Source organism: Streptomyces sp. NPDC020362 (assembly GCF_040642095.1).
Taxonomy (GTDB): Bacteria; Actinomycetota; Actinomycetes; order Streptomycetales; family Streptomycetaceae; genus Streptomyces.
In genome coordinates, this window is the sequence record NZ_JBFAET010000048.1 from 1 (window position 1) to 54,114 (window position 54,114).

General features: G+C 70.1%; 46 protein-coding genes and 5 pseudogenes. 24 read left to right on the forward strand and 27 right to left on the reverse strand.

The features are described from left to right. Positions 1 to 457 precede the first annotated feature (457 nt). The gene (locus AB0H32_RS19405) at positions 458 to 1,588 is read right to left on the reverse strand and encodes a sulfite oxidase (RefSeq protein WP_361121676.1); all 1,131 of its coding nucleotides are present in this window, start codon (positions 1,586 to 1,588) and stop codon (positions 458 to 460) included. A gap of 462 nt (positions 1,589 to 2,050) precedes the next feature. Between AB0H32_RS19405 and AB0H32_RS19410 the strand changes: the two genes are divergently transcribed. The 5 genes and pseudogenes from AB0H32_RS19410 to AB0H32_RS19430 all read left to right on the forward strand — a co-directional run bounded on the left by AB0H32_RS19410 (position 2,051) and on the right by AB0H32_RS19430 (position 6,720). After that, on the forward strand, positions 2,051 to 3,067 hold the full coding sequence (locus AB0H32_RS19410; RefSeq protein WP_361121679.1) for a GlxA family transcriptional regulator: 1,017 nt from the start codon (positions 2,051 to 2,053) through the stop codon (positions 3,065 to 3,067). Further along, positions 3,064 to 4,860: a thiamine pyrophosphate-binding protein gene (locus AB0H32_RS19415; RefSeq protein WP_361121682.1), complete on the forward strand. Its 1,797-nt coding sequence runs from the start codon at positions 3,064 to 3,066 to the stop codon at positions 4,858 to 4,860. Before AB0H32_RS19410 ends, AB0H32_RS19415 begins: the two co-directional genes overlap by 4 nt. Then, complete coding sequence (locus AB0H32_RS19420; RefSeq protein ID WP_361121685.1) at positions 4,832 to 5,485, forward strand: SRPBCC family protein; 654 nt, start codon at positions 4,832 to 4,834, stop codon at positions 5,483 to 5,485. The genes AB0H32_RS19415 and AB0H32_RS19420 overlap by 29 nt, the downstream gene beginning before the upstream one ends. Beyond that, complete coding sequence (locus AB0H32_RS19425) at positions 5,482 to 6,501, forward strand: ketoacyl-ACP synthase III family protein (protein WP_361121688.1); 1,020 nt, start codon at positions 5,482 to 5,484, stop codon at positions 6,499 to 6,501. Before AB0H32_RS19420 ends, AB0H32_RS19425 begins: the two co-directional genes overlap by 4 nt. Positions 6,502 to 6,626: 125 nt before the next feature. Next, positions 6,627 to 6,720, forward strand: a pseudogene (locus AB0H32_RS19430). Between the two features lie 28 nt (positions 6,721 to 6,748). Here the strand turns inward: AB0H32_RS19430 and AB0H32_RS19435 are convergent. Further along, positions 6,749 to 7,447 (reverse strand): SDR family oxidoreductase, encoded by a 699-nt coding sequence (locus AB0H32_RS19435; RefSeq protein WP_361121691.1) that lies wholly within the window; start codon positions 7,445 to 7,447, stop codon positions 6,749 to 6,751. A gap of 188 nt (positions 7,448 to 7,635) precedes the next feature. Between AB0H32_RS19435 and AB0H32_RS19440 the strand changes: the two genes are divergently transcribed. Then, the gene (locus AB0H32_RS19440) at positions 7,636 to 8,595 is read left to right on the forward strand and encodes a sigma factor-like helix-turn-helix DNA-binding protein (RefSeq protein ID WP_361121693.1); all 960 of its coding nucleotides are present in this window, start codon (positions 7,636 to 7,638) and stop codon (positions 8,593 to 8,595) included. A gap of 109 nt (positions 8,596 to 8,704) precedes the next feature. On the opposite strand, the gene AB0H32_RS19445 is transcribed toward AB0H32_RS19440, so the two are convergent. Beyond that, on the reverse strand, positions 8,705 to 9,625 hold the full coding sequence (locus tag AB0H32_RS19445) for an MBL fold metallo-hydrolase (RefSeq protein WP_361121696.1): 921 nt from the start codon (positions 9,623 to 9,625) through the stop codon (positions 8,705 to 8,707). Between the two features lie 408 nt (positions 9,626 to 10,033). On the opposite strand from AB0H32_RS19445, the gene AB0H32_RS19450 reads away from it, so the two are divergent. Beyond that, positions 10,034 to 12,076, forward strand: coding sequence for a SpoIIE family protein phosphatase (locus AB0H32_RS19450; RefSeq protein WP_361121802.1), 2,043 nt, complete (start codon positions 10,034 to 10,036; stop codon positions 12,074 to 12,076). An 85-nt stretch (positions 12,077 to 12,161) separates the two neighbouring features. Here the strand turns inward: AB0H32_RS19450 and AB0H32_RS19455 are convergent, their stop codons facing one another. The 4 genes from AB0H32_RS19455 to AB0H32_RS19470 form a co-directional block, all read right to left on the reverse strand. Continuing rightward, positions 12,162 to 12,581 (reverse strand): roadblock/LC7 domain-containing protein, encoded by a 420-nt coding sequence (locus AB0H32_RS19455; protein WP_361121699.1) that lies wholly within the window; start codon positions 12,579 to 12,581, stop codon positions 12,162 to 12,164. Beyond that, complete coding sequence (locus AB0H32_RS19460; RefSeq protein ID WP_361121702.1) at positions 12,578 to 14,581, reverse strand: nitrate- and nitrite sensing domain-containing protein; 2,004 nt, start codon at positions 14,579 to 14,581, stop codon at positions 12,578 to 12,580. The genes AB0H32_RS19455 and AB0H32_RS19460 overlap by 4 nt, the downstream gene beginning before the upstream one ends. A 452-nt stretch (positions 14,582 to 15,033) precedes the next feature. After that, positions 15,034 to 15,840 carry an SDR family NAD(P)-dependent oxidoreductase gene (locus tag AB0H32_RS19465; protein WP_361121705.1) on the reverse strand — a complete coding sequence of 269 codons (807 nt, stop codon included), beginning with the start codon at positions 15,838 to 15,840 and terminating at the stop codon, positions 15,034 to 15,036. Beyond that, positions 15,837 to 16,844 (reverse strand): NADP-dependent oxidoreductase, encoded by a 1,008-nt coding sequence (locus tag AB0H32_RS19470; RefSeq protein ID WP_361121707.1) that lies wholly within the window; start codon positions 16,842 to 16,844, stop codon positions 15,837 to 15,839. Before AB0H32_RS19470 ends, AB0H32_RS19465 begins: the two co-directional genes overlap by 4 nt. A 277-nt stretch (positions 16,845 to 17,121) precedes the next feature. On the opposite strand from AB0H32_RS19470, the gene AB0H32_RS19475 reads away from it, so the two are divergent. Both AB0H32_RS19475 and AB0H32_RS19480 read left to right on the forward strand, forming a co-directional pair. Continuing rightward, the gene (locus tag AB0H32_RS19475) at positions 17,122 to 17,664 is read left to right on the forward strand and encodes a DUF485 domain-containing protein (RefSeq protein WP_361121710.1); all 543 of its coding nucleotides are present in this window, start codon (positions 17,122 to 17,124) and stop codon (positions 17,662 to 17,664) included. Then, complete coding sequence (locus tag AB0H32_RS19480) at positions 17,661 to 19,277, forward strand: cation acetate symporter (RefSeq protein ID WP_361121713.1); 1,617 nt, start codon at positions 17,661 to 17,663, stop codon at positions 19,275 to 19,277. The genes AB0H32_RS19475 and AB0H32_RS19480 overlap by 4 nt, the downstream gene beginning before the upstream one ends. 19 nt (positions 19,278 to 19,296) lie before the next feature. Here AB0H32_RS19480 and AB0H32_RS19485 read toward each other — a convergent pair whose 3' ends face one another. Beyond that, on the reverse strand, positions 19,297 to 20,502 hold the full coding sequence (locus tag AB0H32_RS19485) for a helix-turn-helix domain-containing protein (protein ID WP_361121716.1): 1,206 nt from the start codon (positions 20,500 to 20,502) through the stop codon (positions 19,297 to 19,299). 219 nt (positions 20,503 to 20,721) lie between these two features. Here AB0H32_RS19485 and AB0H32_RS19490 point away from each other — a divergent pair, with 219 nt between their 5' ends. Beyond that, complete coding sequence (locus tag AB0H32_RS19490; RefSeq protein ID WP_361121719.1) at positions 20,722 to 22,191, forward strand: SDR family oxidoreductase; 1,470 nt, start codon at positions 20,722 to 20,724, stop codon at positions 22,189 to 22,191. 80 nt (positions 22,192 to 22,271) lie between these two features. On the opposite strand, the gene AB0H32_RS19495 is transcribed toward AB0H32_RS19490, so the two are convergent. The 5 genes from AB0H32_RS19495 to AB0H32_RS19515 are packed head-to-tail and all read right to left on the reverse strand — an operon-like array spanning position 22,272 to position 27,148. Next, on the reverse strand, positions 22,272 to 23,549 hold the full coding sequence (locus tag AB0H32_RS19495; protein ID WP_361121721.1) for an ABC transporter substrate-binding protein: 1,278 nt from the start codon (positions 23,547 to 23,549) through the stop codon (positions 22,272 to 22,274). 5 nt (positions 23,550 to 23,554) lie between these two features. Then, positions 23,555 to 24,703, reverse strand: coding sequence for a branched-chain amino acid ABC transporter permease (locus AB0H32_RS19500; protein ID WP_361121724.1), 1,149 nt, complete (start codon positions 24,701 to 24,703; stop codon positions 23,555 to 23,557). After that, positions 24,700 to 25,581, reverse strand: a complete 882-nt coding sequence (locus tag AB0H32_RS19505) for a branched-chain amino acid ABC transporter permease (RefSeq protein WP_361121727.1) — start codon at positions 25,579 to 25,581, stop codon at positions 24,700 to 24,702. The genes AB0H32_RS19500 and AB0H32_RS19505 overlap by 4 nt, the downstream gene beginning before the upstream one ends. Positions 25,582 to 25,586: 5 nt before the next feature. Further along, positions 25,587 to 26,393 carry an ABC transporter ATP-binding protein gene (locus tag AB0H32_RS19510; RefSeq protein ID WP_361121730.1) on the reverse strand — a complete coding sequence of 269 codons (807 nt, stop codon included), beginning with the start codon at positions 26,391 to 26,393 and terminating at the stop codon, positions 25,587 to 25,589. Next, complete coding sequence (locus AB0H32_RS19515) at positions 26,390 to 27,148, reverse strand: ABC transporter ATP-binding protein (RefSeq protein ID WP_361121733.1); 759 nt, start codon at positions 27,146 to 27,148, stop codon at positions 26,390 to 26,392. The genes AB0H32_RS19510 and AB0H32_RS19515 overlap by 4 nt, the downstream gene beginning before the upstream one ends. Before the next feature lie 189 nt (positions 27,149 to 27,337). On the opposite strand from AB0H32_RS19515, the gene AB0H32_RS19520 reads away from it, so the two are divergent. Together AB0H32_RS19520 and AB0H32_RS19525 are read left to right on the forward strand one after the other, a co-directional pair. Beyond that, positions 27,338 to 28,633 (forward strand): helix-turn-helix domain-containing protein, encoded by a 1,296-nt coding sequence (locus AB0H32_RS19520; protein WP_361121736.1) that lies wholly within the window; start codon positions 27,338 to 27,340, stop codon positions 28,631 to 28,633. Between the two features lie 5 nt (positions 28,634 to 28,638). Beyond that, positions 28,639 to 29,367: a TetR/AcrR family transcriptional regulator gene (locus AB0H32_RS19525; RefSeq protein ID WP_361121805.1), complete on the forward strand. Its 729-nt coding sequence runs from the start codon at positions 28,639 to 28,641 to the stop codon at positions 29,365 to 29,367. Positions 29,368 to 29,388: 21 nt separating this feature from the next. Here AB0H32_RS19525 and AB0H32_RS19530 read toward each other — a convergent pair whose 3' ends face one another. The 3 genes from AB0H32_RS19530 to AB0H32_RS19540 all read right to left on the reverse strand — a co-directional run bounded on the left by AB0H32_RS19530 (position 29,389) and on the right by AB0H32_RS19540 (position 32,123). Beyond that, positions 29,389 to 30,081 carry a TetR/AcrR family transcriptional regulator gene (locus AB0H32_RS19530; protein ID WP_361121739.1) on the reverse strand — a complete coding sequence of 231 codons (693 nt, stop codon included), beginning with the start codon at positions 30,079 to 30,081 and terminating at the stop codon, positions 29,389 to 29,391. Between the two features lie 64 nt (positions 30,082 to 30,145). Next, the gene (locus AB0H32_RS19535; RefSeq protein ID WP_361121742.1) at positions 30,146 to 30,793 is read right to left on the reverse strand and encodes an HAD family phosphatase; all 648 of its coding nucleotides are present in this window, start codon (positions 30,791 to 30,793) and stop codon (positions 30,146 to 30,148) included. Between the two features lie 130 nt (positions 30,794 to 30,923). Beyond that, complete coding sequence (locus tag AB0H32_RS19540) at positions 30,924 to 32,123, reverse strand: acetyl-CoA C-acyltransferase (protein WP_361121744.1); 1,200 nt, start codon at positions 32,121 to 32,123, stop codon at positions 30,924 to 30,926. A gap of 389 nt (positions 32,124 to 32,512) precedes the next feature. Between AB0H32_RS19540 and AB0H32_RS19545 the strand changes: the two genes are divergently transcribed. Then, positions 32,513 to 33,352 (forward strand): alpha/beta hydrolase, encoded by an 840-nt coding sequence (locus tag AB0H32_RS19545; protein WP_361121746.1) that lies wholly within the window; start codon positions 32,513 to 32,515, stop codon positions 33,350 to 33,352. A gap of 46 nt (positions 33,353 to 33,398) precedes the next feature. Continuing rightward, a complete protein-coding gene (locus AB0H32_RS19550) occupies positions 33,399 to 34,220 on the forward strand; it encodes a hypothetical protein (RefSeq protein ID WP_361121748.1) in 822 nt (273 codons plus the stop codon). A gap of 124 nt (positions 34,221 to 34,344) precedes the next feature. On the opposite strand, the gene AB0H32_RS19555 is transcribed toward AB0H32_RS19550, so the two are convergent. From AB0H32_RS19555 to AB0H32_RS19575, 5 genes are all read right to left on the reverse strand, one after another. Then, positions 34,345 to 36,384 (reverse strand): serine protease, encoded by a 2,040-nt coding sequence (locus AB0H32_RS19555; RefSeq protein WP_361121751.1) that lies wholly within the window; start codon positions 36,382 to 36,384, stop codon positions 34,345 to 34,347. A gap of 1 nt (position 36,385) precedes the next feature. Further along, positions 36,386 to 38,239 (reverse strand): peroxidase family protein, encoded by a 1,854-nt coding sequence (locus AB0H32_RS19560; RefSeq protein ID WP_361121755.1) that lies wholly within the window; start codon positions 38,237 to 38,239, stop codon positions 36,386 to 36,388. A 35-nt stretch (positions 38,240 to 38,274) separates the two neighbouring features. Further along, positions 38,275 to 40,209 (reverse strand): GMC oxidoreductase, encoded by a 1,935-nt coding sequence (locus AB0H32_RS19565; RefSeq protein WP_361121758.1) that lies wholly within the window; start codon positions 40,207 to 40,209, stop codon positions 38,275 to 38,277. Further along, on the reverse strand, positions 40,206 to 40,619 hold the full coding sequence (locus AB0H32_RS19570; protein WP_361121761.1) for a hypothetical protein: 414 nt from the start codon (positions 40,617 to 40,619) through the stop codon (positions 40,206 to 40,208). The genes AB0H32_RS19565 and AB0H32_RS19570 overlap by 4 nt, the downstream gene beginning before the upstream one ends. Positions 40,620 to 41,345: 726 nt before the next feature. Further along, positions 41,346 to 41,783, reverse strand: coding sequence for an SMI1/KNR4 family protein (locus AB0H32_RS19575; protein ID WP_361121763.1), 438 nt, complete (start codon positions 41,781 to 41,783; stop codon positions 41,346 to 41,348). Positions 41,784 to 41,872: 89 nt separating this feature from the next. Between AB0H32_RS19575 and AB0H32_RS19580 the strand changes: the two genes are divergently transcribed. The 4 genes and pseudogenes from AB0H32_RS19580 (at position 41,873) to AB0H32_RS19595 (ending at position 44,302) form a co-directional block, all read left to right on the forward strand. Next, positions 41,873 to 42,511 (forward strand): hypothetical protein, encoded by a 639-nt coding sequence (locus AB0H32_RS19580; RefSeq protein WP_361121766.1) that lies wholly within the window; start codon positions 41,873 to 41,875, stop codon positions 42,509 to 42,511. A 12-nt stretch (positions 42,512 to 42,523) separates the two neighbouring features. Next, positions 42,524 to 42,799, forward strand: coding sequence for a hypothetical protein (locus AB0H32_RS19585; protein ID WP_361121769.1), 276 nt, complete (start codon positions 42,524 to 42,526; stop codon positions 42,797 to 42,799). Positions 42,800 to 42,849: 50 nt separating this feature from the next. Further along, positions 42,850 to 42,960 (forward strand): annotated as a pseudogene (locus AB0H32_RS19590) (IS5/IS1182 family transposase); the annotation flags it as partial. A 166-nt stretch (positions 42,961 to 43,126) separates the two neighbouring features. Continuing rightward, positions 43,127 to 44,302: a CapA family protein gene (locus AB0H32_RS19595; protein ID WP_361121772.1), complete on the forward strand. Its 1,176-nt coding sequence runs from the start codon at positions 43,127 to 43,129 to the stop codon at positions 44,300 to 44,302. Between the two features lie 124 nt (positions 44,303 to 44,426). Here AB0H32_RS19595 and AB0H32_RS19600 read toward each other — a convergent pair whose 3' ends face one another. After that, complete coding sequence (locus tag AB0H32_RS19600) at positions 44,427 to 44,573, reverse strand: hypothetical protein (RefSeq protein ID WP_361121775.1); 147 nt, start codon at positions 44,571 to 44,573, stop codon at positions 44,427 to 44,429. Between the two features lie 629 nt (positions 44,574 to 45,202). Here AB0H32_RS19600 and AB0H32_RS19605 point away from each other — a divergent pair. Then, positions 45,203 to 45,787 carry a DUF6434 domain-containing protein gene (locus AB0H32_RS19605; RefSeq protein WP_361121778.1) on the forward strand — a complete coding sequence of 195 codons (585 nt, stop codon included), beginning with the start codon at positions 45,203 to 45,205 and terminating at the stop codon, positions 45,785 to 45,787. A gap of 114 nt (positions 45,788 to 45,901) precedes the next feature. On the opposite strand, the pseudogene AB0H32_RS19610 reads toward AB0H32_RS19605, so the two are convergent. Then, positions 45,902 to 46,147, reverse strand: a pseudogene (locus AB0H32_RS19610) (DUF6368 family protein); the annotation flags it as partial. Between the two features lie 427 nt (positions 46,148 to 46,574). Here AB0H32_RS19610 and AB0H32_RS19615 point away from each other — a divergent pair. Then, entirely contained in the window at positions 46,575 to 47,273 is a 699-nt protein-coding gene (locus AB0H32_RS19615) for a VC0807 family protein (protein WP_361121781.1), read from the forward strand. Positions 47,274 to 47,488: 215 nt separating this feature from the next. Here the strand turns inward: AB0H32_RS19615 and AB0H32_RS19620 are convergent, their stop codons facing one another. Further along, complete coding sequence (locus AB0H32_RS19620; protein WP_361121784.1) at positions 47,489 to 49,795, reverse strand: hypothetical protein; 2,307 nt, start codon at positions 49,793 to 49,795, stop codon at positions 47,489 to 47,491. Between the two features lie 211 nt (positions 49,796 to 50,006). On the opposite strand from AB0H32_RS19620, the gene AB0H32_RS19625 reads away from it, so the two are divergent. Beyond that, positions 50,007 to 50,543 (forward strand): hypothetical protein, encoded by a 537-nt coding sequence (locus AB0H32_RS19625; RefSeq protein ID WP_361121787.1) that lies wholly within the window; start codon positions 50,007 to 50,009, stop codon positions 50,541 to 50,543. Between the two features lie 318 nt (positions 50,544 to 50,861). After that, positions 50,862 to 51,232 (forward strand): annotated as a pseudogene (locus AB0H32_RS19630) (transposase); the annotation flags it as partial. 51 nt (positions 51,233 to 51,283) lie between these two features. Here the strand turns inward: AB0H32_RS19630 and AB0H32_RS19635 are convergent. Continuing rightward, entirely contained in the window at positions 51,284 to 51,718 is a 435-nt protein-coding gene (locus tag AB0H32_RS19635) for a VOC family protein (protein ID WP_361121790.1), read from the reverse strand. Positions 51,719 to 52,275: 557 nt separating this feature from the next. Here AB0H32_RS19635 and AB0H32_RS19640 point away from each other — a divergent pair. Further along, entirely contained in the window at positions 52,276 to 52,530 is a 255-nt protein-coding gene (locus AB0H32_RS19640) for a hypothetical protein (RefSeq protein WP_361121793.1), read from the forward strand. A gap of 35 nt (positions 52,531 to 52,565) precedes the next feature. Here the strand turns inward: AB0H32_RS19640 and AB0H32_RS19645 are convergent, their stop codons facing one another. Then, positions 52,566 to 52,889 carry an anti-sigma factor antagonist gene (locus AB0H32_RS19645; RefSeq protein WP_361121796.1) on the reverse strand — a complete coding sequence of 108 codons (324 nt, stop codon included), beginning with the start codon at positions 52,887 to 52,889 and terminating at the stop codon, positions 52,566 to 52,568. 25 nt (positions 52,890 to 52,914) lie between these two features. Continuing rightward, positions 52,915 to 53,823 carry a LysR family transcriptional regulator gene (locus AB0H32_RS19650; protein ID WP_361121799.1) on the reverse strand — a complete coding sequence of 303 codons (909 nt, stop codon included), beginning with the start codon at positions 53,821 to 53,823 and terminating at the stop codon, positions 52,915 to 52,917. 190 nt (positions 53,824 to 54,013) lie between these two features. Between AB0H32_RS19650 and AB0H32_RS19655 the strand changes: the two are divergent. Beyond that, a pseudogene (locus AB0H32_RS19655) lies at positions 54,014 to 54,114 on the forward strand (type 1 glutamine amidotransferase domain-containing protein); the annotation flags it as partial.

The window sequence follows — 54,114 nt, forward strand, 5'->3', positions numbered from 1 at the left end:
GGCCGACTTCCAGGTGTCGGGAGCGGAGCTGAAGGGCCGGGTCGGGGCCACGGTCGACGCCCGGGTGAAGTTCACCGACGCGGGCCCAGCCTGGGCCCGGGTGCCGAACAGGTGGCCTGGCTGGTGCCGTCGCGTTGAACCGTCGCGGCGGAAGGCGTGACCGTCGGTCTCGGCCGGCTTCTCGGCCCGCAGGACAAGGCGGCCTCTTCGGACACCGCCCCTCTGTGGCATCACACACCCGGTCAGTGGCTGACCGGCACAAGCATGCTGTTCGGCAGGGCGACGGCCTGCTTCGCCCTCACGATCCGGTTCCTGCGCCGCCACGAGCCGGCAGTGGTACGCAGACACTGAGTGGCCTCCGCGGGCGGGAGCCCGATGACCTCCTCGCCGTTCGCGGAGGCACTTTCGCAGGGAGCGAGCCGGCGTCCTCGGCACAGCTCGTCGCCCCTGCGGGCCGTCATGCGGTGTCGGCGGGGTCCGGGCAGAACACCCGAACACGCTGGACGAGGTTGTTGGCAAGGCCGCCTCGGTTCCACGGCTGTTCCAGGGGCTGGGTGTTCCCCGCCTCGTCGTGGGCGCGGGCGCCGAGAACGTGGTCGCCGGGGGCGGCGAGCCACGTGCAGGACCATCGGCGCCAGGCCCAACGGTGCCCGTGATCCGGTTCGAGTTCGGCCGGGTGCCAGCTCGCGCCCCCGTCGGTGCTGACCTCCACCGCCGTCACCGGGGCACATCCCGACCACGCCCGTCCTTCGAGGAGTACGGGTCCAGGCGCGACCACGCGCGTGCGGGACATGAAGTCGGGGAAGCCGGGCGGCATCAGGAGCGCCCGGGGAGCGATACGGGTGACCGGCTCCCCCGCTTGCCCGGGCTCCTGCCTGATCCGGTAGGCGACGGACTGCTGGAAGCCGGTGAAGGGGGTGTCGACGACGGTGATGCCGTGCAGCCACTTCACCTGCGCCATGCCGTACCAACCGGGTACCACGAGACGCAGGGGCCTGCCGTGCTGCGGTGGCAGGGGCGCTCCGTTCATGGCGTAGGCCACGAGCACCTCGGGGTCGTGGCAGGTGGCGACGTCGAGGCGAAGACTGCGCTCGTAGTCCTGCTCGACACCGCGCTCCACACCATGATCGGCGCCGGTGAAGACGACGTCGACCGCGTCCGGCATGACACCGGCCTCGTCGAGGAGCAGGCGCAGGGGCACCCCCGTCCACTCCGCCGTGCCCACCGCCTCGACCAGCCACGGCTGGCTCACCGGCCTCGGCGACAACAGGGCTCTGCCGTTGCCGGCGCACTCCAGGGTCACCCGCGTGGTGACCGCAGGACGGGTACGCAGCTGAGCCATCGAGAGCGTCAGTACGCGCCGCACGCGTCCGCTCACTGTCAGCTGCCAGGCAGCTTCGTCCGCCACATGGGGGATGTCGTAGTGGGTCAGAACGTAGTGCAGGCCCGGCGGCGTCACGTCGTAGCGCATGGCCTCCAGCGGCAGACCGTGATTCCGGGCGGCCAGCGCCAGCTCGTCCAGCCCCAGACCCTCGCCGGGCGCAGCCAGGCGGGCGCGAGTGCTCACGTCGGCAAGTCGACGCCCCATGGTCCGATTATTCGCTTCCGCCACCGCTCGCGCACCGGCAGTGGGACGGTGCGGATGATCTTGGTCTGCCACAGGGGTTCGCGGCGGCCGCAGCGGGCTCCTTCCGTCCGACGGCGACACACGCGGGCGCAGGCAACGGCCGGCGCAGGCGGTGTGCGGACCCGGCCGTCCCGCGATCCACCAGCCCCACGGCGTCGGCCGGGACTCGGCGTGTGGCGAGCCGGCCTGCCGCCGACCGTGGTCGTGGCCGACCCGGGCCGTCAGCCGGATGCCGCGGGAAACGGGCCGCCGGTCCGGCAACACGAGCCGGTTTCCTGTGAGTTGCCTCACCCGTCGCTGCCGGTCTCCGCACACAAACCGGCTGGCCAGCCCCCCGCTCCCGCATCCGACCACTGCCTGTTGGCCGGATACGTCAATAAACTGTCATTGCAGCCAGTGTGTTGCCCGATACAGGCTGTGACCGTGTTGGAGCGACGTGTTGTTGTGGTGGTGTACGCGGGTGCGATGGCTTTGGACATCACCGGCCCGATGGAAGTGTTCGACACGGCCAACCGGCTTCTCGCCCCGTCGGGCGCTCCCTACCGGATCGACCTGGTCTCCGCCGACGCACCACTGGTGCGCACGAGTTCAGGAGTGACCGTGGGAGCCTCGCCGCTGGAGGCAGGGCGGGGCCCCATCGACACGCTTCTCGTGCCGGGCGGATGGAGTCTCGGCGACGCGCTCCGGGACCGGGCGCTGGTCTCCTGGATCGGCCGTGCAGCGGCGCGGTCGCGCAGGGTCGCCTCCGTATGCGGCGGATCCTTTCTGCTGGCCGAGGCGGGCCTCCTGGACGGCAGACGCGCCACCACGCACTGGGCGTACAGCGAGGCGATGGCCTGCCGCTATCCGAACGTGACGGTGGACGCCGAGCCGATCTTCGTCTGGGACGGCCCCTTCGTGACGTCAGCGGGTGTGTCGACCGGGATCGACATGGCGCTGGCCCTGGTGGAGGCCGATCACGGTGCGGCGCTCGCGCTGGAGACGGCGCGGTTTCTGGTGCTCTTCCTGAAGCGGCACGGCGGGCAGTCCCAGTTCAGCGCCGTCCTCGACGCCCAGTTGGCCGACCATCCGCCGATCCGGACCGCGCAGGAGTGGATCCTGGACAACCTGCACAACCCGTTGCCCCTGGCCGAGATCGCCCAGCAGGCCAACATGAGCCTGCGCAACTTCGCCCGGGTCTTCAGGCGCGAGGTCGGCACCACACCCGGCCAGTACGTCGAGCGGACCCGCATCTCCCGCGCGCGCGAGCTGCTGGAAACCACCGACCTGACGATCAGCCAGGTCGCGGCCCGCTGCGGATTCGCGGCCCCCGAGACGTTCTTCCGCTCCTTCGGACGGACCCTGGGGCTCACTCCGAGGGAGTACCGGCACCGCTTTCAGGTCATCTCGCCATCCGGCCTCATCGACCGGCACCATGAGACGGACAGGAGCCCCGCATGATCACCCCGACCTCGGACACACCCGAGGCAGGAACGATACGCCTGGTCGACTACCTGGCCGGGGAACTCGCCAGGGCCGGCGTGAGCCACATGTTCGGCGTCGGCGGCGCGAACATCGAGGACCTGTATGACGCCGTTCACCGCGGTGGCACCGTCCGCTGCGTCGTCGCCAAGCACGAGTTCTCCGCCACCACGATGGCCGACGGATACGCCCGAACCACCAGGCGCATCGGCGTAGTTGCGGCCACCTCGGGCGGCGGTGCGATGAATCTGGTGCCGGGCCTGGCAGAGGCCTACGCCTCCCGGGTCCCCGTGCTGGCCCTGGTGGGCCAGCCGCCGACCGGCCAGGCGGGCCACGGGGCGTTCCAGGACTCCAGCGGCAAGGGGGGTTCCTTCGACGTCGCGGAGGTCTTCGCACCGGTCTCCCGGTTCTGCGCCTGGGTCGAAAACGCGGACTCGCTCGTGGAGTTGCTGCCCCGGGCGATGGCGGCGGCACAGGCCGACCCGCGGGGGCCGGCGGTGCTGCTGCTGCCGAAGGACGTGCAGCAGGCACGGATCCGGTTGCCCGTCCGCAGCCAGGCGTCGACACCGGGCGTGCCGACGCCTGCGTCGACCCCATCGGCGCCACGGCTCGACAGCTCGGCCCTCACCGCCGCGTCGGACATCCTTCGCGGGGCCGACCGCGTCCTGGTCATCGCCGGTGAAGGCGTCGCCGCCGCGGACGCGCGTGCGGATCTGGCCGAACTGGCCCGGAACCTCGGGGCGTGGGTGGCGGTCACCCCCGACGCCAAGGATGTCTTCGACAACCGTGATCCCCGGTTCGCCGGCGTGGCCGGGGTGATGGGCCATGCCAATGTCGAGGAGTGTCTGCGGCGGGCCGACGTGTGCCTGCTGGCCGGGACCCGGCTGCCGCTCCTGGCACGGGCCGGTCTCGACCGGGCCCTGGCCGCCACCGAAGTCGTGTGTCTCGGTCCCGAACCGCCGTTCGTTGCGGGCACGGCACTGGGCGGGGACCTGCGGGACGCGCTGCGCGCGGTGACCGGCCGGCTCCCGCCGCGCCCCCATGCCTGCCCGCAGCATGCCGGACCCCTCCCCACGACCATGCCGGACAGGGTTCCTCAGGCCCGTGGGCGAACCGTCCCCTACGCCCAGGCGATCGCCGCGGTGGAGGCAGCACTTCCCCAGCGTGCGCACGTGTTCGTGGACGCCGGCAACGCGGGTGCCAGCGCGGTCCATCTCCTGCCCGCACCGCGCCGCGGCCGCTTCGTGGTGGCGGTCGGCATGGGCGGCATGGGCTACACCTTCGGAGCGGGCATCGGCGCCGCCCTCGCCACCGGGCGACGCACCTACGTACTCGCCGGCGACGGGTCCTTCTTCATGCACGGGATGGAAGTGCACACCGCCGTGGAGTACGCCGCACCCGTGACCTTCGTCGTCTTCAACAACAACGCCCACGCCATGTGCGCGCTGCGCGAGGAGTTCCTCCAGGGCGGCATCCGCACCGACGACCGGTTCGGCCGGACCGACCTCGCCGCCGGAGTGGCCGCTGCCTTCCCCTCTCTCGACGTCACCGGAGCCGACGACGCGGCGCAGTTGCGCAAGGCACTGCTGCGCTCCAACACGAGCGGCGGCCCCGCGTTCGTCGCGCTGGACTGCGACCCGGAGGAGATCCCTCCCTTCCTTCCCTTCCAGTCCTTCGCCACGGCCACCGACGGCACGGAACACCCCGACCGCACTGAACACCCCGGCAGAAAGGAGAATGCGGATGAGCGAGGAGTCGTCCACGTTGGCTGACATCCCCGGCCTGATGCGGATCGAGAACCCTGGCAAGGAGGAGCTGACCGCCCACTGCATGGAGCTCACCCACGCCGTCTACCCCCACCATCAGGTCTACGGGCAGTACTGCACCATCCACGAGTACGTCGACTGCCCCCCGGAGTCGGCCTACGACTACCTGCGCCAGGGCCACCACCTGGAGGAGTGGACCTGCAGCCTGCGGGACTTCGCACCCACCGGCACACCGGGCCTGTGGGCCGGCCACGACCGGCTCGAGGACGACACCAGGATCTACTGCAGGGTGGCCGCCCACCCCGAGACCATGACCGTGGACTACCACTGCTCCTGGGACCAGGGCGAGAAGCTGTGGATGATCTACCTGATGCGCGTCGTACCGGCCCGCCTGGTGCTCGACAAGCCCGGATCGGTCATCACGTGGACCAACTGCCGGCACCCTTACTACGACGCCAACCCGCACCCCGACGCGGCCCCCCGCCCGGACCGGCCCTGGGTGGGCGACTACTGGGACCTGTTCTACGCCGGGCACACGGTGGAGATGAACAACCTCAAGGCCATCCTGGAACACCGTCACCGCAACGGCCTGCCCGTCTGCGTGGCTCCGGCGACGGCGGCACAGCGGTGACCACGGTCAGTCTCACCGACGTCGCAGGCTACCTCCCCGGCGATCCGGTGCCCGCCGAGTTCTACACCGACTACCCCGGAGCCGAGGACAAGCTCCGCAACCATCCCATGTTCAAGGTCCCGCCGTTACGGCATCACGTGGCCCCGGACGAGACCAACGCGGACATGGTCGAGCGTGCCGTACAACCCCTGATCGAACGGCACGGCAGGGCCGCGATCCGAGGCGTCGACGTGTTGTTGGTGCACAGCCAGCTGCCGGACCTGCCGTTCGTGGGAGCCGGCACCGAGGTGGCACGCCGGTTGGGCCTGAACCCGGAGTGGCTCGTCGACGTGGCCAACGCGGGCTGTGCCTCCTTCATCCACATGCTGAAGCTGGCCCGGCAGCTCCTCACCACCACCGACGCGCGGACCGCGCTGATCTGCAACGCGCAAAGCGCCGCAGGCCAGTGGTTCACGCAGTCCGAGGTGCGCAGGCTCGCCCAGGCGGCCGTTCCGGGCGACGGCTGCGGCGTCGGGTACGTCACGAGATCGTCCGACACCCCGGTCCTCGGCGTGGAGACCCGGCACCTCGGCGAGCATGCCGGGGAGATGACCGTGGCGGTCGACGACGGCCGCAAGTACTGGGAGCCGGGAGAGTCCCAGTTGCGTATCGGGTTCACCGACTCCAGCGTCGCCAAGGTCCTGGCACGCGGCAACCGCCTCGTTCCGGAGGCCGTCACGGACCTGTGCCGACGGCTCGGCGTGGCGACCGGTGACATCGACGTCCTCATCACCAACCAGCCCAACCGCACCTTCCTGCGGAACTGGGAGGAGGCGCTGCAACTGCCTCCCGAACGGCACCTGAACACCTTCGACCAGTACGGGAACCTCTTCGGAGCGGCCATCCCGGTCACCTTGAACCGCGCGGTCCGCTCGGGTCGGGTGAAGGACGGTGACCTGGTGGTGCTGGCGGGATTCGCCCACGCGGGCGACTTCGCCGGTGCCGCCGCCATCCGCTGGCACGGCGGGCGGGGATGACCGGCTCCGTGGCCGCGGGCGACCGGGACGGCTCAGCCTCCTGCCGGCGGTCCGTCAGGGTGATGTCAGCCCCTCCTGTCACTGTCTTCCTGTGAACGGCACGGGAAACCGGACGCCGGGATCAGGGAGAGGTGCCCGGAGTGGTTGATCGGGGACCAGCGAGCACGCCTCGAGGTCGGGCCTTCACGGCCCACGCAGGTTCGAATCCTGCCCTCTCCGCAGCTGCAGGGCGGCGGGACGCGACGGATCAGTCGCCCCGGCCGAACGCCTCCTTCCTGATGAGGTCGAGGAAGGTCGGAGCGCCTTCGGTGGTGCGTACGTCCAGGCAGGTGTGTACATGAGTGTCGGTGCCGGCCTCACGCACGAGTGCGTGCGCGAGGTCGGCGCGTGCGGTGAAGCGCCCCGTCAGCCGGGCGGTGCCGATCCGGTAGTCGCTCACCCGGTCCGTGTCGAAGAGGCCGCCGGGCCGGACGATCGTCCAGGCGTGACCGCTGTCCCGCACGATCTCCTCCATGCGCCGCATGTCCGCGTAGACCGTGCGCCCCATGAACCGCACGAAGAACGGCTCGACCACCTTCCGGAACAGCAGCCCTTCGCCGGGTGCCGGCACGTCGAACAGGACGGTCGAGGTCACGCACACCAGACGGGACACCCGATGCCCGGTCATGGCCCCGGTGATGTGGGCGATGCCGGTCGAGTACACGGTGACGGGGGCGCGGCCGTAGGGGACTCCAAGGGTGGAGATCACGGCCTCCTGCCCGGCCACCACACGCTCGACCGCCGTCCGGTCCAGCACGTCCGCCTCCTCGACGTGCAGCCGGGCATGGGTGATCGGGAAGGCACCGGGCTGGCGGGTCACCGCGGTAACCGTGTGGCCTGCGGCGATCGCCTGCCGCGTGACCTGGCGTCCGGTGGGCCCGTTCGCTCCGAAGACGACGAGTTTCACGGGGATCTCCTCTCTCCTTGCCGCAGTCCTCGGGGCCGAGGTGCGTGCCATGCCGGTGGAGAGGGACCGGGAAACGGCCGGTGTGACATCGTCGGCCCGCGATGAGACATGCGGCACACACGGGCCGCGGGACGTCACACTGCCGGGGCGCGGCACCTCTGGGTAGGGAGCCGTTGTGAGGAGATGTCATGGCCGACGACCGGGTGCGCACGGATGCGGACACCGCGACGCAGGTGTTCCTCGACCACCGTGAGCTGCTGTTCGCCATCGCGTACAACATCCTGGGCACCGTCACCGACAGCGAGGACGTGCTCCAGGAGACCTGGCTGTCCTGGTCCGGCAGGACGGCACGCGCGACCGTGCCGGACGGCGGGAGGCAGGACGGTGCGGGTGCCGACCCCGCGCCCGCGATCGAACGCCCCCGCGCCTACCTGGTGCGGATCACCGTGCGGCATGCGCTCGCGCGCCGGGCGGGCATCGCGAGGCGGCAGGAGACCTACGTCGGGCCCTGGCTTCCGGAACCCCTGATCACGGACGGCGGGGCCGACTCCGCGGACCTGGCTGCACGCACCGAGTCGGTGTCGCTGGCGCTGCTGGTCGTCCTGGAAACCCTGACCCCGCTGGAGCGGGCGGTGTTCGTCCTGCACGAGGTGTTCGGGTACGCCCACACCGAGATCGCGGACATCCTCGGCCGCACCCCTGCTGCCGTGCGGCAGCTCGCGCACCGCGCCCGTGGGCATGTGCAGGCGCGCCGCCCCCGGTACCGGGCCCACCCGCGGGTCCGTCGGCAGGTCACCGAGCGGTTCGTCGCCGCGGCGCTCGGCGGCGATCTCGGTGCCCTGCTGGAGATCCTGGCGCCGGACGCCACGCTGTGGACCGACGGCGGGGGCAAGGCCCAGGCGGCGCCCCGGCCGATCCGGGGGCGGGACAAGGTGGCCCGCGCGCTGACCGGGTACGCGTCGCGCACACCGGCCGGGCTGGAGTTCCAGCACCGGGACGTCAACGGTGACGCGTCCGTGGTGGTCTTCGAGAACGGCTCCCCGCACGGGGTGATGGTCATGGACCTCGCCCCGGAGGGTGACCAGGTCCGCGAGATCTACCTGGTCACCAACCCGGACAAGCTGTCCACGGTCGAGCGGGACGCCTAGGACCAGTCGTCGAACGGCCTTCGGGGGCGGGCCACCGTCGGGTGAGACGTCGCGATGAGCTGTCCGGACACCGGCAGCCGGGCTCTGGCGCACACCGTGCGGGATCGGTTCACGCGAGGTCGGCTAGAGGGGCGCTCGGTTGCCAGGCGACGGGCAGGACGACGTCGACACCGTCGCGGCGGGCCAGGGGCAACAGTCGGCTCATCGTGGCGTCGATGTCGTCCAGGAAGTAGGGCATGGGCCGCAGGGGCCGGTGCAGACCGACGAAGAAGTCGTCCCAGTGCACCAGGACGACCCGGCGGGCCCCGGTCGCGGTCACGACCTCGTCCCAGTACGTACGCAGGAACTCGGTCGGCTGTCTGCCCAGGTTGCCGATGCCGAGGTAGACGACGTCGACGGGCCGGCCCCGCAGGGCGCCGGGGCGGAAGTTGGCACTGGCGTGCAGCAGGATGCGGCCTGCCGGATGGGAGACGAGCACGCTGTAGGCGGTGCCGGTCTTCCATGCGCCGGCGCGGGCCGGTGGCACAAGGGGCTGGTCGACGGTGCCCGGATAGTGGTCACCGGGGCTGTGCACGGAGTCCAGGAAGGTGAGGTCGAAGCGGCCGTAGGAGACGGTCTCCCCGTCCGCGACCACGCGCAAGGACGACTCCGGCACTCCCAGTCCGCGGCCGATGTTCGCGGTGGAGGGCGATCCGACCAGCTCCGCACCGGTCTCCAGGGACCACACCGGCGCATCGAGGGCGTGATCGTAGTGGGAGTGGGCGCAGACCACGGCGGCCAGATTCCTCACCCGCAGTCGGTCGACGGCGGCGCGCACGAGAGACGGGTCGGGCGCGATCCTGCCCAGGGCGACGCGCAGCAGCCCCGGCCGGGTGACGAATCCGTCGCTGAGCACGGAGGTCTCCCCGTCCGACAGGAGAACGGAACTGGTGCCGAGGAAATGGGCGACCAGCCCGTCATCGCTCGTCATGCGGGGCTGCTTGTACGGCAGATAGGGGCGCAGGCTCGGGTGACCGGCAGGCATTCTCATGCCTGCATCCTGACCTGTGGCACGCGGCTGGACGACGTGGGGCTGCCACGGTCGCGGCCACCACCACGAGGATGCGATGACGTGTGCACCACCAGCGGACAACCGCCCTTGCGCGAGCCGGCAGGGTGGCCGCACGCGCAGCCGCCCCCGAACCCGCGGACCCGTCGGCCGAAGAGGTGGGCGCGCCCCATGGACCAGGATGTGTTGTCCGGAGAACCAGGGGGACCATGGAAGTCGAAGCGCCTGCCGATGCGGACAGGCGCGGCTCCCAGGCCGGCGGACGGCCCCGTGTGGCGTCGGCCGGCGAAAGGGGTGCCTGCGATGAGCGAAGCCGGATGGTCTTTCGCGGACCACGGCTGGGCGGATACCCGCCGGCCGGGGGACGAGCCGTCACAGCCGAGCGGGCTGATGGACCTCCTCGGTGTCGCGGCGGTGCTGCTGGACGCCGAGGGGCGGATCGTTCTGTGGAGTCCGCAGGCCGAGGAGCTGTACGGCTACTCCGCCGAGGAGGCGCTCGGGCAGTACGCCGCACAGCTGCTCGTTCACGAAGAGCAATGGGAGTGGGTGATCACCAAGTTCGCCCAGGTCATGGAGACCGGCCGGAGCTGGGGCGGCACGTTTCCCGTCCGGTGCAAGGACGGCGGCACGCGGCTGGTGGAGCTGCGCAACATGCGGCTGCTGGACGACCACGGTGACTTCTACGCCCTCGGGCTCGGTACCGACTCGCTCCGGCTGCGCCAGGTGGAGCGCGATGTCGCGTTCTCCACGCGGCTGATCTCCCAGTCCCCCATCGGGATCGCGATTTTCGACACCGCTCTGCGGTACCTGGCCGTCAACCCCGCTCTCGAGGAGATCCACGGCCTTCCCGCACATGAGCACCTCGGCCGTCACTACCGCGAGATCATGCAGGACGCGAGATTCGAGGTGCCCGAGGCCGCGATGCGGCAGGTCCTGGAGACCGGGATCTCCCTGGTGGACCAGGCCACCGTCCTGAGCCCCACCTCGGCCGATCCCGGGCACCCGCATGCCTGGTCGGTCTCGGTGTACCGCTTGGAGGACATCCAGGGGCGGGTTCTGGGAGTGGCCGAACTGGTGCTGGACGTCACTGACCGCTACCGGTCTGCCATGCAGGCCAGCCAGACGAGACGGCGCCTGGCACTGATCGCCGACGGCTCCGCGCGCATCGGCACCACCCTGGAGGTCGACCAGACGGCCCGGGAGCTGGCGGAGGTCACCGTTCCCGAGTTCGCCGACCTGGCCGCCGTCGACGTGCTCGACTCCGTCCTCGACGAACACCGCCCCGCCTCCGACCGCGGCCCCGCCCTCTTCCGCGCCCTCGCGGTGGAGGCCGCCTACCCCACCGAAGCGATGAAGGCCGCCGATGCGCCCGGCCAGATCGCCGCCTACGACGCCGACCGTGTGGCCACCCGTTGCGTGCGCACCGGCCGGCCCGTCCTGATCACCCACGCCGACGGGAACGACCTGTCACGCATCGCCCGCAACGAGCACGCGGCCCTGCTGCTCGCCCGTGCCGGGGTGCATTCCTACATGGCCGTCCCTCTCACCGCCCGAGGCACCGTCCTCGGTTTCCTGGGGCTGACCCGCGCCCGGGATCCACGGCCCTTCGACGAGGACGACCTCGCCATCGCCGTCGAGCTGGCCTCCCGCGCCGCGGTGTGCATCGACAACGCCCGCGCGCACCAGAGCGTGCGCAACGCGGCCGAGACCCTGCAGCGCAGCCTGCTCCCGACCGCCCCGCCCGGCCTGCCCGGCCTGGAGGTCGCCTGCCGGTACCGGCCCGCACAGGCGGCCTACGAGGTCGGCGGCGACTGGTACGACGTGCTCCCGCTCGGCGGCGACAGGACGGCGCTCGTCGTGGGCGACGTCATGGGCAGCGGCATAGACGCCGCCGCCGCCATGGGACGCCTGCGCACCGCCACCGCCGCCTTCGCCGACCTCAACCTCGACCCCGCCCGCATCCTCGAACAGCTCGACTCGATCACCTCCAGGCTGGAGCAGTACATCGCCACTTGCGTGTATGCCGTCTACGATCCCCACCGCGGTGTGTGCCACATCGCCAACGCCGGGCACCTGCCGCCCGTCCTCGTCCGCAGCAGCGAGCACCCTCGACTCCTCGACCTGCCCAGCGGCGTCCCGCTCGGAGTCGGCGGTGTCCCGTTCGAAACGACCACTCTGGCCTTCAGCCTCGGCGACCAGCTGGTTCTCTACACCGACGGACTGGTCGAGACCCGCCACCACTCCATCGACGGACGCCTCGACAGCCTCCTCCGTCTCCTCGACGCGCCCGACGGTGCCTTGGAGGAAACCTGCGACCGCCTCCTCGACGGGCTCCGGCACCCCGACAACCACGACGATGTCGCCCTGCTCATCGCCCGCGCAGGACCCTTCGCACCCGAGTCGTGCACACCGTCACCAACAGTGTCCGAGTGAGACAGAGGTGGGGCGCGGCCGGGGGCCAGGCTGTCGTGCGGCATCGGCAGCGGCCTGGGACGCAGGCGGCCGGAGTGCGCCGTACCTACCTCGCGGCCAGGGGAGCCGAGTGGAGTTCGCGTACCAGTTGCGGGGTGAGCAGTTCTCCGGCGCGGTCGGCGAGAACGGCCATTTCATAGCCGACCAGACCGACGTCGCACCCCTCTGCGGCCAGGACGCCGAGGCAACTGCCGTCGCGGATGCGGCCCACCATGAGGAAGCCACCGAGCATCTCGATCATGACGAGCTTCATGCCGTGGAAGCCGTGTGCCGTCGACGCGTTCTGGGCGAGGCTGGTGATGCCGGAGACTACGGCGGCGAGATGGTCGGCGCGATCTCGGCCGAGGCTGTCCGAGGAGGCCATGAGCAGGCCGTCGGAGGAGACGGCGACGGCATCGGTGACGCCGTCGGCGGTGCGTACGAACTCCGAGATGAGCCAGCCGAAACTCTGAACGGCGGTGGTCACGATGACGCTCCTTGTGTGCGTCGGGCCTCGGCACGAGCAACACCTGCTCTGAAACCGTTGAGCAGGCCGGAGACGGCGGGCCGGGCGGGCGGGGGTGGAAGGGAGGGGCCGTCCGCGGGGGCGAGCAGGCGCCCGGGGAGGGCAAGGAGTGCGGACAGGCCGCCGCCGGTGGTGTCGAAGAGGTGGACCTGGGTGCCTTCACCGAGGCGGCGGGCGAGTCGGCCGACGACGAGGTGGCCGAGGAACCGCGTGGGCGCGGCGAGGAAGGCCTCTTCACCGATGTCGGAGAAGCGGGCGTGGGCGCGTTCCTTGTCGGCTTCGGACATGCCGATGCCGTGGTCGACGACGGCGAAGCAGTACGTGTCGTCCTCGGTGTCGTACCAGCCGTGCACCTCGACCGGTTCGGTCGGCGGCGAGAACGTCAGCCCGTTCTCGATGAGTTCGGCAAGGAGGTGGGCGACGTCGGCGACGGCGTACCCGCGCACCCGCACCGGCTCCACGGCCGCGATCAGCACCCTCCGGTACTGCTCCACCTCGGCAACGGCGGACTGGACGACTTCCAGGCCGTCGGCGGTTGCCGCCGTGGGCTGCGGCGGGTTCTGCCCGGCCAGGACCAGAAGGTTCTCGGCGTTGCGCCGCATACGGGTGGCGAGGTGGTCGAGCTCGAAGAGCTCGGCGAGGGCGTCCGGATCGAGTTCCTGCCGTTCCAGACGGGTGATGAGGCCGAGCTGACGACGCAAGAGGTTCTGGTTGCGGCGGCCGAGATTGGCGAGCGATTCGGTGGTGTTGCGACGCAGGCCGGCCTGCTGGGCAGCCAGGTGGAGGGCGGTGCGTTCCACCTGGTGCAGGGACGCCGCTACCTCGACGATCTCCACCGCCCCGCCCAGCGGCTGTGCATCGGGACTGTCCGGGACGTCCCCCGGCAGGAGGAGCTCCGCATGGTCCTGCGGGGACTGCTGGATACGGGCGACCGTTGCGGGCAGCCGGTGCCGCGCCACCTCGTGGGCGGCCTCGGCGAGCGCACCGAGCGGGCGCGTGAGGGATCGGGAGGCAAAGGCGGCGAGGCCCGCGACGAGGGCGGCGATGAGCAGTCCTGCGCCGAGAGAGGCGGCGAGGCCCGCCTCGGCGTCGCGGCTGAGCCGATCGGCCCGATCCCGTACGTCGTCACCGACCGACTGCTGGACGGCGTACAGATCGTCGACGAGGACGGTCATCGCGTCCCACCAGGCGCCGGCATCGGCGTGCAGCGCGGAGCCGTCGGCGGCGCCTTCCGCCCGGTTCTCGTAGGCGGTGGAGCGTTCGGCGTGCTTGGTGCCGAAGGCCTTGTTCAGGGCCGCGCGCTGGGGTGCGGTGGCGACCTGCCGGAACCGGGCGAGGGCGGCGACACGCGTGGCACGTACCTCGGTGAAGGTGAGGTACTCACGGCCGTGAAAGCCGCCTTCGGCGAACACGCCGTTGAGGAGCCCGCGTTCGAGAGCGACCGACTCCTTCGCCACGGCCAGTTCCCGCAACGCCTCCAACCCGTTGCGCAGCCGGCGGTCGGCGCCGGCCGCGGTCCCGGCCACCGGGTCGACGGCGTTGAGGGCGTCGACGGCGGTGGTGTAGAACGCCAGGGTCGCGGCCCGGTCCGCGGTGTCCGTGTCGGTGGCGGCCCGGACGTCGCCGAGGTGCTGCAGGTGCCGATGGACGACATCCTCGACGGTTCTTTCGCGGCGCATTGCGCGCAGCGCCGTGTCGACGCGCTTGCGCGTGGCGGCGAGCGGTGGACGGAAATCCGCCTCGCCCCCCAACAGGCCGTTGGTCAGCCCGCGTTCGCGTTGCAGCTGGTGCACCAGGGCCTGGATGCGCAAGCTGAGGCCGACCTCGGTACGGGTCGTCCGGGCGTCCGAGAGGGCCTCGGCGCGGCCGTTCACCATGAGACCGGCCACTGCCAGCAGCAGGCAGATCGGGACGGTGATGACCACCGCCACCCGGCCCCTGATGCTGCGCCAGCCAGGCATCGGCCGACGGCCGGGAGACGTTCGGCCACGGTGCTGGCGCCCCGAACTGCCGCGGCCTAACGCGCTCTTGCCGACTGTGCCGAGCCTGCCGAGCGCCGTCTGTAGTGGCGTCCACACCCTCATGGTCACGAAGCTAGCCCGACCACCGCAGCCGCCGGTTTCCGACCTGTTAGGCATGTGGGAAGTTCGGTTGCGCCGCCCTCACACCTCCGGCCGGGAGACTGTGACAGCTGCTGACAGGGCAGCTGGTGTCGGACGCCGGCCGCTGATCGGCTCACTCATCACCCGCATCACCACGGCGACGGAGGACCTGCCCGGCACCAGAGGGTCGGGGCTGCTTCCGGGGTGCGTCTTTCGTGATTGACCGAAGTGACCGGTGACCGTTCGAGCCGGTTCCAGACGGCGGTGGGGGGGTGGGCCCCGTCGTTCCCTGGACCCACCCCGGAAGCGTCTCAGACGCCGACGGGCTTGCCCGGGCCGGGAACGCGGCGGAAGCGGAACGGCTCCGGTTCGCGGCCGTCCTGGATGAACCAGCACTCCCCGGTGCCGTCACCGGTGAGGATCCGCAGCACCGTGTCCGCGACGACCTCGGCCGGGATGACCGGTACACCGTGCTCGGAGAGCATGCCGCGCAGCTGGTCGATGATCCGCGACTCCGCGTACCCCGGGCAGACCGCGTTGAAGCGCACGTTCTCCGGCGCGAGAGCCGGACCCAGGGAGCGGGCGAGTCCCACGACCGCGTGCTTGTTGGCCGCATACAGCGGATCGAGCGGCACCGCCGCCAGGCCCGCCAGGGACGCGGTCGCCACGATCGATCCTCCGCCACGGGCCCGCAGCGCGGGCAGCACGGCGTGGGTGCCGAAGACCACGCCGTCGAGGTTGGCCCCCATCGCCCGGCGGTAGCGCGCCAGGTCGAAATCCTCGCCGACGCCGCATCCGGTCGCCACGCCCGCGTTGAGCACCGCGATGTCGACACCGCCGTGCAGCTCCTGGGTGAAGTCCACCAGCGCGCGGTTGGCGTCGAGGTCGGAGACGTCACAGGCGTGGAAGTGGCCGTCGACCAGGTCGGCCACTTCCCGGCCGCCCCGCGCGTCGAGGTCCGCGACGACCACGTGTGCCCCCGCCCTCGCCAGTGCCAGCGCCGTGGCCCGGCCCAGTCCGCTGGCAGCGCCGGTGACGATCGCCACCTTCCCCTGCAGCCCGGTGCCCTCGCTCTGCTCTCCCTGCAGGGCTGCGGCCCCGCTCTCGGCGGCGGTCACGCCAGCTCCAGCACGAGCTTGCCGACGTTCTCGCCACGGAAGAGCATCTGCAGCGTCTCGGGGAAGTCGTCCACGGTGCCCCTCACCACATGTTCCTTGACCTTGATGCGGCCGGCGCCGATCCAGGCGGAGATCTCCTGGGCCGCCTCCGCGTAGCGCTTGGCGTAGTCGAAGACGACGAAGCCCTCCATCCGGGCACGGCGCACCAGCAGCGAGAGGTAGTTCGAGGGGCCCTTGACCGGGGTGGCGTTGTTGTACTGACTGATCGCACCGCAGACCACGACGCGCGCGTGCATCGCCAGCCGGGTCAGGGCGGCATCGAGGATGTCCCCTCCGACGTTGTCGAAGTAGACGTCTATGCCGTCGGGGGCGTGCTCGCGCAGCGCCTTCCTGACGTCCTCGGCCCGGTAGTCGATCGCTGCGTCGAATCCGAGTTCGCCGGTGAGCAACGCGCACTTCTCCGGTCCGCCGGCGATGCCCACGACCCGGCAGCCCTTGGCCTTCGCGATCTGACCCACGATGGTGCCGACCGCACCGGCGGCCCCGGACACCACGACGGTCTCGCCGTCCTTCAGCGCGCCGACGTCCAGCAGGCCGAAGTAGGCGGTCATGCCGGGCATGCCCAGCGCTCCCAGGTAGGTCGAGGGCGGGGCGAGCGAGGTGTCGATCTTCATCGCGCCCCGGCCGTCGGAGACCACGTACTCCTGCACGCCGAACGTGCCGACCACGTGATCACCCGGCTGAAAGCCGGGGTGGTTGGATGCGGTGACCTCGACGACCGATCCGGCGCGCATCACCTCCCCGATACCCACCGGCGGCAGGTAGGAGGGGCGGTCGTCCAGCCAGCCCCGCATGGCCGGATCCAGGGAGATGACGCGCGTCCGGCCCGTGAACAGGCCCGGGCCCGGTTCCCCGAGGGGTTCTGAACGGTGCTCCCAGTCTTCGGGCTTCACGTCGCCCACGGGGCGGGCTGCCAGACGGATCTGGTGGTTGGTCACGGACATCGCGCCTCCTGTCGTTCGCGGCTCCCCGCGACCATACCGACCAGTAGGTACGCGAGCGGGTGTGACATTACCCATAAGTCATCCACGCGTCCAGGGTCCTACGGTCCGGGGGGTGCCGCTCGTCGAGCGACAGCTGTCGACCGGATGCCGCATCGAACTCGAAACGTGACACTCGACAGGCTTATCAGGCATTCCAACCAGTCGGTATCGTGCGCGGCCACACCCGGGCTGCGCCGCCCACCTCCCACGCGTCCGAGCTGCACCGGAAGGCCCTGCGATGACACACCCCGACGACAACCCGTACCCGCACCCGCCACCGGCAGGGCAGGGATGGCCGCAGCCGCAGGCCGATCCCTACGGCCACACCCCTCGGCGCACGTCGCACGAGCGGGATCCCTGGCAGGAGTCGTACGGACGCTACGCCCCGCAGGGCAGCTCGCACGGATACGACACCTTTTCGTACGAACCGTACGGGCAGGAATTCCGGCACGAACCGTACGTGCCCGAGACCGATCGGCACGGTGGCGACCTCGCCGCACTGCGCTCGGCCTACCGCCTGCTCCGCCGGATCTCCACGCTCGCCGCGCTCGGCTCCTTCGTGCTGTATGTCGTGCTGTCCTGCTATGCGCCCGGCCTGATGGGGGCCAAGATCGCCGGAGAGCTGAGCCTGGGAATGGCCCTGGGGGTCCTCCAGCTCGTCGTCACCTTCGCGGCCGTCTTCTGGTACGGACGCAGCGCACAACGCTCGGTGGATCCGCTGGCCCGCACCGTCAGGGAGCGGGCGGTCCCCGTCGGCCGGAACGCGGGGATGGCGCGATGAACGACTTCAGCTCCGGGACGCAGGCGACCGTCCTGATCCTGTTCACCACGCTGGTCACCGTCACGCTGCTGATGTGCGTGATGGCGGGACCGGACCGCGACGACCTGACGAACTTCTACACCGGCTACCGCTCGCTCACCCCGTTCAAGAACGGCCTGGCGATCGCGGGTGACTACATCTCCGCGGCCACGGTGCTGAGCACCACGGGCATCATCGCGCTCGCCGGATACGACGGCTATGTGCTCGCGGTCAGCACGGCCCTGTCCCTGGTGCTGCTGATGTTCCTGCTGGCCGAACCCCTGCGCAACGCCGGCAGGTTCACCATGGGCGACGTCCTGGCCCGCACCGTGCCCGGGCGGGCCGTGCGGGTCGCCGCCTGCGTGGTGACGCTGACGGCGACCCTGCCCTTCCTGGTCGTCCAGCTCTCCGGGGCCGGGTCACTGCTCACCTTCATCCTCAACATCCCGCACGTGGCGGGCGCCAGGACGGCGTGCATCGTCATCGTCGGCAGCCTGATGATCATTTACGCGGCGCTCGGCGGTATGCGGGGCACCGCGCTCATTCAGATGATCAAGATCGTGCTCCTGCTCGGCACCAGCGTCGTCGTCGCCGCCCTGGTACTGAACCGCTTCGACTGGAGCCCCGGAGACCTCCTCAGGGCGGCCCAGCACGGCAGCGGCGCGGGCCCCGCCTTCCTGCAGCAGGGCCTTCAGCTGGGCACCTCGGCCATGGACCGGCTGGACTTCGTCGGTCTCCAGGTCACCGTGGTCCTCGGCGTCGCCTGCCTGCCCCACATCACGATGCGTCTGTACTCCGCCCAGGACGTGCCCGCCGTGCGTCGCTCCATGTCGTGGGCGGTCGGCACGGTCACCACGTTCTGCCTGCTCGTGATCATCATGGGTACGGGCGCGGCAGCGCTGGTGGGATCGCGGTACATCACCGCGGCCGACCCGCACGGCAGGACCTCGGTGCTCATGCTGTCGCAGATGCTCGGCGGAGCCTCCGACTCCGCAGGCTCGACGATTCTCTACTCGGCCGTGGCGGGCATGGTGTTCATCACCCTGCTGTCGTCGGTCGCGGGGATGACCCTGGCCGCGGCCTCGTCGCTCGCCCACGACCTGTTCGCCCATGCGGCGCGGCGGGGACAGGCCCGGCCGCGCACGGAGATGACGGTGGCGGCGTGGACGAGCGTGGCCGTGGGAACCGTTGCCATCGGGCTCTCCACCCTGGTCCAGAACTGGGACGTCGCCGTGCTGACCACTCTGGCCGTCTGCATAGGGGCGTCGGCGGTGGCACCCGCGCTCACCTACTCCCTGTTCTGGCGAGGATTCACGCGTACCGGCCTGCTCGCCACCCTCTACGGCGGCGCGGCCTGCGCGCTGCTGCTCATGGCGTTCTCCAAGGCCGTTTCGGGCACGCCGGCCGCCGTCTTCCCGCACGCCGACTTCGACCTGTTCCCCATGCAGTCCACCGGACTTGTCTCCATCCCGTTCGGCTACCTGATGGGTTGGCTGGGCAGCCTCTGGGACCACCGGCGCCGCCCCGCCGACAGCCGCGAGAACCGGCGACTGTACGAGGAGAGCGAGGCCCGGCTGCTCGCCGCAGCCGAATGACCGCATCGGCGGAGGCGGACTACGCAGGCGGCCTCGCTGCCCTCGTCGTAGTCCGCCCAGTGCCGCGTGAAGCTGTCACCAGCTCGCGCGCCGCCAGGGCCCAGCCGAGTTCCACCGCGGTGTCCGGCGCGTCCAGGCTGGTGCCGGTGAGCTCCTCGAAACGGCGCAGCCGGTAGCGGACGGTGTTGACATGGACGTGCGCGCTGCGGGCGACTTCGCGGATGTGCCGTCCCCTCTCCAGGTAACCCCTCACCGACTCCTCGATGAGGGCACCGAACTCCCCCTCCGCCTCCAGGGGGCGCAGATAGCGGTCGAGCAGCAACTCGGCGAGTTCCGGTTCGGCGACGACCGCCACCCGCCAGGACAGGTCGCTCAGGTCGTACACGCCGCGCAGACCGTAGGCACGGGCGGCTTGCAGCAGCCTGCAGGCGGCGCGGAACGAGCGGTCCATCGCGGCCAGGTCCGTCGGCGGGCCCAGCCCTGCGGTCACTTCCAGGTCGCCGGTCTCCGGCCTTGCCTCGACGACTCCGGCGACCGCCTCGTCCAGCACGGTGAGCAGCGCGCCTCGGCCACCCCGGCGGCCGTGGGACTCCAGGGAGCGGTCCAGTGCGTCCGGACCGACGTCGCCGTCCGGGACGGCTCTGATGGCCCGGTACGGCCGTGACGGGTCCAGCCCGTGGATCGCCGCACCGCTGTGGATCTCCGCGGCGCTCAGCGTCCCGTGGAGCAGTCCGCGCAGGAAGTCGGCGCGGCGGCGGGCGTCGGACAGGGCTGCGGCGACCTCCGCCTGCCGGTGGACGGCGGTGATCCGCAGGCTCGCGACGTCCGCGAGCTCCCACAGGCACCTGGTGCGGTCGACGACGAGGCCGGGGTCCAGCCCGCGTTCGGTCGCCTCGGCGATGAACAGATCCCGTATCGCGCTCAGCGCCCGGCGGAAGGCGCGGAGCCCGTCGCCGAGCGCCATGCCCCGGGCGGCCCGGTCCCGGGCCACATCGGCTTCGTCGAAGTCCTCCGGCGCGGGCACCGTCCCCTCGCGTACCACCGTGAGAGCCCGCTGGAAGTGACGGTGCCAGATCTGGTCGAGGAGTTCGCGTGGGACCGCGCGGTAGGACGGGATGTGGTCCACCAGATCCGCGTGCAACCGCCCGCCCACGTGACCCTGCTGCGCGGCCATCGCGGCGATGACCCGTTCGAGGGGCACCGTCGCGCCCGGCTGTCCGGGCATGGACCTCACCTCCGCCCCTTGGGCACCGGCCGTTGTGCACCTGAACAATATGCCGACCTCCGGCCTTGGCCGGGGAGCCGTCGACAACCCCCCGCCCTCGAAAGCACAGTTGGGACGGCGGAAGGAGCCCGTCGGCGCGCGCAGCAAGGCGCCGGCCGACCGTGCTCACACCTGCCCTCGTGCCACCGTCCCACCCCGACGAACAGTGCGGAGACCGCTGTGACCGACGAACACCATCAACGACCCCACCACGCCACCGCAGACACCGGCCCCCGCCTCGCGCCACTGCCCGAGGACGGCTGGGACCGCTCCACCCGGGAGCTGCTCGCCCCGATTCCCCGGGATGCCGACGGCCGCCTCGCCAACGTCTTCACCACCTTGGTGCGGCACCCGGGCCTCTTCCAGCGCTTCCTGCCGTTCGGCAGCCATCTGCTGCGCGGGGGCCGGCTGCCGGACCGGACCCGGGAACTGCTGATCCTGCGCGCCGCGTGCAACACGCGGGCCGGTTACGAATGGGGGCGGCACGTACCGTTGGCCAGGGACGCCGGGGTCACCGACGAGGAGATCAGGCGGGTCGGCGCGGGCCCGGACGCCCGGGGGTGGACACCGGCCGACGCCCGTCTGCTGCGTGCCGCCGACGAACTGCACCGGGACGCACGCCTGTCCGCAGCCACCTGGTCCGCACTCGCCGCCGATCACGACGAGGCACAGCTGATCGAAATCACCATGCTCGTGGGTCAGTACCACATGGTCGCGTTCTTCCTGAACTCCGCCGGTACCCGGCTCGAGCCCGGCTACGAGACGGAAACCCTGCCCACGCCCACCGGAGCCGGCGCGGTGGGGGCGCGGACGCGGACGCGGCGGCAGGAGAACACGGCGATGCCTGAGCCCCGGCACACCGTGACCCACCCGGTCGGCCTCCTGACCGGCCGGAGCGTACTGGTCGTCGGCGCGGGCACCCGCCCCAGCGACGATCCGAAGGCCCCGGTGGGCAACGGGCGGGCGGTGGCCGTGCTCGCCGCCCGCGAGGGAGCCTCCGTGGCCTGCGCCGACGTCTCCCCCACCGCCGCAGCGGCCACCGCAGCCCTGGCCGGTGAGGAGGGAGCCCGTGCCCTGCCCGTGGTCGGTGACGCCACGGATCCCGTCCAGTCCGCGGCCATGGTCGCCGAGGCCCTTCGCGAACTCGGCGCGCTCGACGCGCTCGTGGTCAACGTCGGCATCGGCCTCGGCGCGGGCCTGGCGGACACCTCACCGCAGCAGTGGGAACGCGTGCTCTCGCTGAACCTGAGCGCTCCCTTCCTCGCCGCCAAGTACGGGTTGCCGGCGATCGCCGACGGGGGCTCGATCGTCTTCGTCGGTTCCGTGGCCGGGCTGCGCGCGGCCACCGACTCGCCCGCCTACGACAGTTCCAAGGCGGGCCTGTTCGGTCTCACCCGCCATGTCGCCAAGGAGGGTGCACCGCGCGGGATCCGCGCCAACCTGGTCGTCCCAGGCCTGATCGACACCCCGATGGGCCGTGAGGCCTCGTCCCGGCGGGGGTCGCGCTCCGCCTCGTTCACCCGCATACCGCTCGGACGCCAGGGCACCGCCTGGGAGGTGGCCGAAGCCGTCACCTTCCTGCTCTCCGACCGCGCCTCCTACATCACCGGGCAGAGCCTGGTGGTGGACGGAGGGCTGAACGCCGTCTGAGCACGTGGGCACCTGTCCGCTGCGCGGGGTGAGGGCGGTCCCCAGGGGTCGGGGCATCGACCGGGGACCGCCCCCGCCGCTCACTTCGTCAGCGGGCCGAACTCCTTGCGGGTGTCCACCGGCTTGCCGAACAACTGCCACCGCTCGCCCTTGAACCGCATCAGCTGCATCGTCTCGAGCGGGAAGGCGTCGCCGGGGCCCGTGGACATGGTGACACCGGGCAGCAGCAGGCCCACCTTCACGTCCTTCAGGCTGCGCACGGCGTCCCGCAGCCCTTCCCTGGTCGGGCACTTCATCGCGTCCAGGGCCTGGTGCAGGCTGCTGGCGACGGCCCAGCCGTAGGCGTTGAACTGGTTGGCCGGGTCGGCGTCGGGGGCGTACTTGTGCAGGGCGTTCCTGTAGGTCTTCATCGCGGGGTCGTTCGCCCACTGCGGGTCGGCGGGGTCCTTGAAGTAGGTCGCCGAGACCACGCCCTGTACGTGCTTGAACCCGACGGGCCGGAGCACGGCGGCGGACGAGGCCACGTTGTTCACGATGTGCAGCGGGTTCCACTCGGTGTTCCCGGCGTCGGCGGCGAGGGCCTGGCTGGCGAACTTGGGAGTGGTGACGTCCAGCAGCACGTCCGCCCTGGAGCGGGAGAGACTCGCCATCTGTGCCGACACGGACGGGTCGGTGACCTCGTAGCTCTCCTCGGCGACCACCTTGATGCCGCTGCCGGCGACGGCCTTCTTGAACCCGCCGAGCAGGTCCTTGCCGAAGTCGTCGTTCTGGTAGAGGACCGCGACCCTGGCCTTGTGCCGCTCGTCCTTGAGGTACTTGGCGTACACCCGGGCCTCGGCCACGTAGTTGGGCTGCCACCCGATCGTCCAGGGATGCGTGTCGTCCGTGCCCCAGACGGAGGCACCCGTGGCGACGAAGGGCTGCGGCACCTTCTGCTTGTTCAGGTAGTCCCACACGGCCGCCGTGGACGGGGTGCCCAGGGTCTGGAAGACGGCGAAGACCTTCTCCTGCTCGACGAGTCTGCGGGCCTCCTCGACCGCCTTGGGCGGCTGGTAGCCGTCGTCGCGGACGATGAACTGCACCCTGCGGCCGTCTATGCCGCCCTTGCCGTTGACGTACTTGAAGTAGGCGGCCACGCCCTTGCTGATCGTGCCGTACGCGGACGCGGGTCCTGACAGCGGGTAGATCCCGCCCAGCTTGATGGTCCTGTCGGTGATGCCGGTGGTCTGCTGGCCCTTGCACGCGCCGCCGGCGGCGGTGTCCTGGCCGTCCTGTCCTCGCCTGCTGCTGCAGGCGGTCGCGGTGAGCAGGGCGGCGGTCACGGCCGCGGCCGCCCGCAGAGCGGTCGTCTTGCGCATGTGATTCACTCCTTTTCCGTGCGGGGCGGTGCGCCCACGGGTTCGGCGTCGGCACCTGCGGGGTCCGCAGGGTCGAGGGTCACGGCGGTTGCGGATTCGGCCCGGGACTCCGGTTCCGCACCGGGCGCGGATCCGGCCTCCGGCGTCCGGAGGAGGGCGGCAGGAGTGCGGGGCAGGCGACGGGCGACGGCGCCCAGGACACGGCCCGGCAGTCCGGCCAGTCCCGTCGGGGCCACGAACATCACCGTGATGATCAGCAGGCCGAACACCACTCCCGGTGCCGCCTCGCTGACGTCCTGGGACACGCTCGGCACGTACATCACGAACGCCGCCCCCAGCAGGGGGCCGTACAGCGAGCCGAGCCCCCCGACCACCAGGCCGGCCAGCAGGGTGACGGACAGAACGAAGCCGAAGGAGTCGGGCGAGACGAAGCCGATGACCCAGGTGTACAGACACCCGGCGACGCCCGCGAACATCGCGCTCCACGCGAAGGCGAGGGTCTTGTGCAGCGACAGCCGCACGCCCATGACCTCGGCGGCGCTCTCGTTGTCCCGCACGGCGAGCAGTGCCCGGCCGACCCGGGACCGCAGCAGGTTGCGGGCGAGCAGCAGGGCCACCGCGGTGACGGCGAGGACGACGAAGTACATCCACTGGTCCTCGGCAAGCCCGCTCCACGCGGGCGGCTGCAGCTTGTCCACGGTCAGGCCCATGGAGCCACCCGTCACCGGTTCGAGCCGCTTGAGCAAGGGCGGCAGGAACACCGCGAACGAGAGAGTGACCAGGGCCAGGTACAGCCCGCTCAGCCGCAGGGCCGGCACTCCGAACCCGAGGCCCAGCAGGAAGCATCCGGCGGCCGCGACCGGCAGCGTGGCCAGGTGGCCGGTGTCGTACCGGTCGAGCATGACAGCCGCCGTGTAGGCCCCCGCCGCGAAGAACGCGCCGTGCCCGAGCGAGATCTGCCCGCCGAAGCCGGCCAGCAGGTTCAGGCCGGCCAGTGCCACGGCGTACAGGAGCACCATGGTCAGCTGGAAGACCTGGAAGGGGGCGAAGTAGAAGGGCGCGCCGACGGCGAGCGCCGCCGCGAGCAGCACGGTGAGGGCGGCCCGCAGCCGCCGGACCCGGTCGGTGCCGAGTGCCGCTGTGATCGTGCTCATGCGCGCTCCACCGCCGCCCGTCCGAACAGGCCCTGGGGCCGCACCAGCAGCACCGCAAGAATGATCACCAGGGGGACACCCACTTTCAGATCGGCACCGACCACGTCCACGTACGCCCCGGTCAGCGTCTCGGCGACGCCCACGAACAGGCCGCCGACGACCGCGCCCACCGGGCTGTCGAAGCCTCCGAGGGTGGCCGCGGCGAACGCGTAGATCAGCACCCCGCCCATCATGTTGGGCTCCAGGAACAGCACCGGGGCGACGAGCACGCCCGACACCGCGCCGACCGTCGCGGCCAGCCCCCAGCCGAGCATCAGGACCCGGCTCACCCGGATGCCCGACAGCCGGGCGGAGGCCGGGTTGCAGGCGACCGCCCGCATCACCAGGCCGAGGGAGGTGTGCTGGAACAGCAGATACAGCAGGCTCATCACGACGGCCACCACGCCGAGGATCCCGAGCGTCGACCAGTCCACACGCACCCCCGCCAGGTGGATCCCGCCGTCGGGGAACGGCTGCGGGAAGTCCTTCACGGTGAACGACCAGATCAGGCCGGCCAGCGCGTTGACGAAGATGAACAGGCCGACCGTGACGATGACCACCGTCAGCTCGGGCGCGCCCTGCACGGGACGGATGACGATCCGCTCGACCAGCATGCCGCCGGCGAAGGACACCGCGAGGGTGACCGGCAGTGCCAGCCAGAACGGCATCCCGGACGCCACCAGCTGCCAGGCGACGTAGGTCGAGAGCATGGCCAGCTCGCCCTGCGCGAAGTTGACGATCCCCGTGAACCGGTGGATCAGCACCAGGGCCAGCGCCAGGCTGGCGTACACCGCGCCGGAGCCCAGTCCTTCCACCACTTGCTGGAGCAGATCGGTCACGGCGCTCACCCGGCCTTCCGGGTGCGGACGGAGACGCCGAGGTACACCTCGGCGACCTGCCCGTCCTCACGGATCTGAGCGGCCGGTCCGGACAGCACCAGGCGTCCGGCCTCCAGTACGTGCGCCCGGTGGGCGATGCCCAGCGCCAGCTGGGCGTTCTGCTCGACGACCACCACCGTGGTGCGTTCCTCCTCGTTGACGGCACGGACTATCTCGAACAGCTCGCGCGTGACCAGCGGCGCGAGGCCCAGGGACGGCTCGTCCAGAAGCAGCAGTGAGGGCCGCAGCATCAGCGCCCTGCCGATGGCGAGCATCTGCTGCTCCCCGCCGCTGAGGCTGCCGGCGGGCTGACGCGACCGCTGGCGCAGTCTGGGGAAGTGGCCGTAGATCCGTTCCAGGTCTGCCGCCACGGCCGTACGCTCGGCGCGGCCCCGCCACCGGGGGCCGGTGCGCAGGTGGGCGCCGATGCGCAGGTTCTCCTCGACGGTCAGCTCGTTGAACGTGCCCCGGCCCTCGGGGACGTGCGCCACGCCTAGCCCGGCGGCCTGCTCGGGCGAGCGGCCAAGCAGCTCGGTGCCGTTCAGGGTGACCGAGCCGCGGCCGCGGACCATGCCGCTCAGAGCCCGCAGCGTCGTCGTCTTGCCCGCGCCGTTCGGTCCGAGGATCGCGCACACCTCGCCGCGGGCGACGCAGAAGTCGAGGCCCTGCAGCACGCGGGCCTGACCGTATCCGGCGTGCAGACCGGAGACCTTCAGGAAGTCGGGCTCCGTACTCGCCCGGGACTCGGCGCGGTCGGTGGTGGGCTCGCTCATGCGGCCGCCCCCAGGTACGCCTCGACGACCGCCGGGTCGCGCTGGATCTCCTCCGGCGAGCCCTCGGCGATCTTGCGGCCGAAGTCGAGGCAGACCACCTTCTCGCACAGGCCCATCACGAACCCCATGTGGTGTTCGACCACCACGAGCGTGAGGTCGAACTCCCGGCGCACCGACCGGACCAGATCCGCGAATTGGCCGACCTCGCCGTGGCTGAGCCCGTTGACGGGTTCGTCGAGCAGCAGCAGCCGGGGCCGTACCGCGAGCGCCCGCGCGAGTTCGACGCGTTTGAGTGTGCCGAACGGCAGCCCGGAGGCGGGGTGATCGGCGACGTCCGCCAGGCCGAGCCGTTGCAGCAAGTGGTCCGCCTGCTCACGTAGTTCCCTCTCCTCCCGCCGGACGCGGGGCAGCCGGAGCGCCGCGGCGAGGTGTCCGATGCGCCCCCGGCTGTGGGCGCCGACCATGACGTTCTCCCGGACCGTGAGCCGCGGGAACAGGCCCAGGTTCTGGAAGGTGCGGGCGATACCGCGCCCGGCCACGGAGTGCGGAGGAAGGGCCAGCAGGTCCTCGTCCTCGAACCGCACGTCTCCCCCATCGGGAGTGCAGCGCCTGGTGAGGCAGTTGAACAAGGTGGTCTTGCCGGCTCCGTTCGGCCCGATGAGCCCCACGGCGGTGCCCGGCTCGACGGTGAACGCGACACCGTCCAATGCCGTGATCCCGCCGAAGCGCACGGTGATACCGTCGACCGCGAGCATGAGTGACGCCCCTTCCGACGTGCTGGGGGGGTGGGCGAGCGTCACAGTAGGTGGGGGCGTTCCCGGCGCACATTGGGTGTGAGCACCCAACTTGCCGGTCGCCGAACTGTGCGCCACGCACAGGTGCCGGGAGATGTCTCACGCCGAGCCTGTTGACGGAGCACGAGGCGGACGGCGACGATCGGCGCCATGCCTCGCGGTCCTGCTCCAGGCCCTCCCCCATTCTCCGAACCGCTCCGCCGGGAGCGGCGGCGGATCCTGCACACCGTCCACGACCGGGTCGAGGAGGTGGCGGAGACCGCCGTCGAGGTGATGCGCGCGGAGATCCCTTCGTACGCACTGCAGGACGAACGGTTCTTCGACGAGGTTCGGGAGCAGGTGCTCGAGCACTACCGGATGCAGCTGGCGGCACTGGCGGGCGACCGCGACATCGCTCCGGAAGACCTGGTCTTCAGTCGGGTGGCAGCCATGCGCCGAGCCCGCGCGGGGTTCGCCCTCGAGGACTGGATCAGTGCCTTCCGGGTCGGCCGGCAGGTGATGTGGGACGCGCTGCTGGACTGCGCCGGCACGTCCGCCGAGGGCCAGCAGGCCGCGCTGTCCCTCGTCACCCCGCTGATGCGGTACGTCGACTACGCCAGCACCCATGCCGCGCAGGCCTACGTCGAGTACCAGCAGCACGTGGTGGCGGACGCGGACCGGGAGCGCCGGGATCTCCTGGACCAGCTCCTGGCGGGCGTGGCGCCGGCGCGCGGTCCGCTGTTCGCCGCCGCGCAGGCCTACGGCATCGGGCCGCGCTCACCGATGATGGCGGTCGTGGCGGTGTGCGTCGGCGACACCCGCACCGGTGACCTGACCTCCGCCGAGAACGGATATGCCACCAGCGCGTCGATCAGCGTCGCCGGGCCCTGGGCCGGCCGGACCCTGGTCGTCGTGCGCCACGGCGAGGTGGTGGCCGTGCCCGTGCTCCGGGCCGGCATGGACGCAGACGACATATGCGCCCACTTCGAGGCCGTGCAGGAGCGGCTCGCGCGGAAGGGCACCACGCTCTGCATGGGCATCAGCACGGTCGCCCGGGGCGCGTCCGAACTGCCGCGCGCGTACGCGGAGGCGCGGGCCGCTCTCGACCTGGTGCCGAGCGGGGGCGGGGTGGCCGCGCTGCCGCGGCTGTCCCCGTTCGACTACCTGGCGCTGCGCGCCGACGACCTCGCCCGCCAGCTGGTCGATCCCCGGGTGCGTGTGCTGCTGGCGGAGGACCGCAGACGCGGCGACACGCTGGCCGCCACCATACGGGCCTTCGCGGAGGCGGACCTCAATCTGCGGCTGGCCGCCGACCGGCTGCGGGTGCACCACAACACGGCGCACTACCGGCTGCGCCGGATCGAGGAACGCACCGGCCGCAATCCGCGCCGGATCGCCGACCTCCTGGAACTACTGGTCGCCCTCGCCATCCGCGACGGCGCCGGAGAAGGCGAGGATTGCCAGTGAGCGGCATGGTGGAGTCCGCCGGGACCGAGGCGGCAGGTCAGCTGCCGGGCGCGCAGAGGGGCATGGAGCTGCCGGATCGGGACGCCGGACAGGGTGACATGGGGCTGCCGGATCGGGACGCCGGACAGGGTGACATGGAGCTGCCGGAGGGGCACCCCGGGCAGGGGCGGACGGTCCGGCGTGCACTGCTGGACGCCGCGCTGGAGGTGTTCACCGAGCGCGGTTACACCGACGCCGGTCTCACCGAGATCGCGGCGCGCTCCGGCATCCCGGTGGGCAGTCTCTTCCAGCACTACGGCGGAAAGCGAGGGCTCTACCTCGCCCTCTGGGAGGAGTTCCGGGAGGAGCAGGAGCGCCGGACCGCGGCCACGCTGGCCTCCGAGCGCAGCCGTGGTGTGGAGGACCCCATCGCCCTCTTCGTGGCGGGAGCCAGGGCGTACCTGGAGGGTGCCTGGGACAATCGGAGGCTCGGCAGACTCCTCGTGGGGGACGACGGCCCCTCCGGCTTCGACGCGCTGCGCCGCCAGTGGGACCGCGCATGGGTACGGCGCAACGCCCGGCTGCTGGAGGTGGACGAGCGGCGACGCGCCGGCCGGGTCCGGGTGAGCGTACTGACCACCGTCATCGGAGGAGCGGCCCGCGAGCTGGGCGACTGCGGGGACGAGGCGGAGGCCCGGGAGATCGTGGACGAGGTGTGCGGCATCCTGATCCATCTGTCGGCACCGCCCGGGTGAGACGCCCGGCGCACGGCCGGGTCAGCAGTGGCCGGGAAACCGCAGGGCGTTCGCCCAGAGCCGGGTGACCGTGGACACGAGACCCTCGAAGTCCACCGGCACACCTGCTTCTTGGCGCTGGCCGAGCACGAAGGTGTTGTAGGCCATGACGCTGACCATGCCCGACAGCGCACGGGAGGCCATCATCGGATCGACCCCACGGTCTGCGAAACCCCGGGCCTGCAGGTCGGCGATGCCGCGGGCATTGCGGCGGATGAACGCGTCGGCCCGCCTGCTTCGGAACTCACGGAACTCCGGCTCCACTTGGGCGACCTGCTCCAGCAAGGCCATCAGCTTCGCGTTCCGCTTGTACGCCCCGAGATACGCGCGATTGCTCGCCTCGAGTACCGCATGGGGATCGTCGGTGTCCTGCACCCGCCCCATACCGGGGTGCATCATGTCTTCCTGCGCCTCCAGGAGGACGGCGGCGAGCACCTCTTCCTTGTTGGCGAAGTAGGTGTAAAAGGATCCCGCCGCGCAGTGAGCCTCTTTGGTGATGTCGGTCAGGCGGGTATCGAGGTAGCCGTCCCGTTCGAACACCTTCCGCGCGGCCTTCACCAGAGCGGCCCGTGTCCGCGCTCCCCGCTTCGTCGTGGGCGGCTCGCGAAGGTGCGAGAGGGGCGCCATGGGCGGTGCCTTCTCGCCGTCGGTCTCCTCGTGCGCAGTGGTGTCCACCCCGGGAACTTTAGTTGAATCCGACGCCATAGTCACAAATGTGCACAGCGGGTGGATCTCTCGCTCAGCCGGTGATCCCGAAGCGGTCGGCGAGTTGGCGACGGGTGTCGGCGGCGCTGGTGTGCAGTACGCCGCCGATTCCGATCCGTGCCGCTCCGTCGAGGTTCTGCTGGAGATCGTCGATCATGACTGCCTCCTCGGGGGCGATGCCGAGGCGTTCACATGCGATCGCGTAGATCCGTCGGGAAGGCTTGCGGATCCCGACCTCGGCGGAGATGACGACCACATCGGCAACAGCAGCGAGGTCGACGCCGTCGTAGGTTCCGGTGCCGAACGAATTGGATACGAGCGCAACAGGACGGCCGGCGGCCCGTAGATCACCGAGCAGCGCGAGCATGTCCTGGTCGATCGACATCCCCGCCTGCATCCGGTCTGTGAGCCCCTCGGCCGAAACGTCGGCGCCGTGAACGCGGAGGCGTTCGGCGAATCCCCGCTCGAACGCTTCGGTGTCGATACGGCCGCATTCGTGGTCGGCGAGGAGGGTGCGCGACGGCTGGTCCCGGCGAAGGAGGTCCAACGGCAGGCGCGGGTCGGCGCCGAGCGAGGCGCCGAAGTCGGTGAAAGCCCGCAGCACACTGGAGGTGATGACCCCGCCGAAGTCCACCAGGACCGCGGTTCGGGTCCTTTCCCGTACGTTCGACACAGTGTCCACGCCTCTCTCTCGCCCTCCGCTCACCGTCACCCACGCGACGGCAGCCATGTTCCGCCGACTTTCGGAAAGTGCCCCGAGTGCCGTGCCCTGGGCCGGTCCTTGCCGCCCGTATCCGGCGGGAATGCCGATCTCAGGCGATCTCGAACAGCCCGGCTGCGCCCATTCCGCCGCCGACGCACATCGAGACCACCACGTACCGGGCACCACGGCGCTTGCCCTCGATGAGGGCATGCCCCACCAGGCGGGCACCGGTCATTCCGTACGGATGGCCGACCGAGATCGCGCCGCCATTGACGTTGAACCGCTCCGGGTCGATCCGCAGTTCGTCACGGCAGTACAGCGCCTGGGAAGCGAACGCCTCGTTGAGTTCCCACAGGCCGATGTCGTCGATGGTGAGGTTGTGCTGCTTCAGCAGTTTCGGAATGGCGAACACCGGGCCGATGCCCATCTCGTCCGGCCCGCAACCGGCAACGGCCATACCCCGGTAGACGCCCAGCGGTTCCAGGCCTCGGCGTTCGGCCTCCTTCGACTCCATCAACACCGACGCCGAAGCCCCGTCCGACAACTGCGAGGAGTTGCCCGCCGTCACGCTGGAACGCGCGCTCACCTGGCCGTCGGGGAGCACCGGCGCCAGGCCGGCCAGGCCTTCGAGCGTCGTCGACGCGCGGTTGCCCTCGTCCCGGGTCAGGGTGACCTCCTCGTTGCGCGCCTCCCCGGACTGCTTGTCGACAACCTTCTTGACGCTGTTGAGGGCAACGATCTCCCGGTCGAACAGGCCGGCCTCCTGCGCCGCCGCGGTGCGCTGCTGTGACACCAGCGCGAACGCGTCCTGGCGGTCCCGGCTCACGCCGTAGCGTTCGGCGACGATCTCCGCCGTCTGCAACATCGGCATGTAGATGCTCGGCCTGTGCTCGACCAGCCAGGGATCCGCCATGCGGTGGGTGTTCATGCGGTCGTTCTGCACCAAGGAGATCGACTCGACACCGCCGCCGACAGCGATCTGCATGCCGTCCGCGACGATCTGTTTGGCGGCCGTCGCAACGGCCATCAGGCCCGACGAGCACTGCCGGTCGATCGACATCCCCGACACACTGTCCGGAAGCCCGGCGCGAAGAGCGGCCTGACGCGCGACGTTGCCACCGGAGGAGCCCTGCTGCACGGCGCAGCCGAGGATCACGTCCTCGACCTCGCCTCCTTCGAGCCCGGCACGCTGCACGGCGTGAGACAGGGCATGGGCGGCAAGTTCCTGCGCCTGGGTGTCGTTGAATGCACCGCGGTAGGCCTTTCCGATCGGCGTCCGTGCCGTCGAAACGATGACTGCTTCCCTCATGTCGCCTCACTGATTCCTGTCGGTCCGGTTCGCCGGGGGAGCTTCGAGGCCGGAACTCCGGGCTTCGCGAGCCGGGCTCGATACCGGTAGGCGTGCCGAACGCCATTGCGGCGCGGCGACGTCTCGTTGACCGTCTCCTCCGGCAGCCGATGACATGAGCCATGGCCAGTGACGGGAGTCGGCCTCCCGATCCGTTATAGTTGAATCCGGCGTCATGTTCAAGAAAGCCCCTCCCGGATGCTCGGATCACCGCGGGGTGGCGACCCGGCTCGAAGGGCGCCGACGCACCGTGCACGGCTTCCGTCGAGGGGATGCCCGCACACTCGCGCTCTTGACAGCGCGCTCCTCTACCTCAAGGCTACCGACCAGTCGGTATGAAGGAGTGGATCGTGACCGGGCTGAGCATCTCCACCGGTGCGGGCGTGTTCGACGCGATCGTCGCGGGGCCGCCCGAGGGCCGCCCGGTGCTGCTGCTGCACGGCTTCCCGCAGACGGGGCTGGTGTGGCAACGGCAGATCGAGGCGTTGGCCGCGCACGGCTACCGGGTCGTGGCACCCGACCAGCGTGGGTACTCCCCCGGCGCCCGCCCCCTGCGGCCCGAGGACTATCGCATCAGCCTTCTCGTCGACGACGTCGTCGCGATCGCGGAGGCACTGGGCTGGGCCGCGTTCGACCTGGTCGGCCACGACTGGGGAGGCGCGGTGGCCTGGTGGACCGCCGATGCCCACCCCGGCCGCGTACGCACCCTGACGGTTGTCTCGACACCGCACCCCGGCGCTCTGGCCACCGCCCTGCGCACCGACCAGGACCAGCGCAAGCGCTCGCACTACATGATCGACTGGCGCGAAACGCCCGCGACCGAGGAGCGCATGCTGGCCCACGATGCCCAGGAGCTTCGCGCCCTCTACGCCGGAAAGGTGCCGCAGGAGAGTACCGAGGCCTATGTACGGCACCTGTCCCGGCCGGGCGCTCTCACCGCCGCGCTGAACTGGTACCGGGCCGGCCGCCCCGACGGCGCCATCGGCGTCATCGACGTGCCCACGCTGTACACCTGGAGCACGGAGGACAGCGCCTTCGGCCCGGCGGCGGCACAGGAGACCGGGCGTTGGGTCGGCGGGCCGTACCGGTTCGAGACCCTCCAGGGCGTCAGCCACTGGGTCCCCGAGGAAGCACCCGAAACGCTGAGCCGCCTGCTGCTGGACCATCTGCGAGCGCACGGCGAGCAATGAGCCACAGCGAACACCCCGTTCGTCGACTCTCCGGAGAGGTGACCCGATGAAGACAGCGCACGCGGCCTGGCGCCGCCTCGAGCCCGTACACGGCATGATCTACTTCGCTCCCGAGGCAAGGCGACGGTACGCGGACCTCGGACTGAGCGGACGCGCCGGGTACTTCGCCTCCCGCAGTGCCGCGTTCGGCCGGGCATCCGCCGAGCTGATCATCTCGACCTTCTACAACTTCAACCCCGCTTTCGTACGGCAGGCGGTCGACGGGGCCTGGGACGCAACGACGCCGCAAAAGGTGCTGGACGCCCGCTACGCCGCGGCGGGCGAAGCCCTGCGGAGGGCAGGCATCCACGAACTGCCCGAGATGGACGAGGTCCTCGCGCTGACCCGCCGGGCCGCCGAGGCGGCCTGCGAACATGCGCAGGGACGACCGCTGTTCGCCGCGCATGCCGCACTGCCGTGGCCGCAGGAGCCGGTGCTGCAGCTGTGGCACGCCCAGACGCTGCTCCGGGAGTTCCGTGGAGACGCCCATGTCGCGTGCCTGCTGAGCGAGGGCATCGGGGGTTTGGAAGCCCTGATCCTGCACGCCGCCACCGGTGAGGTTCCCGTCGACTTCCTCAAGGCGAGCCGCGCATGGCCCGAGGAGGAGTGGGCCGGCACCCAGGAGCGCCTGCGCGGGCGAGGTCTCCTCGACGGCGACTCCCTCGGCACCGAAGGCGTCAAGCTGCGCCGGCACATCGAGGACCGCACCGACCGCCTGGCCCTTCCCGCCTACGCCGCACTCGGTGACGTCGGCTGTGAGCGTCTCGCCGAACTCGCGAGCCCCTTCGGCCGCGCCGTGGTCGAAGCCGGTCTTCTCAAGCTGAGCTGACCGGGCTTCCTGCCCTTCCTCGACGTGCATGATCTGCTGGAGCCGACGGCCACGGTCGGCGAGAGGGCCGTGGCCGAAGCCGGGAGCGGTGTCGGATGCGCGACCGGGATCGCGGTGCCCGCGATCAGCTGAGCTTGAGGCGGGCGCCGATCTCCCCGGCGACCTCGGGGTGGGAGAGGTACTCCACGATGCTGTGGGCCCGGTCGCGGGCGTTGATGACGGCGACGTCGTTCACTGTGCCCGCCCAGTTGTCGGCCAGCGGGCAGCCGATGGCCACCGCGTCGGACGGGCACCACGCGTTGAGCCAGTCCGTCACCGTGTCGGGGCGTGTCGGCCCTCCGATGAGCAGCCTCTTGTAGACGCTGTCCAGCCCCAGCGGGCTGCCCGCCGTGGTGAGGTGAATCGTGCGCGCGGGCGACAGCCGTGTGGTGAGGTCCATGCCGACCACCGTGCCGAGACTGTGGCTGACGAGTATCACCTCGCCCTCCTTCGGGAGCGTGTCCAGCACACAGTCCAGGACCGCGTCCCTGACGCGGCGGTCGTCGAGATACGCGGCCACGTCATGGAGGATCAGGGCGATGGTCCACGCGTCGAGGTCGCTCCTCGCGGCCAGCCAGCCCAGCTGCCGGTGAAGGCTCCCGACGATGTCGCCCAGGGTGATCCGTTCGACGTCCGGCTGCCTCTCCTGCGGGATGTTCCACCTGGCGGCGGCCTCGCCGATCATCTCCTCGTACACCGCCCGGGCCGTGGGCGACGCGGGAGCAAACGCCTCCGCCGGGGAGAGACTCGTGGCCTCGGTGACACGCGGCGCAGCCTCCCGCGCCGGGAGCACCTGCACCAGTCGATCGCCGTAGTAGGGGAACCAGGCGTCGGCCGGATCGACCGGCGGGAGCCCGGCACGGACAAGTCCCTGGTTGAGGCCGGCCGCCCACTCGCGGCGCAGGTCTTCCGGGTCCTTGTGCTCCTGAGAGCGCCCGTGCAGGAAGACCAGATGGCGCTCGCCGCCGAACGCGCCCTCCCGGGCGCGCAGGCCCGTGTGCACGACTGCCGTCGCGGCGCCCGGTCGCGGTACGACGGTTGCGGGCGCGGGAGCCGGTGAGGTGGATTCGACCGGGCCCAGACCCGACTCGACGCCCATGTCCGCCAGTGGGCCCGTCCGGCCGCCGGGTGGCAGTTGCGCGAGCTGCCGCAGGATGGAGCTGACGCGCACCCCCTCGTTCGAGACCCAGTCGACCGCGTCGTCGCCGTCGCCGGGCTGCCATGCCTGCCCGTCCCTGCGAAGGACGCGCCCCTGGTCGTCGGTCTTCGGCACCCCGCTGTGGTGGAGCGCGACGACCTCCCACTGATCGTTGAAGACCGGGGAGCCGGAATTGCCGGGCTCGGTGTCCGTCTTGTAGTGGAGGAAGTCGTCGAGCCGCACCTGGAGCATGTTGTCGCGGACGGCGATCTCCTTCAGGCGCCCCATCGGGTGGCCGATCACGTTGACCGACTCGCCTATGACCAGCTTGCCCGGCTGGACGCTGAGCCGGTTCCAGCCGAACGTCTCACCCGGCGGCCGCCCGGTCAGGTCCGGGGCGACCATGACCAGGGCGAAGTCCAGGCGCTCGTCGACCACGAAGAACGTGTCCGGGTCCAGCTCCAGCCGCGTCGACGGCTGCGGGGTGTTGTCGATGGTGACCTGGGCGTCGAACTCGACGAAGCACTGCCGGGCCGTCTCCGCGTCGGTGAGCACATGCTGGTTGGTCATCAGCAGGCTCGGCGACACCAGGAAGCCGGTGCCCAGCGGGAGTTCCCGGCCGTTCTCCCGTACCGATATCCGGGCCACGGTTCGCGCCGCCCGGGTCCCACGCGGCAGGAAGCTCCACGCCTGCAGTTCCTTGGACACCCCGAGGATGCGTTCATAGGCGTCGGGCGCGGTCAGCGTTTCCGCGCGCACGGCCTCCACGGCCATGGCGGCGGGTACCGCTTGCCGGTCCAGCAGACGCGTGGCGCGCGCGGCGAGCGCCTGCCGTGAGTCGGGGAAAGGTACGCCCGCGTCCATCTGCCGCTCTACGGCCGTCCGCTCGTCACTGGTGGCACGGTAGCGGTCGGCAGCGGCTGCGGCTTGGTGTGCACGCTCCCGATCTGTCCGTTCTGTCGCTCGCATCTCATCTGTCGCTCGCATCTCAGGGCTCCTCCGGCGCAGCGCTGTGCCACGGGACGAAGGCGTTGGTCAGACCGGCAAGGGCCGTGCGCAGCTCGGGGTGGTGGCGCAGCAGGACGGTGACCATGCTGTTGTCGTCGATCCAGGCCATCCCGGCCTTGGAGTAGACCTCGGGCGTGTAGTGGGTGGTGAAGAACCGGTCGCTGTTCAGCCGGCGCGAGGCCATGAGGATGAAGATGCGGAACGCCGTGTCGCTGAAGGCGAATCCGGCAGGCAGTTTCTCCGCGTACAGCCCGACCATCAGGTCCACCTTCTCGATGTCGCCGTCGTAGAGCCGCTCGATCTGCTCGGCCCACGCCGGATCGTGCGCCAGCTCCGTGAAGCTCTCCGCGGGCTTGAGCCGCAGCAGCCGCCGGAACTCGTTGTAGCGGGGCACCCCCAGTTCCCGGGAGCGCAGGATGTCGGTTGCGGCGAGGTCCTGCAGTTGCCCGTCGGGCCGCTCGAACTCCTGCAGGAACCTGGGGAAGTTGTGCAGGGTGACCAGTCCCGGGTGCAGCGTGCCGAAGCTGTAGAGCAGGTCGGCCATCTCCGTGGTCTCCAGGAACTTCAGGGCTCCCGGGCCGGAGATCTCTCGCTGGGTGCAGTGACGCAGGGTCGTGTCGTCGGCAGCGGCCCGCAGGTGCCATTCGTCGCGGATCAGCGGGTGCATGCGGTACACCGCCACGAACTCCTCGGTGAGGGCGTACGGGACGCCGTAGTGATCGGTCTCGCCGCCGGGGATGCCGCTGACGACCTCGCTGTCGCTGATGCGCCCGAACAGGTTGTGGACGCGCTCGCCCGCGATGCCCCACCAGTTGGCGCGCAGCGCCTTGACGGTGGTGGGGTGGCTGATGACGGCCGGTGTCCACTCCACGGTGTGGATCTTCGCGAGGAGTGCGGAGTTGACGAGCCGGGCACGCTGGAACAGCTCCTCGTCGCTCCAGGACGGGTAGGCGCCGTGCAGGTGGTCGCAGATCGCGTTGTGCTCCCGGGTGAACAGGTCCTGCATCATGGCGAGGCCCAGCCAGAAGCCGGGAACGCGGGTGGGGTCCTGGGAGGGGTCGGCGGGGACGGGGGCCTGCTCGTCGTCCCACAGGTGCAGCCTGCCCAGTTCGCCGGTGCGCAGCTGGTGCTGTTCGGCCTGGTTCTTCCCGTAGATCTGGGACGCGTCCCACCAGTGAGAGGACACATTGACGCGGGTGTCGGGCGTTCCGCGCGGTGCCCGAGGGTCACGAGTGGGGTCGTCGGGGGTCCGCATGATCTTCATGGGGTGTTCGGGCCAGGGGTCGTCGTCCAGCAGGGGAACCTCCCAGGGCCGGTCCGTGGGGCTCGTGCCGTGGCTGAACCAGTCACGGATCATGAACTGGAGCCAGGCGGCGACCAGGGAGTTGACGGATTCGGCCGGGACAAGAGCGTCGCGGGTGAGCAGGGCGCGGCTGACCTCGCGCGGACTGGGCGCGGACAGTACGTCCTCGGGTGCGGCCGGGGCGATGGCCTCCAGTGGAATGTTGCGGCCGAAGCGGGTGCCGGCCATGCCCATGCGCGGCTCGCCCAGGTCGTTGTGGCTGCCGTCAGCGGTCCGGTTGACCTGGTGGCTCGCGGACGGGGGCGCGGGCTCGGGCTGGTTGATCGCGGGCAGCCGGCCGGTGTCGTACAGGTTCTTCTGCCGGAGCCTGACACGCAGCCCGAGGAGCGTCAGCAGGCCTGCCACCACGGGCAGTCTGTCCCAGCCGATGCGGCGATCGACGTACTGGGAGGCACTGGTGATGATCCTCCAGGGAAGTGACGTGCGGTATCCGGCCGGGGAGCGCCTTGGGGCGCCTCGGTTCGTGCTCATCGCGATACTCCTTGGGAGGCTCCTGATCGTTTCGTTCAGGGACGGGACGGTGGCGGGGGTCGGCTGTGGGCAGCGTCGCGGAGGATCACGTCGCTCGCCTTCTCGCTGATCATGTAGATGGGGGCGGCGACGAAGAAGCCGGGAATGCGGGGGAAGACCGAGGCGTCGACGATCCGCAGACGGCCCACGCCGCGGACCCGGAACGCGCTGTCGACCACGGCTGAGGGATCGTCCGCGCGGCCCATCCGACAGGTGCACGACGCATGGTGGCCCCAGGCCTCGTCCTGGACGAAACGGCGGACGGCGTCGCGGTCGCCGACCTCCTTGCCGGGCCACAGCTCCTTGCGGACCACGGAATCGGCCCTGCGGTTCATCCCTCGTACGAACTCCACGGCGTCGGTCATCGCTTCGAGGTCCAGGCCCTCCTTGTCCGTGCCCTCGGCGAAGTAGTGGAAGTCGACCAGTGGGGTGTCGCGCGGGTCTGCTGAGCGCAGCCGGACGCGGCCTCCCGTGTTGCGGGTGCGGCTCTTGAGAATGGCCCAGGTGAAGCGGTCCTTGTGGTGTGTCAGGTCGAGGGAGTAGCCGGGGCGGTATCCCCGGAAGTCGAAAGGACCGCCGAAGATGAACAGGTCGGGGGCATCGAGGTCCGGGCGGGACTTGCGGGTGATGCCGAGGACGGCGCCGTTGGTGGTGTAGAGGCCGTTGCCCTTCTGCCACGCCCGGTAGCAGCGGTCCGGTTCGGCACCGGGCTTCGGAGCATGGAAGTCACATTCCCCGATGACCGGGAACTCGCGGTGCATCTGGCTGACCACGCCGACTTCGTACCGGTCCTGGAGATGCGCGCCCACCCCGTACAGGCCGACGCGCACGGGGATGCCGTGGCGGCCCAGCTCCTCGGGTGGTCCGATGCCCGAAAGCATCAGCAGCTGGGGCGTGTTGAAAGCCCCGGCGGCCAGGATCACCTCGCGCGAGGCGAGGACCCGGCGCAGCGCTGCCGGCCCGGAGTCCGGCCGCGTGCCGGGATCGGCCCGGTAGGCGTGCGCCTCGTCCAGGTAGTCGACGCCGGTCGCCGCATTTTCCCCGTCCAGGACGATCCGGGCCGCCAGCGCATGGGTACGGACCACCAGATGGTCCGGGTGATCGCGCTGCGCGTCCCGGACACGTTCGCGTACGGCGCTGCGGCGGCCGACGGCCGTGGAGATGGGGATCTGCCACAGCCCTTGCAGGGCCTGGGTCTGCACCCGCCAGTCGTTGGGGTCCACGAAGGAACCGAACCCCTCGAGGGGAGACAGCGGCCGGTCGAGGAAACCGGCGAGCGTGTCCTCCGCGGCAGAGAGGAGGACCTTCAGCAACTCTGCGTCCTGTACGGCGAGTCGGGGATCGGCCAGCGCGGTGGGCAGCCAGCCGTCGAACCCGTGCCGGGCGTCGTTGCGGTACCGGGCCGCCACGACGGGCAGGTTCCGAAGCACCGCGGCCAGGATCGGGTTGCCGGGCGGCTTCTTGGGCCTCGGCCGGTAGGTACAGCGCTCCAGTCGTTCGAAGTACCGGCGCATGGCCGAGCTGTGCCAGGTGGCGTCGCCGGTCTCCACCGCGATGGCGTCCCAGTCGCTGTTGTACGGATAGACGGTGATCAGCGCATGGTGCGCGGTGCACCCGCCGACCGTGCCGGCGCGCGGGTAGAGGACGCCCTTGCCCGGTACGAACTTGCTGTCGCGCCGTTGCTGCTGGTCGTCGGCGTAGTGCCGTACGAAGTAGTTCCAGCACTGCGCGGGGTCCTCGGAGGCGTCGGCGTGGAATGCGGGCACCAGGTAGTTGTCGTTGTCCTCGGCGCCGCCGGCGTCCAGGAGCAGGGTGCGCATGCCCGCGGCGGCGAGGTTGGCCGCCAGCGGCCCGCCACCCGCGCCTGCGCCGACGACGACGTAGTCGAAGCCCGTCTCGGTGGGGGGTACGACCCCGGGTTGCACCGTCACGTCTGCCTGTCCTTCGAGGAGTTGGCGAGCGAGGCAGTGGCGCCGATGGCCAGGGCGGTGTTGACGGCCGAGATGAAGGTGGTCAGTACCGCGGTGCGCGGCGGGACATCCCCGTGGATGCCGAGCGTGGCCGCTGTCGCGGTGTCACTGCCGTGGATGAGGATGCCGTCGCGCAGGTCGTCCCTCAGCCGCTCGCCGCTGTGGGTCAGCAGATCGAGGCCGAGCAGGACCGTGCGGATGCCGAAGAGGCGAAAGGCGTAGACCGCTGCCGGGCTGGGCGGATCGCGGTCGGGGTCGAACCGCCGGATGAGCAACTCCGGTGCCAGCAGACCGGCGGCTCCGTTGAAGAGTCTGATTCCGGCGAGGAGATATACCGCGACAGGACGGTTGGAGGCAGGGGCCGTGGCCATGACGTCTCCTGAGAGGGTGATGATTCTCGCGATGACGGGACCGCCCGCCGAGCCCCACGGCAAGGACAGGAACACCCTGGACGCACTCTTGCTGACCACGCTAGGGGACCGACTGCTCAACTGCATCTTGAGGGCAGCGGAGTTTGAACGGGAGTGCTGTCCCTGTCGCTCCCGTCGACCGCGTGGGAGTGAGGCCGCTGTGCGGGTCGGTGCGGACTTGACCCCGATGAGGTTTTGCTCGGCGAAGTCCTCGCCAGGGATGCGGCAGACACCACTGATCAGGAAGAGCGGTGGACAGCGCCGGTACGGCGGAGTGGCTGGACCTTTCGTCGGGATCGGCCGGCATCGTAGACAGACGCGCAGCAGATGCCGAGACACCGGAACGCGAATAAAATGGGCAGCAGGTCGGGGCCCGGGGCGGCATTCAGTTCCACTTTCAAGGAGGCGCCCCCTGACAGGCGCGCCTCACGTCATGACGGGACAGTCGTCGTCCGGCCACGCTCCACCAGCTGAGTGCAGACGAACGCGGTGGGCTCGCCGTTCCCGGCCGGGAAGTCGAGTTGCACGGAGTTCCACCCTGCAGGCGGCAAAGCGGCGGCACCGGGGCGGACCACTCGGGGACCAGCGAGCGTGCCTCAAGGTCGGACGGGCCGCGCACGTTCGAAGCGTGCCATCTCCGCCGGGCGGGATGTCACACCTACGGCGACAGCATCGCTCCCCCACCGATCAATCAGTGCGGTACCAGTCGTCGCCGTCGCTACGAAGCGCGCTGCGCACATAGCTCTCCAGCGACGATGCAACCCAGGTGCGGCTGTCCGTTTCGTGATCCCATACGAAGATTTCATCGCGGGCTGGTGCACACACGAAGGCAAATCGGTCGCCGCCACCGTTGTCACCGAAGAACATGAGGGCGTCGAACGGCAAGTACAGGTTGCGGAACTGCTCGTCGGTACGGAAGGACCGGTTCTCTTCCAGGACCTTCTCGGCCGTCCAGACCACCTCCGTCCCATAGTCGCCGTCGATCCCGTCGGTCTCGGTCAGGAGCTCACGCAAGGACTCGGGAAGCGGCTGGCCGAGATACTCCTCGACCGCGGCCAGGACATCCGGAGCCGCCGGGTCCTGCAGCTCCACTTCAGGGAACTCCGAGGCGAGCTCTCGCCACATGAGGCACTTTCTCCTTTTCCCGGAACTGCCATTACCGGCACTTCTGCTCGATATCTTAGGCCGGGTCTCAGGGGGAAGGACGAGCATCGATGCCCGGTTATCAGCGCACCACGGACTTCCACGGCCAGTCGTTGGAGGAGTTCGACCCGGACAGTAGCGCCGGTACCGTCACGCAACGAGGTGCCTGGCATCTCAGCGCAGCAGTCTCCGGGCCGCCTGAGCTCCACGAGCTCCTGGAGTGCTTCGTGCGGACCGTCGACACTTCCCAGGTGACCACTTTGGCCGTGGGCTTCACGGGCTTTGACGGCCCCGATGCCGCCACTCCTTTGTTGGAGGCCGCTGAATGCTTCCCGCGGCTGCAGGCGTTGCTCCTCGGCGACGAGCAGGACTTCACGTCGATCAGGCAGACCGATCTCACTCCCGTCCTCGAACGGTTCCCACTGTTGGAACGGCTGGACGTGCGCGGAAAGCATGGGTTGGAACTGCGTCCAATTCACCATGCCGCGCTGAAGATTCTGCGGTTCGAGTCCTGCGGTCTGCCGTCCGACGTCGCGCGGGCGGTGTCGGCCAGCGATCTGCCCGGACTGGAGCATCTGGACCTGTGGCTCGGTGTCGAAGACAGCGAGGTCGATGTGGCCGATGTGGCCGATCTGGCGGCGATCCTCAGCGGGGAGCGACTGCCTGCGCTGCGGTCGCTCGGCCTGGAGAACAGCGCGATCCAGGACTAGATCGCGGAAGCCGTGGCGGACGCTCCGGTCGTGGCCGGGCTGCACTCGCTCAGCCTGGCCTTGGGAACACTTACCGACAGGGGTGCCGAAAGCCTGCTCTCCGGCCGGCCGCTGACCCATCTGAAACGTCTGGACCTGCACCACCATTACCTGTCCGACCGCATGATGGAGCGGCTGCGGACCGCACTCCCGAGCACCGAGGTCGATCTCAGCGAGGGCTGCGGTGAATACCACGGCCCCTTCGAGGAGGAGGTCTTCCACTTCGTGGCGGACGGGCGAGACTTCTAAGATCGCGTCCATTGCGGTGAGGCGGACGTTGACCCGTTACGGGCCGGGGGATGTGGAGCTGGATTGCGCCGGACGGCTTGCGGGAGATCGCGAGGCCGCTGATCCCGGAGCAACGAGAACGGCCGCAGGGCGGTGGAACGGCCAGCGCCCCTGATGACACAGCCGGCTGCCGGAGCCTCTGCCAGCCCCCGCCCGGTGTACCAGTTGTCTGCCGGCAAATCCGGTGGCTGGATCGGCTTGCCGTCCATGTAGAAGGCCAAATGCCCGACGAACACGCCAGTGGCTGGCCTCCGCGAAGGATGGACACCTATTTCGTAGCATGAGCCGATGATCGGGTCCGATGAGCGGCGTGCCCAGCAGCAGCGCGAGTGGCAGAAGGTCGTACACCGCCACCGCGCGTTCGTCCTCAGTCTGGTCGGGACCGGCGTGGCGGTCGTTGCGGCGTTCGTGTTCCGGGCCGGCTCCGAGGACGCAGCGTCCGTCGGCTCCGCCCAGTCCCCCCTACGGACGACCAGGACCACGACGTCCGGGGCGCCGGCAGCACCGCACCCTACCGGCAACGTGCGGATCGCCGCCGTGGGGGACGTCGTGATGGGCTCGCTGCCGGACGACCTGCCGCCGGATGACGGCGCTTCGTTCTTCGATTCTGTCCACGACCTGCTCGCCGGCGGCGTGGTGCTCGGGAACCTGGAGGGAACACTCACCACCGGCGGCTCCAGCAAGTGCGACGGCGACAGCCCGAACTGCTTCGCGTTCCGGGCTCCTCCGTCCTACAGCCACTGGCTCAAGGCGGCCGGGTTCACGGTGATGAACACGGCCAACAACCACGTCGACGACTTCGGGGCGGAGGGGCGGCGCGAGACGTTCGCCGCTCTGCGCTCGGTGAACCTGCCGTTCACCGGCCGACTGGGCCAGATCACCATCCAGCGAGTCAACGGCATCCGGGTCGCACTGATCGGGTTCGCTCCCGACCGAGGGGCCAACGACCTCACGGACATCCCCGCCGCGAAACGACTCACGGCCCGCGCCGCAACGATGGCGGACATCGTGATCGTCACGATGCACGCCGGCGCGGAAGGCTCGGACCGCACGCACGTAGAGCCCGGCACCGAGTACTTCCTCGGCGAGAACCGCGGCGACAGCTACCGCTTCAGCCGTGCGGTGATCGACGCCGGCGCCGACCTCGTCGTAGGCAGCGGCCCGCACGTGATGCGGGGAATGGAGTTCTACAAGGGCCGGCTGATCGCCTACAGCCTGGGCAACTTCTCGGGCTACAAGGTACTCGGCCTCGGCGGCACACTCTCCACCAGCGGCGTCCTGCACGTCACCCTCCGCGCCGACGGCACCTACGTGTCCGGGCGCCTGCACCCGACCCAGATCGTGGAGCCGGGCACACCGGAGCCGGGCGGCGATGGGATCGACCTCGTCTCCGACGTGTCGGAGGAGGACTTCGGCTCACACGCCGCCCGCATCTCGGAGGACGGGACGATCCAGCGCCCGTAGCCGAGCATCCACGCCGCCCGGTCCGCAGCAGCCAGTGCATCGTCGGCATCTGGCACGAAGAGGCTCGTGGCCGGGTTCGAGCCGTCTCTCGCGAGCTCTTCGCCGGACTGACCATGAACACCGTTTACATGCCACCGAATCCGCTCATGGGCATCTGCGGTGCCGGGATGTAGTGGTGGGCGAGGTTGGCGTCACGGTTGTGGCGGTAACGATGGGCCTCAGGGTCGCCGTACTTCTCGAGACGCCGACGGCCGGAAACGATGTCTCGCATGAGAAGCGTGGCTCGGCTGAACAGGGTCTTCATACGTGTTCCCCCTCGTGTACGTGGTCCTGCCAGGCAGGATGCACCAGCCGTCAGGGGAGATCCCGCGGTATTGAGCAGATCTTGAGCCTCGGCTCTGTGGTGGCCGTCGGGCGTTCGCCCCCACGTCCCGCCGACCGGGCGGCGGTGCCCCGCCTCCCTCATGCGGTCCTGCCGGCCACGAGGCGGCTGTACCCGGGCTGCGCAATTCGGGAGAGGCCCTCAACCGAAACAGCCTGCGGGGTGATCCCGACTTGGCTCCGAACTCCGAGACGCCGCAGGTATCGAGGATGACTCATCTCCCGTCCTGACAATGCGAGGCCCGCCACCGGCCACGGACCATCACCGAGGCGGGCGGGACGCGGCTCCCCGAAGGGGGTCCCGGTCGATGCTGGCGGCAAGGGTGTCAGGTCGCCCTGCCCGACGACGTCGAGCCATACAGGCAGGCGCTCGCCCCGACGCTCGGTGAGCATGGACGCGAAAGGCCAGCCGTGGCGGGACGGTCGGCCGCCCCGACCTGCCCACCCCCCAGGCGTGGCCCACCCAGTCACAACCAGAACGGACAAACCCATGGGACGCAGCCCGGCAGAATGACGGCCATGAACGAGAACCGGAACACCAGTACGACAGCCGCCGAGTCCAGGCCGCCGCTGACGGCCGGCCTCACCGGCGCCGAGCTGCTGCGCTGGTACTGGACACTGGACGAGCTCACTGGTCTCGCCCGCACGATGGGCGTCGCGCGGTCCGGCGGCAAGGCAGCGCTCGCCGCCCGGCTCGCCGCGGCGCTGGACGGCCGGCCGCTGCCGGCCGCCCCGGCCCTCCGTCGCCCGGCGACCGCGCAGTTGGCCGAGCCCGTCGACGGCGACACCGTGATCCCGGCCGGCCAGCGGTGCAGCCAGGTCCTGCGGAAGTACTTCCTCGAGGCGATCGGCCCCGGCTTCCACTTCGACGCCTTCATGCGCGACTTCATCGCTCAGAATCCTGGCCGGACCCTGGCCAACGCGGTTGCCCACTGGCACGCCACCCGCCCGGACGCGGCCCGGCCCCGCGAGATCGGGGAACAGTTCGAGTTCAACCGCTTCACCAGTGCCTGGCACCGCCAGAACCCGGCCGGCACCCGCGCCCAGGCTCTCGAAGCCTGGTACGCCCACCGCGCACTCCCCAAACCCCCCAGCGGCGGCTGACGGCACACGCTCGTCGGGCGAGGACGGATTCGAACCGTCGCGGCCCAAGAGGTCGAGGCGACGCCCCCGTCGGCCGTGTCCGGACTGTTCGTACACATCGATGTCGGGGTGCTGGAGCCAGGCGGCGAAGGTACCGCGGTCGCTGACATGGCTGTACCAGGTGTCGCCGTCAGCCGTGAGGTACGGAACCTCCCAGACACGTCCGGGGAGCGAGGCCGCCGGGGACCGGGCACGCGTCCGGCAGCCCTGCTTGCCCGATGTCATCGACAACGCCGCATCTCCACTCCGAGCCCTCGGGCCGGTCCGCCATGTCCGCGAGATCGCTGTGGAGCAGCGCGCCGCGCCGTTCGGAGACAGCATTGTCCCTGGTGGAGGCCAGCGTCATCTGCGCCCAAGGACTGCGGACCGGACACCTCTGTGTCCCGTCCCGCAGGCGGTGCGCCGCCCGTGCCGCGCCAGCTGCCGTCCACTGCCCGGCCTTGTCTCTGCTGCGCTGCCGCTTGGCCCGGCTCGTTGCGCACCATTGGCGGCCCTGGGGCCGGCGACCGGGAGGGGGCTTCCTGTCGTCTCCACCCTGAGGTGAGGTGCAGCCGGTGGAGAGCGCGGTCCCGCGCTCTCCACCCGTTTTCCACCCAGCCCTCCACCCCTGCTCCGATCCGCCGGGCCCCACCCCGCACCTAACGTTCTTCGCAGGCCGGGACCGTCCGGTCGCAGCTCAGGCAGCCGGGCGCAGCCGTGGCCACGCCACTCAGACCCGGCACCCGCACCGGAGCGAGGAGGTACACCGATGACGGACACGAATGCCGCACGGCACTCGGGCACGGCCGGGAAGGCGGCCGGGAAGGTCTATGGCCCGCTGCTCGCCGCCGACATCCTCCTCCCGCTGATCGTCTACTACGCGGCCCGCGCCCTGGGCGCCGGCCAGGCACCGGCGATGCTCCTGAGCAGCGCGCCACCTGCCCTGCACCTGCTGTCCACCGCCGTACGGCAGCGCCGGATCGACGGCGTCGATCTGTTCTTCACCCTCCTGCTGGCCGTAGCCGCGCTGGCGGCCCTGATGGGCGGCAGTACACGCGTGCTCCTGTACAAGGACGCCGTGCTGTCCCTCGTGGTCGGCGGCTGGGTGCTCAGCACGGGATTCACCCGCAGACCGCTGGCCTTCCAGCTCGGCCAGCGACTGCACCGGGGAGCAGCAGCCCGGGCGCGCAGCAGGGCGTGGCAGGACTCCTCCGACTTCCGCCAGGGACTGCGCGTCCTCACTCTGGTGTGGGGCGCCGAACAACTCCTCGACGGCGGAATCGGCACGCTCGCCGCCCTCACGCTGCCCGCCGACACGGTGCCGCTGCTCACCCGCCTCCAGTCCCTGGTGCTGCTCGCCCTGGCCGCCGTGGTCACCGCCGCCTACACCCGCCGCTTCCGCACCCGCCACGGCCTCCCGCTGTTCGGCATCCCTGCACCAGCCACGACTGCCCGCCCGAACCCATGAGCGCGAAGCGGCGGGTGCCCCCTGACGGAAGCTTGGTTGAAGGCCGCCCGCGACGCCTTGCCGTCCGGCCTGAGCAGGGCAATACGACGTTGGAACCCAACCCGCTGCAACGCCCCGCCGGGTCGGAGACGGTGTGGTGCACGCAGAATGGCCCCCGCCTGTCCGTACAGGCGGACGGGGGCGGGGGCCGTTGTCATGCTGCGTTGCCGGTCGGGTTAGTCCTGGGGGCGGCGGCGCTTGGCGCGGAAGAGGAGGAAGCCGGCGGCCAGGAGGACGGCGGCGACGGCGGCGACGAGGCCGACCTGGGCTCCGGTGTCGGCAAGGCCCCCACCGTCGTTGTCGTTCCTGCCGGGCGGGGTGGACGGCTGGTCATGGCCGGGAGCCGAGCCGGTGGGTGTGTGGCTGGGCTCGTGGCCGGCCGGTGGGGTGCTGGCCGGGGTGGTCGGCCTGCCGGTGTGCGTCGGTGCCGGCGTCGGCGTGGTGCCGTCGGCGGACTTGCCGTCGCTGTTGCCGCCCAGCATCACTGCGGTCTCGTTGTCGGCGTCGTCGGTCATGGCGTCCACGGCGATCTTCGCGGTGCGCGGGGCGTAGTGGTGCTGGGTCTGGAAGACGGCCTTGGGGATGTTGCGCTTGGGCTGCTTGGAGAAGTCGACGCCGCCGACGATGTAGATCATGACGCCTTGGTCGGTGTCGACGTTGTACTTGAACTCACCCTTGGTGAAGATCTCCCGGTACTTACGGAAGAGCGCGTCCTTGTCCCAGTGCTGGTTGGGAGCGCGCAGCGGCCACCGCTTCACGTCGTTGCTGTTGATGATGCTGTGGTAGTCGGTGGGGTGCCGGGCGTCCTGCTGGCGGATCCACTCGGCGGCGACGCGGGCGGTGTAGACGCGGCGCAGGTCGGCGTACTGGGGTGCGGTGTTGATGGTCTTCTCGACGTCGGGGACGATCATCCGGTCGATCACCGCTTGTGCCTGCTGGCGTTCGGCCTTGGTGGGGTTGCAGATGGCTTCGCCGCCGGGCTGGGTGGCGAAGTCCTGCGGAGTCGACTTCAGGCGGAGCGGGGTGTCGAGGATGTAGAGGCCGCCGTCCTGTTCGCGGACCTTGGCGGTCTTCGGCTCGATCCAGTTACGGATGCCGGTGAAGCACGGGCGGCCGTTGACCCTGGGGAGGGCCGCCCAGAACCGCTTGCCGAGGGCGGTCTGCGGGTCCATGGCCTTGAAGAAGTCGTGCTTCATCCGGAGGTCGGCTTCCAGGAGCACGCGGCCTGCGTCGGTGGAGGCGAACTTGCTGTCCATGACGCGGTCGGGCTGGTCCGGGTTGAGGTTCACCCAGAACTTGTCCGGGGTGAGGGCGAGCCAGGTGAAGAACGCGTCGGAGATGAGCTGCGCCTTGGGCTGGGCGCCCCATCCGCCGGCTTCCTCGTCGGGGACCTTCTTGGCGGTGAAGGCGTAGTTCAGGCCCTGGCCCTTGACGGGCGTTCCGACGTAGGAGAGGTCGAGGGTGGTGAAGTCGACGCCGCCGGGGCCTTTGGGGAAGTTGCCGTTGCGGTCGACGGACCGGATGATGCCCTGCTGCTCCTTCCACTCCTTCGGGGTGTTCGGGGACTGGCTGATGATGTTGTTTCCGCCGCCCCTGGAGCCGCTGTTCACGCCGTTGCCGGTACTCATGTACGGGTAGTTGGCGCGGTAGGGGCCCTTCTCGGCCCACTTGGGAGCGCGGGGCACTTGGTCGGAGTGGAAGTTGTACTCGCGGACGCGGTCCGGGCCGGCGAGCCTCTTCATGGCCCGGATGAAGTTGCGGCCCTCGCCCGCTTGGTCCTCGCCGAAGACCATCGTGTACTTGTAGGACTTCCAGCCGGGGTTCTTGGCCCATGCCTTGTCGGCGGGCACCTGCGTGCGGTTCGGCTTGCCGTTGGCCTTGATCTCGACGATCTCGCGGGTCTTCTTGTTGTAGGCGTCCAGGACCCGCTTGTACCGCTTACCGGTCTGAGGGTCCTTGAAGTACACCTCCTTCTGGCAGATCCAGTCGGGCCCGACCAGGCCCATGTCCTTGACGACCTTCTGCTCGAAAGCGTCACCGCGCGGGTCGTTGCCCTGGTTGGGGATGTACTGCTTGACCAGGTAGTTGCGGAAGTTCTTCCATTTCTTCTGGTTGTTGAAGCGGGCGTAGATGCGGCGCGGGTCGTTGTGGGAGTACTGCTTGTAGTTCGTCCCGGCCGCCTTCACCTCGGCGTCGGTGGGGTTGAGGCCGTCGAACGCCATGCCGGGGTTGACGTACTCGTAGGAGTCCCACAGCCGCTTCTCGCGGGAGGCGTCATAACGCGGCAGGCCGCCGACCGGGATGTTCTCGCCCGTCAGGCCATGCAACTCGTCGCAGCGCTGGCCGGGCTTGAGCGGGCCCGCCGCCTCCGCCGTGTGGGTCAGGGAGGGCAGGCCGGTCAGCGCAACCGCGGTGGCGAACGCGACGGCCAGAACTCTTGTGCTGATGGGGCGCCAGGAGGCGCGCGATATGCGTGGTGTCACGGATGTGTCCCCGTTGAGGGCCCATGGGGTGGTCGTCCTCACCGGGCACCAGGGCCCCCGTCGTCGTGTGATGCCGGCGAGTTGCCCTCAAGTTAGGCGTTCAACTGTTCGTTGTTCCTGTGGATTTGCTGTGTCGTCGCCGTTCAACTCACAACCACCACACGATCGTTACCAGGGTGAGACCTGAGCATTGGGCGTTACGGTGGTGTGCATGAGTCGCGGGAACTGGAGCGCGAAGGACATTCGCGAAGCACGGGAACTGGACGTGCTGCGCTCGGAGAACGAGGTACTGCCCCTGTGGCTGCGCGAGCAGCAGTCACGGTTCGCCGAGTGGGTGCGCGAGAACGAAGGCCAATGGGACTTCTCCCCCCAGTCCCTGGACCGGCTGGAAGCCGTCGTACGGGCACGGTTCCGACGGGAGGACGACTTCAACGCCCAGGACGACGAGGCCTTCTTGCAGGTCGCGGCCTGGTACCTCGGAGAGGTCCACAACCGCTGCCGGGGAACCCAGTGGCAGGTGCACCCGGGCGCCAAGGGCCACCACCGATGGAAGTCGTACCCGTTCGTCATCCCCCCGTGGGAGCAGCTCGACGACTACGAGGACGAGGACGGCATCGACTACGACGCCCGGCCCATCGTCGACCCCCTCGGCAGCCTGCGCCTGATCCTGCCCGAGCCCTACGAACGGCTTGAGCCGGGTCAGACACTCCGCAGCGAACTGGATGCGTACGAGCCGGGCGAAGAGTAGCCGGGGCGCCGTCGAGGCCGACCCGCGGCACTGCCCGGACGCCCGAAGACGGCCTCGTCGGCTTCGAAGGCTCCGACGCAGTGATCACTCCGGCCACGCCGAGATCATGTCACCGTGACCTGGCGGGCCCTGAGAGAGATGGCGCTACAAGGCGATGCGCCCGGTCAGTCACCATTCGAGGTACTTGGCCAGGCTCGGAGCAACCCAGGTTCGGCTGTCGTCCTCGTGGTTCCAGGCGAAGACATCGCGTTGAACAGCACGGCCCTCGTCCGGCCGGTCGTGCGTCGGGCAGCCCTCACCGTTGCGGGACAATCCTTCGTCGTTGCCGTCGGCCGGCCGGTCACCGGCAACCGCAACGACTGCAAGGCGTGGGAACTGTCCGCGCGAAGGCCTCCGTCAGCCGGACCACGGTCATCGCGGACGGCGGCCACCGGAGCACCGCCCTGGTCATCCCGCACCGCCGCGAACGCGGCCAGACCGAACTGCCTGCGTGGAAGGAGGAGCACAACACCTCCCACCGCAAGGTCCGGGCCCGCGTCGAGCACGTCTTCGCGCGGATGAAGACCTGGAAGGTCCTTCGCGACTGCCGCCTGAAGGGCGAGGGCATTCACACCGCGATGCTCGGCATCGCCCGACTCCACAACCTCGCCCTCACAGGATGGCTTCCGCCCCACACGAGACCATTTTGAAGAAAAGCCCGAGGGAGACGGCTCCCTCGATCTCGCCGTCGCGGAGGATGCTCAGTCGAGACAGAACTCGTTGCCCTCGATGTCCTGCATCACGATGCACGACTCGTTGTCGTCATCGGCAAGCAGCGTTCGCACGTGCACCGCACCGAGCGCGACCAGCCGTGCGCATTCGGCCTCCAGTGTGGCGAGGCGCTCATCACCCACGAGTCCGGTGCCGGCCCGCACGCAAAGATGCACCCGATTCTTGACGATCTTCCCTTCGGGAACGCGCTGGAAGAGCAGGCGCGGGCCCGCACCCGAGGGATCACTGCATGCGAAGTAGGTGACCTGATCCTCAGGCGGCAGCGAGCGATGGTAGTCCTCCCAAGTGGCAAACCCCGTCGGGACCGGCGGTACGACGTACCCCAACACCTCGCACCAAAAACCGGCGAGTCGCCCGGGTTCTGCGCAGTCGAAGGTGACTTGGAACTGCTTGATCGATGACATCGGCGCACCATAACAGGGGGACTCTCTTGCTCATTCACCGGTGTGGATCCGCATGTTGTCGGGGGGGGACGGCCCCTGCTAGCCGCTGCTGTGTCGTGCGGTCGCAGGGGATGACCCGGCGTCGATGCCTCCAAGGGGTTGCTCGCAGTTCCGGACCAGGCCGCGTCCACGGCCCTCGCCGCGTTTCCCGACGCCAGCCTGCCGACCAACATCAGGTGATCAAACCGGACGGCCGAGAGAACGACGCACCCCGGCGGCGTAGCCCACCGGTGGGACCCAGGATCCAATGCCGACCAACCACCCTCGTGCCAAGGATCAGTTACGGGACACCCCTTGGTGTGGCGCTCGACCGAGGACGGATCGGGCACGCGTTTGATTCTGTGCCGGTCGCTCCACCCGCAGATCCGACGTAGGCCACTGCCCTGTGTCACCGCACCTCAAGTGCGCGCCATGGGACGTTCACGGACGCGCGTTCGTGTCACCGAAGATTGCGCGAAGGTATGCATCATGGGGAGCAGCCGACCCACCATCGGCCTGACCTGGCACGATGTTTCCTTGTGCATGCTGAAGACTCACGGGAATCCGTGCCGACCGTCACTGTGCGTCTCTGGCGCTCCGATGCCGTCGTGCTGTTCGACTGGCTGATGAGCACCGACCTGAACGCTGTACCGATTACGCATCCGGCTCAGAAGCAGGCGCTCACAGACCTGCTTGCGCGATTTGAGTGGGCATGTGATGTAGACATCACGGGTTCCACTGCGGAAGAGATCGCCACGGCCCAGGGAGAGGTTGCCAAGAACATGGGCTGGTAGGACACCGGTCGTGATCAAGCTTCGATGGCACGGGGTCAGGATTCGATGTCGTCTTCCACATCCGCCCGGGCCTGGAGGACCGTGTCGACGCCGGTGAGTTCCGGGAGGCACCGCAGCGGAGGCGGGGGCGCGACCACCCTCAGGTCCGTCGTGTGGTGGACGCCGAGAAGCAGGTTCAAGAACGTCCTATCCGCGAAGATGGGGGCGGCGGCATCCACCACCATCCTGTGGTGCGTCTCGGCAGCCGCCTTCAGCCCATCCGCCAGCAGCGTGATCGAGGCCGGGTCGTAGGCGCCGTGAGCCACGAACACCCAGGCCCCGTGCAACTCGTACTGGAACTGATGATCCGCGGACCCCACCGCGCCCCCGGGGCGCCGGGGGGCTTCACCAGGTCTTCGCGGTGGTCAGGAGGACCTCGCGGACGAGTGTCACGTGGGGGTTGGTGGAGCTGCCCGGGCGTTGGACGAGGTAGGCCGTGTTGATCGGGGGATCCTCCGGCTGGTGGAGCAGCCGGAGGGCGCCGGAGGCGAGTTCGGCGCGGCACAGATAGCTGGGCAGGACGCTCCAGCCGGCACCGGCGGTGACGGTGGTGAGAACGCCACGCAGGTCCGGGACGGTGATCGCGGCCTGGACATGCAGGCGGCGGTTGAAGACGTGGCGCCAGTAGCGGCGGGCGATCGGCAGGTCCTCGGCGTAGGCGATCAGCGGAAGGCTCTCCAGGGCAGTGGGCAGGTCTTGCCCCGTGAGCTGTTCGGCCCATGCAGGAGCGGCGACCAGGACGAATTCCTCGTCGGCGAAGAGATCGGCGTGCAGTGTGCGGCCACGGGGCCGACGGGTGGCGACGACTAGGTCATGGCGACCCGCCCGGAGTTCTTCGAGCAGCGGTTCGGTCAGTCCGATGGCCACCCGCAGCCGGACACCCTGCGTCACCAGCGGGGCCAGCACCTTGAGACCGACGACGCCCATGAACTCTGCGGGTCCTGCCAGATGCACCGGCGCCACGGTGCTGCTGGATTCCTCGCCTGTAATTGCGGCCAGTTGATCGAGGGGTACCGACAGCTGCGTGGCGAGCTGGTCCGCGTGGGGCAGCGGGGTTACGCCGTGCGCCCGGCGCTCGAACAGTTCGCGGCCGAGCCGGTTCTCCAGTGCCCGGATCTGCGTGGTCACGGTGGACTGCGACAGGCCCAGCCGTCGTGCCGCGGCGGTGAAGGACCCCAGGCGGTGCACGGCGAGAAAGGTGCGCAGCAGGTTCAGGTCCAACGGACCGAACCCTTGACTGTCCTGATCGCTCACGCCGTCGAGCCTACGAGGTAAGCATGGCACCACCTGGCATCTGTCCTCGTGCAGGGCATCGGTTCCTCGATGCCTGGTATCGATGCATTCATTGGCGCGGATGGTTCAGGACCTTTAGTTTTCGAGTATCAGAGTTCTGACGTCTTGAGTACGCAACGTCAGAGCGCCCCCGGCTCTCGGAGACCGCACCTTGTCGAAGATCCTTTTTGTGATGACCGGCGCCGACCACTGGACGCTGGCGGACGGCACCAAGCACCCGACCGGCTTCTGGGCCGAGGAGGCCGTCGCCCC

Coding starts and splice junctions, on each gene's coding strand:
- AB0H32_RS19520 (WP_361121736.1), top strand. CDS start 27,338: ATGCCTCGCGGTCCTGCTCCAGGCCCTCCCCCATTCTCCGAACCGCTC.
- AB0H32_RS19405 (WP_361121676.1), bottom strand. CDS start 1,588: ATGGGGCGTCGACTTGCCGACGTGAGCACTCGCGCCCGCCTGGCTGCG.
- AB0H32_RS19540 (WP_361121744.1), bottom strand. CDS start 32,123: ATGAGGGAAGCAGTCATCGTTTCGACGGCACGGACGCCGATCGGAAAG.
- AB0H32_RS19415 (WP_361121682.1), top strand. CDS start 3,064: ATGATCACCCCGACCTCGGACACACCCGAGGCAGGAACGATACGCCTG.
- AB0H32_RS19445 (WP_361121696.1), bottom strand. CDS start 9,625: ATGAGAATGCCTGCCGGTCACCCGAGCCTGCGCCCCTATCTGCCGTAC.
- AB0H32_RS19560 (WP_361121755.1), bottom strand. CDS start 38,239: ATGAGCACGAACCGAGGCGCCCCAAGGCGCTCCCCGGCCGGATACCGC.
- AB0H32_RS19600 (WP_361121775.1), bottom strand. CDS start 44,573: ATGCGAGACATCGTTTCCGGCCGTCGGCGTCTCGAGAAGTACGGCGAC.
- AB0H32_RS19575 (WP_361121763.1), bottom strand. CDS start 41,783: ATGTGGCGAGAGCTCGCCTCGGAGTTCCCTGAAGTGGAGCTGCAGGAC.
- AB0H32_RS19510 (WP_361121730.1), bottom strand. CDS start 26,393: ATGAGCGAGCCCACCACCGACCGCGCCGAGTCCCGGGCGAGTACGGAG.
- AB0H32_RS19485 (WP_361121716.1), bottom strand. CDS start 20,502: ATGCCCGGACAGCCGGGCGCGACGGTGCCCCTCGAACGGGTCATCGCC.
- AB0H32_RS19555 (WP_361121751.1), bottom strand. CDS start 36,384: ATGCGAGCGACAGATGAGATGCGAGCGACAGAACGGACAGATCGGGAG.
- AB0H32_RS19570 (WP_361121761.1), bottom strand. CDS start 40,619: ATGGCCACGGCCCCTGCCTCCAACCGTCCTGTCGCGGTATATCTCCTC.
- AB0H32_RS19480 (WP_361121713.1), top strand. CDS start 17,661: ATGAACGACTTCAGCTCCGGGACGCAGGCGACCGTCCTGATCCTGTTC.
- AB0H32_RS19420 (WP_361121685.1), top strand. CDS start 4,832: ATGAGCGAGGAGTCGTCCACGTTGGCTGACATCCCCGGCCTGATGCGG.
- AB0H32_RS19500 (WP_361121724.1), bottom strand. CDS start 24,703: ATGAGCACGATCACAGCGGCACTCGGCACCGACCGGGTCCGGCGGCTG.
- AB0H32_RS19470 (WP_361121707.1), bottom strand. CDS start 16,844: ATGTCCGTGACCAACCACCAGATCCGTCTGGCAGCCCGCCCCGTGGGC.
- AB0H32_RS19550 (WP_361121748.1), top strand. CDS start 33,399: ATGAAGACAGCGCACGCGGCCTGGCGCCGCCTCGAGCCCGTACACGGC.
- AB0H32_RS19580 (WP_361121766.1), top strand. CDS start 41,873: ATGCCCGGTTATCAGCGCACCACGGACTTCCACGGCCAGTCGTTGGAG.
- AB0H32_RS19515 (WP_361121733.1), bottom strand. CDS start 27,148: ATGCTCGCGGTCGACGGTATCACCGTGCGCTTCGGCGGGATCACGGCA.
- AB0H32_RS19635 (WP_361121790.1), bottom strand. CDS start 51,718: ATGTCATCGATCAAGCAGTTCCAAGTCACCTTCGACTGCGCAGAACCC.
- AB0H32_RS19605 (WP_361121778.1), top strand. CDS start 45,203: ATGAACGAGAACCGGAACACCAGTACGACAGCCGCCGAGTCCAGGCCG.
- AB0H32_RS19450 (WP_361121802.1), top strand. CDS start 10,034: ATGGACCTCCTCGGTGTCGCGGCGGTGCTGCTGGACGCCGAGGGGCGG.
- AB0H32_RS19615 (WP_361121781.1), top strand. CDS start 46,575: ATGACGGACACGAATGCCGCACGGCACTCGGGCACGGCCGGGAAGGCG.
- AB0H32_RS19460 (WP_361121702.1), bottom strand. CDS start 14,581: ATGCCTGGCTGGCGCAGCATCAGGGGCCGGGTGGCGGTGGTCATCACC.
- AB0H32_RS19595 (WP_361121772.1), top strand. CDS start 43,127: ATGATCGGGTCCGATGAGCGGCGTGCCCAGCAGCAGCGCGAGTGGCAG.
- AB0H32_RS19525 (WP_361121805.1), top strand. CDS start 28,639: ATGGTGGAGTCCGCCGGGACCGAGGCGGCAGGTCAGCTGCCGGGCGCG.
- AB0H32_RS19475 (WP_361121710.1), top strand. CDS start 17,122: ATGACACACCCCGACGACAACCCGTACCCGCACCCGCCACCGGCAGGG.
- AB0H32_RS19495 (WP_361121721.1), bottom strand. CDS start 23,549: ATGCGCAAGACGACCGCTCTGCGGGCGGCCGCGGCCGTGACCGCCGCC.
- AB0H32_RS19625 (WP_361121787.1), top strand. CDS start 50,007: ATGAGTCGCGGGAACTGGAGCGCGAAGGACATTCGCGAAGCACGGGAA.
- AB0H32_RS19440 (WP_361121693.1), top strand. CDS start 7,636: ATGGCCGACGACCGGGTGCGCACGGATGCGGACACCGCGACGCAGGTG.